49 protein-coding genes (2 of these 49 cut by a window edge) are annotated in these 57,101 nt (G+C 71.3%); 23 read left to right on the forward strand and 26 right to left on the reverse strand.

The features are described from left to right. The 3 genes in view from JHN45_RS03960 to JHN45_RS03970 are tightly spaced (each overlapping or abutting the next) and all read left to right on the forward strand, a layout consistent with a single transcriptional unit that may run on beyond the window. A protein-coding gene (locus JHN45_RS03960; protein ID WP_200711135.1) for an NtaA/DmoA family FMN-dependent monooxygenase crosses the window boundary here: on the forward strand, positions 1-446 show its 3' portion. Its footprint begins 928 nt before the window's first position; 446 of the gene's 1,374 nt are visible here — the last part of the coding sequence; its start codon lies off the left edge, out of view; its stop codon occupies positions 444-446. Next, complete coding sequence (locus tag JHN45_RS03965) at positions 443-1,534, forward strand: LLM class flavin-dependent oxidoreductase (RefSeq protein WP_201048018.1); 1,092 nt, start codon at positions 443-445, stop codon at positions 1,532-1,534. The genes JHN45_RS03960 and JHN45_RS03965 overlap by 4 nt, the downstream gene beginning before the upstream one ends. Then, positions 1,527-2,663, forward strand: coding sequence for an LLM class flavin-dependent oxidoreductase (locus JHN45_RS03970; protein WP_201048019.1), 1,137 nt, complete (start codon positions 1,527-1,529; stop codon positions 2,661-2,663). Before JHN45_RS03965 ends, JHN45_RS03970 begins: the two co-directional genes overlap by 8 nt. Here JHN45_RS03970 and JHN45_RS03975 read toward each other — a convergent pair. Further along, complete coding sequence (locus JHN45_RS03975) at positions 2,642-3,016, reverse strand: hypothetical protein (protein WP_201048020.1); 375 nt, start codon at positions 3,014-3,016, stop codon at positions 2,642-2,644. The genes JHN45_RS03970 and JHN45_RS03975 overlap by 22 nt on opposite strands. A gap of 49 nt (positions 3,017-3,065) precedes the next feature. Between JHN45_RS03975 and JHN45_RS03980 the strand changes: the two genes are divergently transcribed. After that, positions 3,066-3,515, forward strand: coding sequence for an N-acetyltransferase family protein (locus tag JHN45_RS03980; protein ID WP_374195587.1), 450 nt, complete (start codon positions 3,066-3,068; stop codon positions 3,513-3,515). On the opposite strand, the gene JHN45_RS03985 is transcribed toward JHN45_RS03980, so the two are convergent. The 5 genes from JHN45_RS03985 to JHN45_RS04005 all read right to left on the reverse strand — a co-directional run bounded on the left by JHN45_RS03985 (position 3,490) and on the right by JHN45_RS04005 (position 8,181). Continuing rightward, complete coding sequence (locus tag JHN45_RS03985) at positions 3,490-4,578, reverse strand: phosphotransferase enzyme family protein (protein WP_201048021.1); 1,089 nt, start codon at positions 4,576-4,578, stop codon at positions 3,490-3,492. The genes JHN45_RS03980 and JHN45_RS03985 overlap by 26 nt on opposite strands. Continuing rightward, positions 4,575-5,336, reverse strand: coding sequence for an ABC transporter ATP-binding protein (locus JHN45_RS03990; protein WP_201048022.1), 762 nt, complete (start codon positions 5,334-5,336; stop codon positions 4,575-4,577). Before JHN45_RS03990 ends, JHN45_RS03985 begins: the two co-directional genes overlap by 4 nt. Beyond that, positions 5,333-6,106 carry an ABC transporter permease gene (locus JHN45_RS03995; RefSeq protein WP_200711129.1) on the reverse strand — a complete coding sequence of 258 codons (774 nt, stop codon included), beginning with the start codon at positions 6,104-6,106 and terminating at the stop codon, positions 5,333-5,335. The genes JHN45_RS03990 and JHN45_RS03995 overlap by 4 nt, the downstream gene beginning before the upstream one ends. After that, positions 6,103-7,131, reverse strand: coding sequence for an ABC transporter substrate-binding protein (locus tag JHN45_RS04000; protein WP_201048023.1), 1,029 nt, complete (start codon positions 7,129-7,131; stop codon positions 6,103-6,105). The genes JHN45_RS03995 and JHN45_RS04000 overlap by 4 nt, the downstream gene beginning before the upstream one ends. 129 nt (positions 7,132-7,260) lie before the next feature. Beyond that, positions 7,261-8,181, reverse strand: a complete 921-nt coding sequence (locus JHN45_RS04005) for an ABC transporter substrate-binding protein (protein WP_201048024.1) — start codon at positions 8,179-8,181, stop codon at positions 7,261-7,263. A 382-nt stretch (positions 8,182-8,563) separates the two neighbouring features. Here JHN45_RS04005 and JHN45_RS04010 point away from each other — a divergent pair, with 382 nt between their 5' ends. After that, entirely contained in the window at positions 8,564-9,448 is an 885-nt protein-coding gene (locus JHN45_RS04010) for a sulfurtransferase (protein ID WP_201048025.1), read from the forward strand. A 155-nt stretch (positions 9,449-9,603) separates the two neighbouring features. Here the strand turns inward: JHN45_RS04010 and JHN45_RS04015 are convergent, their stop codons facing one another. Beyond that, positions 9,604-10,701, reverse strand: a complete 1,098-nt coding sequence (locus JHN45_RS04015) for a M12 family metallopeptidase (RefSeq protein ID WP_201048026.1) — start codon at positions 10,699-10,701, stop codon at positions 9,604-9,606. 97 nt (positions 10,702-10,798) lie between these two features. On the opposite strand from JHN45_RS04015, the gene JHN45_RS04020 reads away from it, so the two are divergent. After that, complete coding sequence (locus tag JHN45_RS04020) at positions 10,799-12,676, forward strand: LuxR C-terminal-related transcriptional regulator (protein WP_200711124.1); 1,878 nt, start codon at positions 10,799-10,801, stop codon at positions 12,674-12,676. A 167-nt stretch (positions 12,677-12,843) separates the two neighbouring features. Here JHN45_RS04020 and JHN45_RS04025 read toward each other — a convergent pair whose 3' ends face one another. Beyond that, entirely contained in the window at positions 12,844-15,408 is a 2,565-nt protein-coding gene (locus tag JHN45_RS04025) for a CHAT domain-containing tetratricopeptide repeat protein (protein WP_236583308.1), read from the reverse strand. A gap of 149 nt (positions 15,409-15,557) precedes the next feature. On the opposite strand from JHN45_RS04025, the gene JHN45_RS04030 reads away from it, so the two are divergent. Genes JHN45_RS04030 through JHN45_RS04040 form a run of 3 tightly spaced genes read left to right on the forward strand, consistent with a single transcriptional unit; the run spans position 15,558 to position 18,177 of the window. Next, on the forward strand, positions 15,558-16,994 hold the full coding sequence (locus JHN45_RS04030) for a S8/S53 family peptidase (RefSeq protein ID WP_200711122.1): 1,437 nt from the start codon (positions 15,558-15,560) through the stop codon (positions 16,992-16,994). Then, positions 16,991-17,629, forward strand: a complete 639-nt coding sequence (locus JHN45_RS04035; RefSeq protein ID WP_201048028.1) for an RNA polymerase sigma factor — start codon at positions 16,991-16,993, stop codon at positions 17,627-17,629. The genes JHN45_RS04030 and JHN45_RS04035 overlap by 4 nt, the downstream gene beginning before the upstream one ends. After that, positions 17,626-18,177 (forward strand): hypothetical protein, encoded by a 552-nt coding sequence (locus tag JHN45_RS04040; RefSeq protein ID WP_374192749.1) that lies wholly within the window; start codon positions 17,626-17,628, stop codon positions 18,175-18,177. The genes JHN45_RS04035 and JHN45_RS04040 overlap by 4 nt, the downstream gene beginning before the upstream one ends. 68 nt (positions 18,178-18,245) lie before the next feature. Here the strand turns inward: JHN45_RS04040 and JHN45_RS04045 are convergent, their stop codons facing one another. Further along, positions 18,246-19,472: a cytochrome P450 gene (locus tag JHN45_RS04045; RefSeq protein ID WP_200711120.1), complete on the reverse strand. Its 1,227-nt coding sequence runs from the start codon at positions 19,470-19,472 to the stop codon at positions 18,246-18,248. A 57-nt stretch (positions 19,473-19,529) separates the two neighbouring features. Next, entirely contained in the window at positions 19,530-20,354 is an 825-nt protein-coding gene (locus JHN45_RS04050) for an N-formylglutamate amidohydrolase (RefSeq protein ID WP_201048029.1), read from the reverse strand. An 84-nt stretch (positions 20,355-20,438) separates the two neighbouring features. Between JHN45_RS04050 and JHN45_RS04055 the strand changes: the two genes are divergently transcribed. Beyond that, on the forward strand, positions 20,439-20,780 hold the full coding sequence (locus JHN45_RS04055; RefSeq protein WP_200709061.1) for a DUF5713 family protein: 342 nt from the start codon (positions 20,439-20,441) through the stop codon (positions 20,778-20,780). Positions 20,781-20,884: 104 nt separating this feature from the next. Here the strand turns inward: JHN45_RS04055 and JHN45_RS04060 are convergent, their stop codons facing one another. Continuing rightward, entirely contained in the window at positions 20,885-23,104 is a 2,220-nt protein-coding gene (locus tag JHN45_RS04060; protein WP_201048030.1) for an NADP-dependent isocitrate dehydrogenase, read from the reverse strand. Between the two features lie 210 nt (positions 23,105-23,314). On the opposite strand from JHN45_RS04060, the gene JHN45_RS04065 reads away from it, so the two are divergent. After that, positions 23,315-24,901 carry a M1 family metallopeptidase gene (locus tag JHN45_RS04065; protein WP_201048031.1) on the forward strand — a complete coding sequence of 529 codons (1,587 nt, stop codon included), beginning with the start codon at positions 23,315-23,317 and terminating at the stop codon, positions 24,899-24,901. Positions 24,902-24,914: 13 nt separating this feature from the next. Here JHN45_RS04065 and JHN45_RS04070 read toward each other — a convergent pair whose 3' ends face one another. Beyond that, the gene (locus tag JHN45_RS04070; protein ID WP_201048032.1) at positions 24,915-26,012 is read right to left on the reverse strand and encodes a mechanosensitive ion channel family protein; all 1,098 of its coding nucleotides are present in this window, start codon (positions 26,010-26,012) and stop codon (positions 24,915-24,917) included. Between the two features lie 322 nt (positions 26,013-26,334). Between JHN45_RS04070 and JHN45_RS04075 the strand changes: the two genes are divergently transcribed. The 5 genes from JHN45_RS04075 (at position 26,335) to JHN45_RS04095 (ending at position 32,509) form a co-directional block, all read left to right on the forward strand. Beyond that, positions 26,335-27,774: an FGGY family carbohydrate kinase gene (locus JHN45_RS04075; protein WP_200709065.1), complete on the forward strand. Its 1,440-nt coding sequence runs from the start codon at positions 26,335-26,337 to the stop codon at positions 27,772-27,774. A gap of 124 nt (positions 27,775-27,898) precedes the next feature. After that, positions 27,899-29,068 (forward strand): low temperature requirement protein A, encoded by a 1,170-nt coding sequence (locus JHN45_RS04080; RefSeq protein ID WP_200709066.1) that lies wholly within the window; start codon positions 27,899-27,901, stop codon positions 29,066-29,068. A 130-nt stretch (positions 29,069-29,198) separates the two neighbouring features. Next, positions 29,199-30,395 carry an MFS transporter gene (locus JHN45_RS04085; RefSeq protein WP_201048033.1) on the forward strand — a complete coding sequence of 399 codons (1,197 nt, stop codon included), beginning with the start codon at positions 29,199-29,201 and terminating at the stop codon, positions 30,393-30,395. 22 nt (positions 30,396-30,417) lie between these two features. Then, entirely contained in the window at positions 30,418-30,792 is a 375-nt protein-coding gene (locus JHN45_RS04090; protein ID WP_201048034.1) for an ester cyclase, read from the forward strand. A gap of 94 nt (positions 30,793-30,886) precedes the next feature. Next, positions 30,887-32,509: an FAD-binding oxidoreductase gene (locus JHN45_RS04095; RefSeq protein WP_201048035.1), complete on the forward strand. Its 1,623-nt coding sequence runs from the start codon at positions 30,887-30,889 to the stop codon at positions 32,507-32,509. Here the strand turns inward: JHN45_RS04095 and JHN45_RS04100 are convergent. The 7 genes from JHN45_RS04100 to JHN45_RS04130 all read right to left on the reverse strand — a co-directional run bounded on the left by JHN45_RS04100 (position 32,506) and on the right by JHN45_RS04130 (position 37,519). Then, the gene (locus JHN45_RS04100; RefSeq protein ID WP_201048036.1) at positions 32,506-32,790 is read right to left on the reverse strand and encodes a hypothetical protein; all 285 of its coding nucleotides are present in this window, start codon (positions 32,788-32,790) and stop codon (positions 32,506-32,508) included. The genes JHN45_RS04095 and JHN45_RS04100 overlap by 4 nt on opposite strands. A 114-nt stretch (positions 32,791-32,904) precedes the next feature. Beyond that, positions 32,905-33,741: an SDR family NAD(P)-dependent oxidoreductase gene (locus JHN45_RS04105; RefSeq protein ID WP_201048037.1), complete on the reverse strand. Its 837-nt coding sequence runs from the start codon at positions 33,739-33,741 to the stop codon at positions 32,905-32,907. Positions 33,742-33,758: 17 nt separating this feature from the next. Further along, entirely contained in the window at positions 33,759-34,208 is a 450-nt protein-coding gene (locus tag JHN45_RS04110; protein WP_201048038.1) for a VOC family protein, read from the reverse strand. Between the two features lie 10 nt (positions 34,209-34,218). Further along, complete coding sequence (locus JHN45_RS04115) at positions 34,219-34,590, reverse strand: nuclear transport factor 2 family protein (protein ID WP_201048039.1); 372 nt, start codon at positions 34,588-34,590, stop codon at positions 34,219-34,221. A gap of 41 nt (positions 34,591-34,631) precedes the next feature. Continuing rightward, complete coding sequence (locus JHN45_RS04120; protein WP_200709074.1) at positions 34,632-35,450, reverse strand: ester cyclase; 819 nt, start codon at positions 35,448-35,450, stop codon at positions 34,632-34,634. Positions 35,451-35,460: 10 nt separating this feature from the next. After that, the gene (locus JHN45_RS04125) at positions 35,461-37,080 is read right to left on the reverse strand and encodes a GMC family oxidoreductase (protein ID WP_201048040.1); all 1,620 of its coding nucleotides are present in this window, start codon (positions 37,078-37,080) and stop codon (positions 35,461-35,463) included. Positions 37,081-37,105: 25 nt separating this feature from the next. Next, a complete protein-coding gene (locus JHN45_RS04130; RefSeq protein WP_201048041.1) occupies positions 37,106-37,519 on the reverse strand; it encodes a nuclear transport factor 2 family protein in 414 nt (137 codons plus the stop codon). A gap of 318 nt (positions 37,520-37,837) precedes the next feature. Between JHN45_RS04130 and JHN45_RS04135 the strand changes: the two genes are divergently transcribed. From JHN45_RS04135 to JHN45_RS04155, 5 genes are read left to right on the forward strand one after another with little or no spacing between them, the layout of a single operon-like run. Then, on the forward strand, positions 37,838-38,677 hold the full coding sequence (locus JHN45_RS04135; protein WP_093623757.1) for a type 1 glutamine amidotransferase domain-containing protein: 840 nt from the start codon (positions 37,838-37,840) through the stop codon (positions 38,675-38,677). A 50-nt stretch (positions 38,678-38,727) separates the two neighbouring features. Beyond that, positions 38,728-40,404 (forward strand): thiamine pyrophosphate-binding protein, encoded by a 1,677-nt coding sequence (locus JHN45_RS04140; RefSeq protein WP_201048042.1) that lies wholly within the window; start codon positions 38,728-38,730, stop codon positions 40,402-40,404. Between the two features lie 5 nt (positions 40,405-40,409). Beyond that, positions 40,410-41,003: a DJ-1/PfpI family protein gene (locus JHN45_RS04145; RefSeq protein WP_200709078.1), complete on the forward strand. Its 594-nt coding sequence runs from the start codon at positions 40,410-40,412 to the stop codon at positions 41,001-41,003. 26 nt (positions 41,004-41,029) lie between these two features. Then, entirely contained in the window at positions 41,030-43,018 is a 1,989-nt protein-coding gene (locus JHN45_RS04150) for an alpha-1,4-glucan--maltose-1-phosphate maltosyltransferase (protein WP_236583296.1), read from the forward strand. Then, on the forward strand, positions 43,015-44,439 hold the full coding sequence (locus JHN45_RS04155; RefSeq protein ID WP_200709079.1) for a hypothetical protein: 1,425 nt from the start codon (positions 43,015-43,017) through the stop codon (positions 44,437-44,439). The genes JHN45_RS04150 and JHN45_RS04155 overlap by 4 nt, the downstream gene beginning before the upstream one ends. 316 nt (positions 44,440-44,755) lie before the next feature. On the opposite strand, the gene JHN45_RS04160 is transcribed toward JHN45_RS04155, so the two are convergent. Beyond that, positions 44,756-46,111 (reverse strand): helix-turn-helix domain-containing protein, encoded by a 1,356-nt coding sequence (locus JHN45_RS04160; protein WP_201048043.1) that lies wholly within the window; start codon positions 46,109-46,111, stop codon positions 44,756-44,758. A 277-nt stretch (positions 46,112-46,388) separates the two neighbouring features. Here JHN45_RS04160 and JHN45_RS04165 point away from each other — a divergent pair, with 277 nt between their 5' ends. Then, positions 46,389-46,541: a hypothetical protein gene (locus tag JHN45_RS04165; protein ID WP_200709081.1), complete on the forward strand. Its 153-nt coding sequence runs from the start codon at positions 46,389-46,391 to the stop codon at positions 46,539-46,541. Positions 46,542-46,572: 31 nt separating this feature from the next. Here JHN45_RS04165 and JHN45_RS04170 read toward each other — a convergent pair whose 3' ends face one another. From JHN45_RS04170 to JHN45_RS04180, 3 genes are read right to left on the reverse strand one after another with little or no spacing between them, the layout of a single operon-like run. Then, positions 46,573-48,855, reverse strand: coding sequence for an ABC transporter ATP-binding protein (locus JHN45_RS04170; protein ID WP_201048044.1), 2,283 nt, complete (start codon positions 48,853-48,855; stop codon positions 46,573-46,575). Beyond that, a complete protein-coding gene (locus JHN45_RS04175; protein ID WP_201048045.1) occupies positions 48,852-49,748 on the reverse strand; it encodes an ABC transporter permease in 897 nt (298 codons plus the stop codon). Before JHN45_RS04175 ends, JHN45_RS04170 begins: the two co-directional genes overlap by 4 nt. After that, complete coding sequence (locus JHN45_RS04180) at positions 49,745-50,728, reverse strand: ABC transporter permease (protein WP_201048046.1); 984 nt, start codon at positions 50,726-50,728, stop codon at positions 49,745-49,747. Before JHN45_RS04180 ends, JHN45_RS04175 begins: the two co-directional genes overlap by 4 nt. A 173-nt stretch (positions 50,729-50,901) precedes the next feature. Here JHN45_RS04180 and JHN45_RS04185 point away from each other — a divergent pair, with 173 nt between their 5' ends. Then, positions 50,902-52,527 (forward strand): ABC transporter family substrate-binding protein, encoded by a 1,626-nt coding sequence (locus JHN45_RS04185; RefSeq protein WP_374195588.1) that lies wholly within the window; start codon positions 50,902-50,904, stop codon positions 52,525-52,527. 55 nt (positions 52,528-52,582) lie between these two features. Here JHN45_RS04185 and JHN45_RS04190 read toward each other — a convergent pair whose 3' ends face one another. The 3 genes in view from JHN45_RS04190 to glgX are tightly spaced (at most 1 nt apart) and all read right to left on the reverse strand, a layout consistent with a single transcriptional unit that may run on beyond the window. Continuing rightward, positions 52,583-53,800 carry an IS701 family transposase gene (locus JHN45_RS04190; RefSeq protein WP_236583298.1) on the reverse strand — a complete coding sequence of 406 codons (1,218 nt, stop codon included), beginning with the start codon at positions 53,798-53,800 and terminating at the stop codon, positions 52,583-52,585. Beyond that, positions 53,793-55,952, reverse strand: a complete 2,160-nt coding sequence (locus JHN45_RS04195; protein ID WP_201048047.1) for an AGE family epimerase/isomerase — start codon at positions 55,950-55,952, stop codon at positions 53,793-53,795. The genes JHN45_RS04190 and JHN45_RS04195 overlap by 8 nt, the downstream gene beginning before the upstream one ends. A gap of 1 nt (position 55,953) precedes the next feature. Then, positions 55,954-57,101 carry the 3' portion of a glycogen debranching protein GlgX gene (glgX, locus tag JHN45_RS04200; protein ID WP_201048048.1) on the reverse strand. The gene runs 988 nt beyond the window's last position, so the window shows 1,148 of its 2,136 coding nt (coding positions 989-2,136); the start codon falls outside the window, past its right edge — the gene reads right to left on this strand; it ends in the stop codon at positions 55,954-55,956.

Raw genomic sequence — 57,101 nt, forward strand, 5'->3', positions numbered from 1 at the left:
ACCGTGACCTGTCCTCCTACGACCCGGACGGCCCGCTCCCCGACATCGACCCGGACGTCAGCGACAACCACATCTCCAAGGGCCGGGCCCAAGTCCGCATGTACCGCGACCCGTTGGCCACCGCCCGCGAGTGGCGCGAGCGGGCCGCCGCGAACGGCTGGTCCATCCGCGACCTGGTCATCGAGACCGGCAACCGCCAGGCCTTCATCGGCTCCCCGTCGACGGTCGCGAAGACCATCAACGACTTCGTGCAGGCCGACGCCAGCGACGGCTTCATCCTCGTCCCGCACATCACCCCGACCGGACTCGACCCCTTCGCCGACAAGGTCGTCCCGCTCCTCCAGGAACAGGGCGTCTTCCGCACCGACTACGAGGGCCCGACCCTCCGCGACCACCTCGGCCTCGCCCACCCCGACGAAGTGCGTGAGGAACGGGCGGCGTCGTGAAGTTCCTCGCGATCACCCTCATCGTCCACCGCCCCGACCCGGTCACGGGCATCCAGAAGTCGACCCAGGAACGCTTCCGCGAGGTCCTCGAAAACGCCGTGCTGGCCGAGGAGTTGGGCCTCGACGGCTTCGGGGTGGGGGAGCGGCACGAGCGGCCCTTCATCTCCTCCTCGCCGACCGTCGTCCTCAGCCACGTCGCCGCGCTCACCCGCCGCATCCGCCTCTTCACGGCGGTCACCACGCTGAGCCTCCTCGACCCGGTGCGGGCCTACGAGGACTACGCGACGCTGGACCATCTCTCCGGCGGACGCCTGGACCTGATCATCGGCAAGGGCAACGGCACCGCCCAGCGCGAGCTGTTCCACGTCACGCCCGAGGACCAGTGGGAGCGCAACGCCGAGAGCTACGAGGTGTTCCGGCAGCTCTGGCGGCAGGACAAGGTGACGGCGAAGACCCGGTTCCGCCCGGAGTTGAAGGACGCGGAGGTGTGGCCGCGGCCCTACCAGCAGCCGATCCGGGTCTGGCACGGCAGCGCCACCAGCAAGGAGAGCGTCGACCTGGCCGCCCGCTACGGCGACCCGCTGTTCTCCGCGAACGTCACCAACCCCATAGAGCCGTATGCGGAGTTGATCCGCTACTACCGGGAACGCTGGGAGCACTACGGCCACGACCCGGCGGACATCGCGGTCGGCGCCGGTACGGCGGGCCTCTACGTCGCTCCCACGACCCAGGAGGCACTTACCGCCTACCGTCCGATCTTCGAGAGCAACCTCGCCTTCCAGAAACAGATCGGCCTGCCCATCGTCTTCGAGACCCTGGAGGACTACGTCGAGCGCAGCTCCGCGCTGATCGGCAGCCCCCAGCAGGTCATCGACAAGGTGCACCGCTACCACGAGCAGTTCGGCCACACGGTGCTCCATCTCCACGCGGACGCCAGTGGCTTGACGGATCGTCAGCACCGTGTCTCGCTGGAGCTGTTCGGGTCGGCGGTGGCTCCCGTGCTGCGCAAGGACATCCCGGACCCGCCGTTCGACTGGGGCCCGGTACTGCCGGAGGCGTCGACCGCTGAGGAGCCCGTGCATGCCTGACATCCCGCTCGGCGTCCTCGACCTGGTCCCGATCTCCTCCGGCTCCACCGCGCCCGAGGCACTGCGCAACTCCATCGAACTCGCGCGCAGGGCCGAGGAGTTCGGGTACGCCCGCTACTGGTTCGCCGAGCACCATCTCAACCCCGGGGTCGCGGGCACGTCCCCCGCGGTGGTCCTGGCGCTGACAGCCTCCGCCACCTCCACCATCCGGCTCGGCTCCGGCGCCGTACAACTCGGCCACCGCACCGCGCTGTCCACGGTCGAGGAGTTCGGCCTGCTCGACGCGCTGCACCCGGGCCGCTTCGACCTGGGCCTGGGCCGTTCGGGCGGCCGACCGTCGCCTCCGCTGCCGTCGGCCACCCCGGTCGTCGACGGCCGGGCCCCCAACGGCCTGCGCATCCCGCCCCGTTTCTCCTTCGAGTTCCTCCTCGGCTCACCCCGGATCGCCCTCCAGCGCAAGCTGCTCCTGCTGCCCAAGGCAGAGTCCCAGGAGTACGGCGAGCAGATCGACGACGTCCTCGCGCTGCTGGCCGGCACCTACCGCTCCCCGGAGGGCGTCGAGGCCCACGTCGTACCGGGCGAGGGTGCCGATGTCGAACTGTGGATCCTGGGCAGCAGCGGGGGTGTCAGTGCCGAGGTCGCGGGCCGCAACGGCCTCCGCTTCGCGGCGAACTACCACGTCAGCCCGGCCAGCGTCCTTGAGGCGGCGGACGGTTACCGCGCCGCGTTCCAGCCCTCCGACGTCCTCGACAAGCCGTACGTCAGCGTCTCCGCCGACGTCGTCGTCGCCGAGGACGACGGGACAGCCCGCGAACTCGCCACCGGCTACGGCCTGTGGGTGCGCTCCATCCGCACGGCGGAGGGCGCCATCAAGTTCCCGACCCCTGACGAGGCCCGCGCCCACATCTGGACCGACGAGGACCGCGAGCTGGTCCAGGACCGCATCGACACCCAGTTCGTCGGCTCACCCGCCCGGGTCGCCGACCAACTGGAACAACTCCAAGAGGCGGTCGGCGCCGACGAGTTGCTCATCACCACCATCACCCACGACCACACGGACCGGGTGCGCTCGTACGAACTCCTCGCCGAGGAATGGCGCCGCCGGGGTCACTCCTCCCAGTCGAGCTGATGCTCCGGAGTCCCCACGGAGCGCCCGTACGCTACCGCTTCGGCGCGGCCGACTGCATCGCCGCGCCGATAGCGGAACACCTTCCTCGCGAAGACGACCACGCGCTCGTCGCCGACGGTGAAGTCGGCGTACCAGCCATGAGCCGGCTCCAACGTGGCGGCGAGCGCGTCCGCGATCGAACCTGCGGCGCTGTCGTCGTCGGTCTCCCACTCGATGAACGTCCAGGCGGCGGGCTGCCCGGCCGTCGCGCTCGCCGAGTTGTCGACCCGCTCGACCTTCCGGATGCGCAGCCCGTGCGGCGCGAACACGGCACCGGGGCGCAGGCTCTCACCGAGCACGTAACCCGTGATCATGACCCAACTCCTTCTCGACTCCGAACGGCTCTCTGCCATGATCGACGCCATGGCCGTCCGTATCGAACCCGCCGATGTCACCGACCTCAACCAGGTCTTGGAGGACCACGCACGCTACTGGGGAGAGCGTGACCTTCGGGCGCTCCATCTCAGCGCGCTGGTACAGGAGTTCGGGGCCACCTGTCTGGTCGCCCGGGCCGACGACGGCATCCGTGGGTACCTCTTCGGGTTCGTCACGCCGGACCGCACCGGGTACGTGCACCTGATCGCGACCCGGGACGACGCGCGCGGCACCGGTCTCGGGCGCGGCCTCTACTCGGCGTTCATCGAGGCCGCCGGACGGCAGGGCGCGGTCCGCCTCAAGGCCATCACCTCGGTCACCAACGAGGGCTCGATCGCCTTCCACCGCACCCTCGGCTTCGACGCGCGTGTGGTCGAGGACTACGACGGGCCGGGCCGGCCCCGCGTCGTCTTCACCCGCGAACTGCCGCCCCGCTAGCGCGGCCGCACAGGTCCAGCAGCCGCCGTCCGCCCTCCCCGGCGAACCACTCCGCGTGCCCCACGTAGTACTCGTACGCCAGCCGGGTGTTCTCTGCCGATCGCGTCACACCGTGGAAGTAGCCCAGCTCGGAGAGCGCGAACTCGGCGTGGACCAGAGGGAGTAGCGCGGGGAGCGCCTGAGACTCGGCCGGGCTGAGCGGACGTACGGACTGGTAGCCGTCGAGGAGTGCGAGTGCGTCCTGCTCGCGGACCGGGAAGCCGGGCTGGAGCCACTGGACCGTGTTGCGTTCGATCGCGGTGGCCAGGTCGTGCACGGCCGTCGTGCGGTCGCTCATGCCGAAGTCCAGCGCTGTCGCGACCGAACCGTCCTCGTTCCAGAGGAGGTTGGACGCGTGCCAGTCGTTGTGGGTCCACAAGGGATCCAACCCCTGGAGATGCGGGGCCAGTTCCTCGTGGAGCGGGAGCAGGACCCGTCGGGTGTCCTCGCGCCACGGGAAGTCCGCCAGCCCCTGTGCCAGTTGGGGGCGCTCCTCCACGTAGCGCTCCAGCTCCGTCCGCGGGTCGGCCGAGGCGAACACCGTGAACGACGCGACCAGCGGCTGCACTTGGCGGCGCGGTGCGTCGAAGCCCTCCGAGGCGAGGTGCAGGCGGGCCAGCGCCTCGCCGGCCGCCCTGGCGTGGGCGGGGGAGCGGAACGGGGACCACGACAGGGCGTCCCGGTAGAGGTCGCTGCCGGTGCCGGTCGAGTGCACCTCGTACGTCCACTCGCCGCGCGTCGCCGCGTCCAGCACCTCGACCACCGGTGCGCCGCGCCGCCGTAGATGCCGTAGGAAGGCGTGTTCCTCGGTAAGGCCCTCCAGCGTGCGGACGGAGGTGTGGTGGCGTTTCACGAACAGGTGGCGTCCGTCCTGTTCCACCACGGCCGCCGCCGACAGGGGGCGTGGGCTGCGCCAGACCACCCGGGCCGGGCCCACGATGTAGGTCACCTCGGTGTCCGTCAGGGGTGGCCAGTCGGGGGCGACCGGGTCGGTGCCCAGGCCGTGGGCGAGGTGTGAACTCACGCTGTCCTCACCGCCGTTGTGCCCCGCAGGGCGTCCAGGACACGGCGCTCGGTGGCGGCGAAGTCCGGGTTCGTGAAGTCGTCCGCGCCGCGCGGGCGGGCCAGCGGGACCTCGACGCGGTCGACGATCGTGGCCGGGCGCGGGGACAGGACGTGGACCGTGTCCGCGAGCAGGACCGCCTCGCGGATGTCGTGGGTGACCAGGACGACCGTCCAGCGGTGGCGCTGCCACATGCCGGCCAGCCACAGCTGCATCTCGGTGCGGGTGAGGGAGTCGAGCGCGCCGAACGGTTCGTCGAGGAGCAGGACCGGTCGTTCCAGGACCACCGTGCGCAGCAGGGCCGCGCGTTGCCGCATACCGCCGCTGAGTTGGGACGGGTACGCCTTCTGGAAGCCGTCCAGGCCGAAGTCCGCGAACAGGGCGTCGGCCCGGCGCCGTGCTTCCTTCTTCCCGACTCCCCGTGCCTCAAGGCCCAGTGCCGTGTTGTCGAGGACCGTCCGCCAGGGGAAGAGGAGATCCTTCTGCGGCATGTAGGCGATCTTGCCGGACTCCACCCCGGCCGGTTCGCCCTCCACCAGCACCTGGCCGGACGTGGGACGGTCGAGGCCGGAGACCAGGTTGAACAGCGTGCTCTTGCCGCTGCCGCTGGGACCGATGACGGCCGCGAACTCGCCTGGCTCGACGGTGAGTTCAAGGTCCCGCAGGACTTCCAGGGGGCCGAAGGACTTGCCGACCCCCTCAATGCGCAGACTGCTCATGACGACCTGTCCTCCTTCAGCGCCCGTTCCCACGGGAGTACCAGCCGTTGCAGCAGGAAGGTCGCGCCGAACAGGGCGATGCTCAGCGCGGCGGTCACCGCGACCGCCGCGAACACCAGGTCCGTGCGGAACGCGCTCTTCTGGGCCTGCATGTAGATGCCGAGGCCCGCCTCCGCGCCCGCGTACTCGGCGAAGACGGCACCGACGACGGCGTAGGTGATGCTCACGCGGAGCCCGGCGAAGAAGTACGGCATCGCGCTCGGCACCCGGACCAGCCGGAACGTCCGCCAGCGGCCCGCGCCGAGCGAACGCAGCAGGCGCATCGCGTCGCGGTCGGTCGCCGCGAAGCCCGCCGCGAGGTTCGCGGCGAGCGGGAAGAACGTCGTCAAGGTCACCACCAGCATCTTCGGCAGCAGTCCGAAGCCGAACCAGATGATCAGCAGTGGCGCCACGGCCACGATCGGGATGGTCTGCGAGGCGACGAGCAGCGGGTACAGGCCCCGGCGGGCGGCCGAGGAGAAGTCGAGGAGGACGGCGACCAGCCAGGCCGCCGCGAACGACAGCGCGAAGCCGAGCAGTGTCTCCTGGAGTGTGGGGAGCGTCTGGTCCCACAGATCCTGGCGGTTGAGCCAGCCCTGCTCGACGACCCGGGCGGGGGAGGGGAGCGTCGTCGGATCGACGCCGGCGGCGGTGACGTAGAGCTGCCAGCCGCCGAGGAGCACGGTCAGGACGAGGAGCGGCGGCCACAACGACCGCAGGAGCGGCCTCACTTGGCGTCCGGGAGGTAGGCGTTGGTGAAGAACGTCGATGCCTTGGGGGTGCTCGTGAGCTTCTTGCCGTTGGCGTCGACCAGCAGGCCCGCCTTGTACTCGAAGTCCGCGAAGGCCTGCCAGCGCTCCGCGCTCTGTGTGCCGATCGAACCGTCCGCGCCCTTGTAGTACTCCTTGGCGAGCAGCGCCTCGCTCTCCCGCACCAGCTTGGTGTTGGTGAGGACGCTCTTGTTCGCCGAGATGAGCAAGTCGGCCGCCTGGGACGGGTGTTCGGCGGCGTAGCGGTAGCCCTTGTCGACGGCCGCCAGGAACTTCCTCGCGGTCTCCGGGTTCTTCTTCAGGAACTGGTCCGAGGAGGCGACCAGGGTCGAGTAGATGGCGGGGAAGCCGTAGTCGGAGAGCTGGAAGTTCTTCAGCGGCTTGCCGCTCAGCTCCGCCTCCAGTCCCTCCCAGGTCGGCATCGGCATCGCGAAGTCCGCCTTGCCCGCGTAAAGCGCCGCGTACGCCGAGGTGTTGAGGGTGACCTGCTTGAAGTCGCCCTTGCCGCCCGCGTTCTGGATGACCTTCTGCAGCAGCGGCTTCTCGTACGGCGCGCCGAACCCGGCGTACGTCTTGCCGTCCAGGTCCTTCGGCGAGGTGATGTCGCTGCGGTCGGCGCGCACGGCGATCGTCACGTCCGTCTTCTGCGTCACCGCGTAGACGGAGGTGATGTCCTGGCCCGCCGCCCGGGCCGTGGTGATGCCCTCCTGGTACGAAATCCCGAAGTCCGCCTTGTGGTTGGCGATCAGGGTCTCGGGCGCGGTCGAGCCGTACGGCACGATCTTCACGTTGATCCCGGCGGCCTTGAACCAGCCCTTGGCCTGGGCGACGTAGATGCCGGTGTGGTTGGTGTTGGGCGTCCAGTCCAGGGCGAGGGTGACGGTCGTGGTGCCGTCCTTCGCTGCGGCCGTGGAGTCGGCGGAGCAGCCGGTGACGGCGAGGAGGGCGGTCGCGGCTATGGCGGACAGGGCGGTACGGCGCTGCATGTCGGGTCCTTCGGGGGATGGGAGGGCTGGCGGGTCGGTCCGGTCAGGGACGACACAGCGCGCTGCCCACCCGCATGAAGTCGACGGCCAGACGCCGGGTCAGCGTCCGCGCCTGGCAGGCCAGGGTTCTCATGTGGCCACGTCCAGCAGGCCGTTGGTGAAGGACTTCGCCCAGTCCCGGTCGTCGGGAATCGCGCCGTTCTCGGCGAGCCAGTGCGCGTACGGGCCCATCCGGCCCTCGTCGATCACACCCCAACGGCCGTCCGCGTCCGTCCAGGTGGGCGCGATCAGGGACAGGGAGCGGGCGATCAGCGGGCGCGGGAAGTACGGAATGACGTGCTCCAGCAACTCCAGGGTGGCGTCGGGTTCTTGGGCCGCCGCCGCGTATCCGCGGGCCGTGACGGCGAGGAAGTCCCGTACCAGGGAGGGGTGTTCGGCGAGCAGCGTCTCGTTCGTGCCGAGCAGATAGCTGTGGTAGCGCGGGGCACCGATCTCGTCGACCGGCCAGGTCAGCCGCTGTTCCTCGGGCAGATCGCCGCGCAGCGCGTCCCAGGACCAGTAGTTGCCGAAGGTGGCGTCGGCCTCGCCCGCCGCGATGTCGTCCACGGTCAGCTCGCGCGCACCGGCGTCGATCCCGATCACGGCGTCCGGGTCGCCGCCGTCGGCCGCCACCAGGTGGCGCACCATGGCCCGGCCGCGCGGGGTCGGGTTGTAGGCGATCCGGCGGCCGGCGAGGTCGCGGGGGCGGGTGATGCCGGTCGACATGGTGGTCTGGATGGCCTCCAGGCCCCGGTGGTTGATCGCGGAGACGGCGATCAGCGGCTGACCGCGCTCCGCGCGCCGGGCCAGCAGCCGGTTCGGCGGGAAGATCCCGAAGTCCACCTCGCCCCGCGCCAGGTACTCCAAGGTGTCCCCGCGTCCCGGATCCTGGACCACCAGCTCGACGTCCAGACCGGCCTCGGCGTACCAGCGGCGGGCGCGAGCGACGTACAGACCGGCTGAATTCGGCCACGGGTGGAAATAGTCGAGCATGACCCGTATGTGCGGCATGGGGGTACTCCGAAACGTGCGCAGGCGTGACGGCGCCTGAAGGGAGGGAGAGGGGTGCGCGAAGGGTGGATCAGTGCACGCGACAACAACAGGAGCGGCGCGCCGGGGAGTTGACCACCGGGTGCTGGGGCTCGACTGCTGAGAACACGTGAACTCCTACGCGGGCGCTGAGGCGCGAGTGGTGCGGTCGGCGTCCCCATGGGGGCCGGACTCTCGACGAGCCGGTCCCAGACGCCCTCTCAGCCCAACCGGGTAGGGGCTCCCGCGTAGATGGCCGAACGATAACCGCACGACCCGGATTCTGTGCAAGCGTGGTCCGGAATATGGGACGGCCATGCCCGAGGAGTGAGACGCCCAGGTGGCGGGCGTACGATCGGCCGCCATGACCACCTCCCTGCTGCCCGGCCCGCTGGTCGACGACACCTGGCTCGCCGCGCATCTCGACGACCCCCGGCTGGTCGTCCTCGACGCCACCGCGCTGCTGCCCTCACCCCGTGAGGACGGCGACTACCGCTCCGCGAGCGGGCGCGGGACCTGGGCCGAGCGGCACCTGCCCGGATCACGACACGCCGACCTGACCGGCGACTTCTCCGACCACGAGGCGCCGTACCACTTCGCCGTGCCGTCCCCCGGCATGCTCGTCGCCGTGCTGGCCCGGCTGGGTGTGGGGGAGGGCGTCGAGGTCGTCACGTACGACAGCGGCGGTGGCATCTGGGCGGCCCGCCTGTGGTGGATGCTCCGGGCGATCGGCGTACCGGCGGCGGTGCTGGACGGCGGTCTCGAAGCGTGGGAGGCGGCCGGGCGTCCGCTTGCCTCCGGCGACGACACCGGCCCGGTTCCGGCCGTCCGTCCCGTGACACCCGTCGTACGACCGGATCTGTGGTCCGGGATCGAGGACGTGGCCGCCATCAGCCGCGGCGAGCGGCCCGGCACGCTGGTCTGCGCGCTGCCCCCGGGCGGCTACGACGGCTCGGTGCCCACCCGCTACAGCCGCCGCGGACACATCCCCGGCAGCCGCAGCCTCCCGGGCCGGGGTCTGCAGGACGCCGGCGGGCACATACTGCCCGAGCCCGAACTCGCCGCCAGGATCGGAGCCGTCCTCGGCACCGACGACTCACCGGTCGTCCTGTACTGCGGCGGCGGCATCTCGGCCGCGGGCGCCGCACTCGCGCTCACCCTGCTCGGCCGTACGGACGTGTCCGTCTACGACGGCTCACTGGAGGAGTGGTCCAAGGACCCCGCCAGGCCACTGGAGTTGGGTTCCTAGCGCACAAGTCCCCTGCGTGGACAGGGCTGTTGGGTGGCTGAACACGGCGGCGTGGCCGAGGCTCGTATCCCTCCCCCGAAGGCTACGAACCTCGGCCGCTTCCCCCGGCGCCGGACTTGTGGTCCGTCCGCCCGCGTGCGGCTGTACCCGTGCTGTTACCAGCACATCACTGCGGTGTCCCCCGACCCCCACGTGGAGTACAGACGCACACGGACGAAGTAGCGGCGGCCCCTGACGAGCCGGACCTTGAGCGTTGCGTTGTGCGGTGTTCCCCCGTCGTCCTGCCCGGCGAGGAAGCGTGGTTCGCCGTCGCGTTCCTCGAAGACCACGACGACCGTGTCGCTGTCCCCGAAGGCACCGACGGCGTACTCGCGCGTCTGGGTCGGCTCGATCGTGAAGTCGGCCTGCTCGCCCGGCCCGAGCCGCAGCGGCGCCGAGCGGAACGGCACCAGCTCGGCCGGCCGGGGAGGGCCGACGGGCGGGTACCAGCGCAGTACGAACTCCTTGTCCGCGGCGGAGAGGCCGCCGTGCGGGTGCAGGCCCGTACGGTATTCCTCCGGCTCCAGGACCAGGCCCGACGCGAACGGGTACTCCATGATCGACTGCGGGTCCCAGACGGAGCCGTTGACCTCGTCCGGGTCCAGCTTGCGCAGGATGTTGAACAGGGTCCGGTCCCGGCTCCAGAAGTTCGGCGGGCCCGCCAGCTCGGCGTACACGGCCTCGTCGTCCCAGTGGATCCCGGCGAACGGGCTCTGGTGCTCGTGCAGCATGCCCAGCGCGTGCCCGATCTCGTGCAGCGCCGTGCCACGCTGACCGGGCGCGGTCAGGTCCCAGCCGAAGTTCATGGTGCGGTCGCCCAGACCGACCGTGAGCGCGTCACGCCCCACCGCCGACCAGGAACCGTCACCGGCCTGGAACCCGATGCGCAGCTCGGCCTCCGAACGGTCGCCCACCTCGGCGAAGTCGACACCGATGCCGAGCCCCTGCCACTCCCGGAAGCACTCGCGTACGACGTCCTGCTGCTCCTTGGCGCCGGCCCACGGCACCCGCCGCAGCTCGCCGGTCCCGGGCACCGGGATGACGGACGTGTCCGCGGCGGCGGAGTTGTCGACGTCGAAGAAGTAGTAGTGCAGGACCGTGCCGTTGACCCACATCCGGCTTCCACCGACGAGCGCACCGCGCCGCTCCGCGGCCAGTCCCGGTCCGAACTCCGGGGCCGGCTGCTGCGTGAGGGAGCAGTAGCGAGCGGTCATGCGACCAGAGTGCCGGTGACCGTACCCGGGCGCCTGAGTCGAGGGCTACTCAAGTCACCCTGTATCAGGGTTGAGTAGCCCGACTCATATCTGCGTGATGACTTTCGAACAGGACGCGAAGACCCTCGAACTGCCCTGGCCGTTCACCGGCCGGGAGGACGAACTCGAACTGGTCCGCGGGTCGTTGACGGCCGGCCGGCACGGCATCGTGGTCTCCGGCCCGGCCGGCCGGGGCAAGACCCGGCTGGTCACCGAGGCCGTCCGGGGCGGCGACTGCGTCCGCGTCACCGGGACACCGGAGACCCGCACGCTGCCCTTCGCCGCGTTCGCCCACCTGCTGTCCGAGAGCGTCTCCCTGCACCGGGCGGTCCAACTCCTGTCCGGAACACGGCTGTTGCTGATCGACGACGCCCACCTCCTCGACGACTCCTCGGCCGCCCTCGTCCACCAGCTCGCCGTCCACGGCCGGACCCGCCTGGTGGTCGTGGTGACCGACGGCAACCCCGTGCCCGGCGCGGTGTCCCGGCTGTGGACGGGCGAACTGCTGCCGCGCCTCGCGCTGGAACCGCTGCCCCGCGAGGAGATCGCCCACCTGCTGGCGGCGGGCGCCGGCGGCCCGCTGGAACCCCTCACCGTGAAGCGCCTCCACCACCTCTGCCAAGGCGATCTGCGCCTGCTGCGCGACCTGTTCGGCGCGGTGCGCGAGCGCGGGCTGCTGACTCGTGCCACGGACACCGACGAGTGGGCCTGGCGCGGCCCGGTGCCGGTCACCGCGACGGTCCGCGAACGCACAGGGCAGGTCCTCGCCCGGGCCGACCTCGACGAGCGCGAGAGCCTCGAACGCCTGGCCTTCGCCGAGCCGTTGGCGTCCTCGCTCGACGACTTCGACCTCGACGTCCTCGAACGCCTGGAGGCCGAGGACCTGATCCACGTCGACGACCGCGGTGCCGTCCACCTCACCCACCCGCTGCACGGTCCCGCGCTGCGCGCCGCCGCAGGCCGGCTCCGGGCCCGCCGCCTGGCCCGCACCCCCGACCAGTGCGTCCCGGCCCTCGCCGCCGAACGCGCCGCGCTCACCGACCGCATCGACCGGACCGACGTACGGCCGCTGCCGACGCCGGTGGGGGAGTGGCTGGTGGCCGAGGGCGCACCGGTACCGGCCGGGTACGCGGCCGTACGCGCCCGGTTCGCGAGGCTCCGCGGCGAACTGCGCGAGGCCGCGGCCTGGGCGCGGGAGGGACTGCGGGAGACCCCGGCGGACCACGCCTGCGGGGCCGAACTCGCCCTGGCCGCCGCCCAGTCGGGTGATGTGCCGGACACCGACGACACCCTCGCCCACCGCCCCGCGACCGGCTGGGTGGCGGCGGCCCGGGGTGATGTGGAGACGGCCCGCGAGACCGTGGCCGAGGCGGTGGCGCCGGACCGGCGCGAGGGCACCGCCGAGGACGGCAGGCCCGCTGCCTACGCCCTCTACGACGCCGTACGCCTCGGCGCTCCCGAACAGGTGGCCGGACGGCTCGCCCGGCTGCCCGGTGACGGACCGGCCGTGCTCGCCCGGCACGCCGAGGCACTGGTCGACGGCGACGGGCCCGCGCTGGACCGGGTGGCGGGGGAGCTGGAGCAGCGCGGGTTCCTGCTGTTCGCGGCCGAGGCGCACGCACAGGCCGTCCGGGCGCACCGTGACCCGCGCGCCGCCCGTATGTCCCGCACCCGCGCGGTCGCACTGGCCCGCCGCTGCCAGGGCGCCCGCACCCCGGCCCTGTCCGGCCTGGTGCTCGGTGAACTCACCGCCCGCCAGCGGCAGATCGTCACCCTCGCCGCCGCGGGCCTCAGCAACCGGCAGATCGCCGAACGCCTCACCCTCTCGGTCCGCACCGTCGGCAACCACCTCTACAGCGCCTACGCCCGGCTCGGCGCGAGCGACCGCGGCGCGCTGCCGTGGCTGGTGGAACTGCCCACGGCGCAGTCCGCGTGACCGGTGCGCCGCTGCGTCGGCCGGTCAGGCTGCTCCGAAGGGGGTGAGTGGCCGGGGTGTGGGCAGGGAACTCTGCCAGTCGGCGCGCGGGACCGGGCGCGCTGCCGTGGCTGGTAGAGCTGCCGACGGCGCAGTCCGCGTGACCCGTGCGCCGCCGCGTCGGCCGGTCAGGCCGCTCCGAACGCGGTGAACGCCCAGCCCGTCGCCTGGTGGACCGCGTCCCCGGGCAGCGCGGCCCGGGCGTCGCGCAGGGCCTCCGCCAGGGACAGACCCGCGCTGAGACCCTTGTGCAGGGCGAGCATCAGCGGGACCACGGCGGCGTCGTTGACGGGGGCGCTGCTCGCCACCACCCCCGCCGTGCCCAGCGGGAGCAACGCCGTCACCAGGCCCAGGAGTTCGTCCGCGCCCACCGGGGCGAGGCGGGCCGTGTCGCAACTGGAGAGGATGATCCGGTACGGGCTGCGGGCGAGGCGTTCGAAGTCGTGGACGATGAGCGGGCCGTCGGCCATGCCAAGGGCCGAGAACAAGGGGCTGTCCGCGCGGAACGTGCCGTGCGCGGCGATATGGGCCAACGTCGCGCCGTCCAACTCGGCCAGCACCCGGGGGACTTCGGCGTCCTCGTGCTCCAGGACCGTCGGCCTGCCGTAGCGGTCGGCCAGGTCCGGGACCTCCGCGCCGCCGGTCGCCAGGCCGGGACCGCGCACCAGCACATGCCGTCCGCCGGGCGGCGGCCGGGTGTCCAGGGCGCGCAGCCAACTGCCCGCCGACGGCGACACACTGAGCACCCGCTCGCGCAGCGAGGGCAGCAACGCCCAGGGAACACGGTGGAGTCGGCCGGGCGGGACCACCACCACCGGCCCGGAGCCCAGGTGTTGGGCCGCCTCACCCAGGAGCAGTTCCTCCAGGCGCCGGCCCGCCGCCTCCACCACCGGCAGCCTGGCCTCCGCTCCGGGGTGCGCCAGCCGCCGCAGCCCCGCCTGCACGTGTTCCGCCTCGGCCATCGCCTCCGAGAGCAGGCCCGCCGCGAACTGCCGGACCCTGCCCTGGCCGCACAGCAGGGCGTGCACCCGCCCGTCGACCACGGCCAGTTCCACCAGTCGCCCCTCACCGAGGCGTGCCAGCAGCCGAGTCGGATCGAAGCGCTCGCCCTCGCCGGGCGCGTCACCGCGCATGTGCAGGGTGCGGGAGCGGATCTCCCGTTCCAGGCGCCGCTGTTCGCGCTCCAGGGCCGGTACCGGATGGCCCTCCATCCGGGCCTTCTCCGCGCGGGCGGCGATCTCACGGAACGCCGTCAGACCGCTGAGCAGGACCGGGTCGGCGGGCGGCCGGGCCGGCGGGGTGGACAGCGCGGTCGCCCGCCAGCGCTCGCTCCACACCAACAGCCTGCGCGGACCACCGGAGTCGAGGCTCGCCCGCTGCGCGAGCGCGGCCAGCTCGGCGCCCTGCGCGGTCGCCCGGGCCCGCAACTCCGAGGCGCCCAGGGTCGTCCGGTGGTCGTCCAGGACGTCGAGTCCGCGTCGGCAGGCCTCCAGCACACCGCGTCCCGAACCGGCGGCCTCGGCGCGCAGCGCCTGCGCCGCCCAGCCCGTCATCCGGGCCAGCGGGGGACCGCCGCGTCTGCTGCGGGCGGCCACCGCCAAGTGCCGTTCCGCGTCCGCCGTCCAGCCCAGCTTCAGCGCGATCCGGCCCGCGAGCAGCGCGGCCTCCGGCGCGGACGGGGAGCCGAACGCGGCCAGCCGGCCGGCCACCGCGGCGGCGTCCGCGACCAGCCGGCCCGAGGCCCGCCCGGCCGCCAACCTCGCCTCGATCAGCACCAGTTGGGCATGCGCCTGCCACCAGGTGCGGCGCTGCGCGGCGAACAGCCGTACCGCCACGGCCGCGCGCGCGATCGCCGTGGCCGGATCGTCCGCGAGTCGCGCCGCCCGGGCGGCCACCAGCAGCAGCTCCGCCTTGCGGGTGGACTGCCCGCCGATCCCGTCCAGCAGCCCGATCGCCGTGTCCGCCTGGGCCAGCGCCTCGGCGGCCAGGCCCGCGCTCAGCAGTACCTCGCAGCGGCGGATGGTGAGCATGAAGGTGGGGGTGGTGAGTTTGGCGTACATCACCTCGGCCTCGTCGAGGAGCCGGAGCGCGACCGGGATGTCGCCCGAGCGGAACGCGGCCAGGCCCCGGCTCTCCACCGCGTCGGCCTTGTCGTGCTCCTGGCCGGTGGTCTCCCACAGCCGCTCGGCCGCCGTGAAGTCGGCGTCCGCACGGTCCACCGCGCCGAGCGCCAGATGCACGGTCGCGCGCAGGGTCAGCGCCCGCGCCGTCCAGATCACGTCCTCCGTCTGCCGCAGCACGGGGATCGCCCGCCGTACGTCGTCCAGCGCCTCCTTGTGCCGGCCCAGCACCCACCAGGCGTAGGCCCGCAGGAACAGGACGCGCGCCCTGGACTTTCTGCTGCCGCGCGCGATGCCCCGCTCGAAGGCCGCCAGGCCCTGCCGGGTGCGGCCCGCGTGCACCAGAGCCACCCCGAGCGTGCCCAGGACGTCCGCCTCCCGGTCCGCCGACTCCGCGCGCGCCGCCAGGTCGCGGGCGCGCCGCAAGTGCTTCAGCGCGAGCCGGAGATCGCCGAAGTCCCGCTGCCAGATACCGATCACATGGTGGGCCACGGAGGCCTGGAACGGCGTCGGATCGCCGTCGAGAACCGCCCGCGCACCGGCCAGCGCCTCGCTCGGAGCCGCGAACACCATCGGCAGCAGTTCGATAACCGGGTCGCCATCCGCTGTCACTCCTCGGATGGTAGTGGCCCCCCGGTGCACACCACACCGGTTTGGCGCTGTATCAAGTACTCGCCCGCAGGCTCTGATTGACGACCGCCGCCGCAGTGGGAGGACACGCCATGGCACCACAGCGATTCCACGAGCAGTTCGACCAGATCCAGCGCTCGATGCCCGACATCCCCCTCGCGATGGGGCCGGACGACTCCGCCGAGTTCTTCTACGAGAAGGGCGTCGTGCTCGCCCGCGACGGTGAGGAGGCCCGCCTCGTCGAGGACACCGTACGCACCCACTTCACAGAGGCCACCGGCCTCACCGCCGACTCCGTCCGCCGGGCCGGACCCGAGACCAACCGGTCCGGGATCACCCGCATCCAGGTCGGCGACCCCGGCCACGGCGACCGGCGCGGCGACCGCGCCGTCGCCAACGCGCTGCGCGCCCTGCGCGAACCGGAGGGCCGCGCGGGCCGCCGGCTCGTCAGCCGCAACCACGTCGTGTCGATCGCCGTGAACGCATGTCCCGGCGACGAACCCGTGCCCGCCCCGCTCACCCAGGGCGCCAACCCCGCACCCGTGGAAGCCGGTTACGACGCGGACACCGCCGTCGACGTCCTCGTCATCGACACCGGACTCATGCACGACTACCGGTCCTACCCGCTGCTCGCTCACGTCCAGGGCGACCCGCAGATCAAGGAGACCGACGCGGCCGGAGTGCTCCAACAGTACGTAGGGCACGGCACGTTCATCGCCGGGCTCGTCGCGGCCGTCTCGCCCAACACCGAGGTGACCGTCCGCAACACCCTCAACGACGCGGGCGCCATCCTCGAATCGGACTTCGGCGAGGCGCTGTTCGCCGCCGTCGACCAGAACGGCTGGCCCGACGTCATCAGCCTGTCCGCCGGCACCAGCAACGGCCGCACCGACGGACTCCTCGGCGTCGAGGGCTTCATGCAGGCCCTGCGCGCCCAGCGCACCCTGCTCGTCGCCGCGGCCGGCAACAACGCCAGCGCCACCCCCTTCTGGCCCGCCGCCTACGCCGACCTGCCCGACTACCAGGACGTCGTCCTCTCGGTCGGCGCCCTGCGCGGCGACGGCGAGTACGGCGCCTGCTTCAGCAACCACGGCGCCTGGGTCAAGGCCTACGCCCCCGGCGAGCGGCTCATCGGCCCCCTCACCGGCTTCGACGCACCCACGCCCTACACCTACCAGCACAGCACCTACGACGCCTGCCGGTTCGGCTTCACCTACTCCTGCACCTGCCAATACCCCAGCCACACCGGGGTGTTGAGCCAGCAGGGCGACAACTCGACCGGAAAGCCCGACCAGGTGATGTTCGAGGGGTTCGCGCACTGGAGCGGGACCTCGTTCGCCACTCCCGTCGCCGCCGGCCTGGTCGCCGCCTACATGACGGCCAACAAGGAGAGCGACGCGCGCGCCGCCCGTACCCAACTCCTCGCGGCCAACACCGAGTACGCCGAAGTACGCGGGGCGCATGTACCGGCGCTGCGCCCGCCCACCTGGCGCCCGGTCCCCGTCGTGCCGCTCTCCGCACCGGCATGAGGGCCGGAACCATCCCCTCCACGGCGTACGATGACATGCCGTACACGAGGGGTGGCACCGTGGACCGTGCAGAAGTCGGCGCGCTCGTCCGGTCGGCAGTCGACGGCGACGCGGCGGCCTGGAAGGCGCTCGTGGAGGGGCTCAGCCCACTGGTCTGGTCAGTGGTGCGCGCCCATCGGCTCTCCGACGCCGACGCCGGCGAGGTGTACCAGACCGTGTGGTTCCGCTTCGCCCAGCACCTGGGCCGGATCCGGGAACCCGACAAGGCGGGCTCCTGGCTGGCGAGCACCGCGCGCAACGAGTGCCTGAAGGTGATCAAGGGACTGCGGCGGCTCATGCCCACGGACGATCCCCAACTCCTCGACCGCGTCAGCGAGGAGCGCACTCCCGAGCAGTCGGTCCTCGACTCGGAGGAGGCGGCCTCCCAGGCCGAACGCATCCGCAGGCTCTGGCAGGAGTTCGCCGAACTCGGCGAGCGGTGCAGGCAGTTACTGCGCGTCCTGATGGCCTCGCCGCCACCCAGCTATCAGGAGGTGTCCGCCGGTCTGGGCATCGCCGTGGGCAGCATCGGACCCATGCGCCAGCGCTGTCTGCGCCGGCTGCGAGCCCGACTGGACGCCGGGGAGGCGCTGTGAACGGCATGTACGGCGACGGCCCCGGCGCGTTCGACGCCTTCGGCCAGGACCCTTTTGACGACGAGGAGTTCGACGACCAGCAGGGCGAACAGGACGACAACGGCTCGGAGTTCGACGACGCCCTCTTGGAGGAGGAGCTGCGCCAGGCGGCCGCCATCCTGGACCCGGTCCCCGCCGAACTGCGCCAAGTCGCCATGGACGCCTACGCGTTGTACGACATGGACGCCCGGTTAGCGGAGCTGACCTTCGACTCCCTGGTCGACGCCATCCCGGTCCGGGGCGTCACGGACGTACCCCGCATGCTGACCTTCACGGCGGGCGAGTTCAGCGTCGACGTGGAAGTCACCAGCGAGGGGCTGATGGGTCAGGTGATGCCGCCGCAACCGGCCGGCATCGAGGTCCTGAACGGCCCGCAGGCCCTGCGCCCCACCACCCTCACGGCCGACTCCATGGGCCGTTTCACCAGTGACGTGACCCCGGCCGGTCCCTTCGCGCTACGGCTGCGGACCGGCCGGGAGGTGGTCGTCACGGAGTGGCTGCGGGCGTGACCGCGGGTGCGTGACCGCCGGTGCGCGAGGAAGGGGAGCGGGACGCTTCTTCCTCGCGCACCAGCGCGCTACCAGGTGACCGGCAGCGTCTGCGGACCCCGGATCATCGTCTTGCGGCGCCAGACGATCTCCTCGGCGGGGACGGCCAGTTGGAGCCCGGGCAGCCGGTCCAGCAGGGTGTCGACGAGGAGTTCGGTCTGCAGCCGGGCCAGCACGGCACCGGTGCAGTAGTGCGGGCCGTTGCCCAGGGCCAGGTGCGGATTGGGATCGCGGTCGACGTCGATACGGTCCGGGTCGGGGAAGACGTCCGGGTCGCGGTTGGCGGCGAGGTAGGAGACGTAGACCGGGTCGCCCGCGCTGATGCGGTGGCCGTGCAACTCGACGTCCTCCAGGGCGATCCGGGCCAGCCCGACCGACGCGCGGTGCGGGATGAAGCGGAGGAGTTCGTCCAACGCGGCCTCCCTGCACTCCGGTTGACCCCGCAGGCGCTCCAGCAGCTCGGGGCGGGTGAGCATCAGGTACAGCATCTGGCCGCAGTTGTGGGTGACCGCCTCCCCACCGATCTGCAACGGACCCGCGAGGCCCACGGCCTCCTGCTCGCTGATGTCGCCCCGGGCCACGGCGGTGCCCAGCAGCGAGTACACATCGGTGCCGTCGCTGTCGGCGCGGGCGCGGATGGTGTCGGTGATCCACGCGTACATGCCGTTCTTGGCCCGGTCGGCGGCCTCGGCACCACCGGACGTGGAGATGATCTGCCGGGTCCAGGAGTGCACCTGCTCCCGGTTCTCCTCGGGCACCCCCATGACCTCGCTGACCACCGCGAGCGGGAAGGGCTCCAGGACCCGCTCGATCAGATCCGCCGGCGGCCCGTCCGCCACGACCCCGTCCACCAGCGAGTCGAGCAGCGCCTGCGCCCGGGGCCGCAGCCGCTTCATCGCGCCGACCGTGAACGCGCCCGCGACCGGCTTGCGCAGCCGGTTGTGGTCCGGCTGGTCAGCGAACGCCAGCGACCCCGGGCGCGGCTTGAAGTGCGGGGCCATACGCGTCACTTGACGGGTCGTCACCTCCGCGCGGCCGAACCGCGGATCATTGGTGATCATCTTCACGTCGTCGTAGCGGGTGGCCAGCCACGCCCAGCCCTCGCCGTGCGGCAGCCGGATCCGGTTCAGCGGGCCCTCGCGCATCAGCTCCGCGAGGACCGGGTCGAAGTCGGTCCCGGTCAGCTCGATCGGGGGCCAGTCCCGCACGGGCGGCTGCGGGGCCTGGCTGGTCAGCGTGGTGGTCTCCTCGGTCATGCGTCCACCCTCGTACGCCCCCGCCCGCCTGTCCTGCGGGAGTGCTCCAGCCGGTGGTCAGCCCGACACGGCGGCGATGAGCGCCGCCAGCGCCGCGGCGAGGCGGGTGACACCGGGGTCGGCGGGCGGCCCGCCGGGCTCCGTCATGTACGTGTCCCGGCGCAGCTCGACCATCAGCGCTCCTACGGCCGGCTCCTTGCCGTAGAACTCCAGCGGGACGTAGGTCCCGATGAAGGGGCTGTCGACGCCGATCTCCCCGCACCCGGCGAAGGCCTCGCGTGCCGTCGCCAGCAAGGTGGGCGGGGTGTGGAAGGCGTCCGTGCCGAGGCAGACGGGCGGGCGGGGGCCGGTGCCGTGGAGTTCGTAGGGGAGCGGGGCGGTCGGGTAGGAGTGCAGGTCGACGACGACGGCCCGGCCGGTCGCGGCCAGCCGGTCGGCGACGGCCTCCGTCATGGCGCGGGCGTACGGGCGGAAGTAGCGGTCGATCAGGGGCTCGGGGTCGTGGTCGGCGGGCCGTAGCTCGGCGCGGTGGGTGGTGCGGGTGTAGACCGCGCCCATGCCCACGGCGAGCATCTCCTCCCGCTCGTCCGGGAACCGCTCCGGATCGACGACCAGCCGGGACAGGCGGTTCACGAACCGCCATGGGGTGAGTGCACACGCGCGTGCCGCTTCTTCGGCGATCCGGGCCGTGTGGCTGTCGGTGATGTGGTCCAGCTCCCGCTCCAACTCCGGGTCGTCCAGCACGATGTCCGCGCGGACGTCGGCCGGTATCTCCCGCGCGGAGTGCGGGACATGGAGGATCACGGGCGAGTCGGCGGCGCCGGGCAGCAGCTCGAAGGACGGCGCGGGAGAGGACGCCGAGGACGGCGCGGAGAGGGACACGGGCGGCTCCCGGAGGCGTTGTCAGTGGCGTGGTGCAGGATCAAGGTATCGGCATCGACGATCACGGACCGGGGGAGCACCACCATGCCCGTCAGCAACCAGCGGATCACCGAGCACGCGTTCCTGCGCGGGCTGTACCGGGACGACTACTTTCCCGACCCCGTGGTGGACCTCGGCAAGGCGATCCTGCTGCGCCTGTGCGAGCGCATCGAGACCGAGCGGCCCGCCGACCTGCCCGCGCTGTACGCCCTCACCGAGGTCGCCACCGAGGAGTTCAACGCGCTGCAGGACGACTTCGAGGCGGCCGGCAGTGAGATCGAGACCGTGGCGCGCGAGGAGATAGCCGAGGACTTCTGGTTCGTGGCGAACGCGTACGGCTTCGCGGACGCGGACGTGGAGACCCTGATCGCCGTACGGGACTGGTGACCGGCCGGCTGTCGCGCCCGGCGGCGAACGCAGCCGCCCCGGCCCGGAGGAGACCCCGGCCGGGGCGGAGAGACAGGAGTGGGTGCCCTGGAAGGGGCCGTGCGTCAGCTCAGGGAAGCCAGCGCCTCGTTCCACGTCGTCGACGGGCGCATGACCTTCGCGGCCTTGGCCGGGTCGGGCTGGTAGTAGCCGCCGATGTCGGCCGGGTGGCCCTGGACCGCGAGGAGTTCCTCGATGATCGTCTGCTCGGCGCCCGCGAGGGTCTCGGCGAGGCCGGCGAAGGCCTTCGCGAGGTCCGCGTCCTCGGTCTGCGCGGCCAACTCCTGCGCCCAGTACAGGGAGAGGAAGAAGTGGCTGCCGCGGTTGTCGATACCGCCGACGCGACGGGTCGGCGACTTGTCCTCGTTGAGGAAGGTCGCCGTGGCGCGGTCGAGGGTGTCGGCGAGGACCTTGGCGCGGGTGTTGCCGGTGAACGTCGCGTACTGCTCGAGGGAGGGGACCAGCGCGAAGAACTCACCGAGCGAGTCCCAGCGCAGGTAGTCCTCCTTGACCAGCTGCTGCACGTGCTTCGGCGCGGAACCGCCGGCGCCCGTCTCGAAGAGGCCGCCGCCCGCCATCAGCGGGACGACCGACAGCATCTTGGCGCTGGTGCCCAGCTCCAGGATGGGGAAGAGGTCGGTCAGGTAGTCGCGCAGCACGTTGCCGGTCACCGAGATGGTGTCCTCGCCGCGGCGGATGCGCTCCACCGAGAGCTTGGTGGCCTCGACCGGGGCGAGGACGCGGATGTCCAGACCCTCGGTGTCGTGCTCGGGGAGGTACGCCTCGATCTTCTTGATCAGCTGGGCGTCGTGCGCGCGGGTCTCGTCCAGCCAGAACACCGCCGGGTTGCCGGTGGCACGCGCACGCGTGACGGCCAGCTTCACCCAGTCCTTGATCGGGGCGTCCTTGGTCTGGCAGGCGCGGAAGATGTCACCCTTGGCGACCGACTGCTCCAGGACGACGTTGCCGGCCTGGTCGACGAGGCGGACCGTTCCGGCGGCCTGGACCTCGAAGGTCTTGTCGTGGGAGCCGTACTCCTCGGCCTTCTGCGCCATCAGGCCGACGTTGGGCACCGAGCCCATGGTCGAGGGGTCGTAGGCGCCGTGCGCGCGGCAGTCGTCGAGGACGGCCTGGTAGACGCCCGAGTAGGAGGAGTCCGGGAGCACCGCGAGGGTGTCCGCCTCCGCGCCGTCCGGGCCCCACATGTGGCCGGAGGTGCGGATCATGGCCGGCATCGAGGCGTCGACGATGACGTCGGACGGCACGTGCAGGTTGGTGATGCCCTTGTCGGAGTCGACCATCGCGAGCGCGGGGCCCTCGGCGATCTCCGCGTCGAAGGAGGCCTTGATCGCGTCGCCCTCGGGCAGCGCGGCGAGGCCCTTGAGGATGCCGCCGAGACCGTCGTTCGGGGAGAGACCGGCCGCGGCGAGCGTGGCGCCGTACTGCTCGAAGGTCTTCGGGAAGAAGGCGCGGACCACGTGGCCGAAGATGATCGGGTCGGAGACCTTCATCATCGTGGCCTTGAGGTGCACGGAGAACAGGATGTCCTCGGCCTTGGCGCGGGCGATCTGCGCGGTGAGGAACTCACGCAGCTGGGCCACGTGCAGCACGGAGGCGTCGACGACCTCGTCCTTGAGGACGGGTACGGACTCGCGCAGCACGGTGGTGGTGCCGTCCTCGGCGACCAGTTCGATGCGCAGCGCACCGGCCTCGGCGATCGTCACGGACTTCTCGGTGGAGCGGAAGTCGTTCTCGCCCATGGTCGCGACATTGGTCTTGGAGTCGGCCGACCAGGCGCCCATGCGGTGCGGGTGGGTCTTCGCGTAGTTCTTGACCGAGGCGGGGGCGCGCCGGTCGGAGTTGCCCTCGCGCAGGACCGGGTTCACCGCGGAGCCCTTGACCTTGTCGTAGCGGGACTGGATGTCCCGCTCCTCGTCGGTCTTCGGGTCGTCCGGGTAGTTCGGCAGCGCGTAACCCTGCTCCTGCAGCTCGGCGACGGCCGCCTTGAGCTGCGGGATGGACGCCGAGATGTTCGGCAGCTTGATGATGTTGGCCTCGGGCGTCTTCGCCAGTTCGCCCAGCTCGTGCAGGGCGTCCGGGATCCGCTGGTCCTCGGTCAGGTACTCCGGGAACACGGCGATGATGCGCCCGGCCAGCGAGATGTCCCGCGTGGTCACGGCGACACCCGCCTGCGAGGCGTACGCCTGGACCACCGGCAGGAAGGAATACGTCGCCAGGGCCGGGGCCTCGTCAGTGTGCGTATAGATGATGGTCGAGTCAGTCACCGGTGCTCCGCTCCACGTCTGCAACATTGCTCGACATCAAGATATCTCGTGATGCGGTACCGCTCGACAGCGGTCCGTCCGCACTGCGCGAACACCAGTCCGACGATCAAGTGCAACCGTTCGCCCTGTCCCGTGGTCAGTAACGGGTGGATCACCTTCACTGACCGACGGCCGGAGCTGACCACCCGGCCGCCCGAGCGAGAGCGGATCATGAGAAATCGCACCAGAGTGACGGCCCCGCTGGCCGCCCTGATCGGTACGGCAACAGCACTGACCACGGGTTCCCCGGCCTTCGCGGCCGGACGGGGGAACGCCGACGGGACGACCGGCGACGAGACGACTGCGCGGGGGTACGGCGACGAGGGCGCCGAGACCCTCGGCGACCCCGTGTACCCGAGCCTCGGCAACGACGGCTACCGCGTCCGTTCCTACGACCTCGACCTCGCCTACGACGCGACGACGAAGCTCGTCGACGGCACGGTCACGATAGAACTGCGCACCACCGAGGCCCTGACCCGGTTCTCCCTCGACGCCCTCGGCCTCGACATCCACGAGGTCCGCGTGCAGGGCCGCAGCGCCGATTTCGCGCAGGCCGACGAGAAGCTGCGGATCACGCCCGCCCGAACTCTCCCGGCGGGGAGCCGAGTCACCGTCTGCGTCTCGTACTCCGTCGACCCGAGCCGCGCCGCCGCGCCCACCGGCGGCTGGGTCCTCACCCCCGACGGTTTCGCGGTGTGCGGCCAGCCGAATCTGACGCACACCGTCTTCCCCTGCAACGACCACCCCAGCGACAAGGCCGACTTCACGTTCCGCATCACCGTCCCGGACGGGCTGCGCGGAGTCGCGAACGGTCAACTGGTGTGCACCGAGCGGCTGGACGGCGACCGGACCGCGTTCAGCTACCGCTCGCGCTCGCCGATGGCGACCGAGCTGGTGCAGCTCACGGTCGGCGACTACGTCGTCAAGGAGCGCAGCGGCCCGCACGGGCTGCCACTGCGGGACATCGTGCCCACCGCCCGCGCCGCCGCCCTGGAACCGGCGCTCGCGCTGACGCCGGGTCTGGTGGACTGGCTGGAGCAGCGGCTCGGGGCGTTCCCGTTCGAGACGTACGGACTGCTGCCCTGCAACTCCGACAGCCCGACCGCCTTTGATTTCACGGGACTCGAGACCCAGACCCTCACCCTGTACAAGCCGAACTTCCTGCTCCAGGCGGAGAGCAAGATCGGCTCGCACATGATGCACGAGCTGGTCCACTCCTGGTTCGGCAACAGCGTCAGCCCCGCCACCTGGGCCGACCTGTGGCTGAACGAGGGCCACGCCGACTTCTACGGCCTGCTCTACCGCTACGAGCGCGGCTGGCCCGACTCCCTCGGCCTCACCACGATGGAGGCCCGCATGAAGGACACGTACGCGCGCGGCGACCAGTGGCGCCACGACTCGGGCCCGGTCGCGGCCCCCAACGCGGTCAACCTCTTCGACAACCAGCGCTACCTGGGCGGTGTCCTGGTCCTGTACGCCCTGCGGGAGTTCATCGGCGAGGACACCTTCCACGCCGTGGAGCGCGCCTTCCTCGCCCGCTACCGCGACTCCTCGGCGACGACGGAGGACTACATCGCCGTCGCGTCGAGGGTCTCCGGCCAGGACCTGTCCGGCTTCCTGCGGGACTGGCTCTACGGTACGACGACGCCGCGCATGCCCGGTCATCCGGACTGGACGGTGACGCCGGTGAAGCCGTCGCTCACCGCCCCGCACAGCCGGACCGGCGGGCGCGACCGCGACAACTCGGCGACGCTCTAGGGCGGTTGACCGGTCAGTCGAGCCGGGTGGAGGAGACTTCGCCCGGCTCGTCCTCCGGGACCCGCTGCTGCGGGATGGCGATCGACCCCTGCTGGAGCGCCACCGTCCGCGTCGGTGCCGGAATGCGGATGCCCTCCTCCCGGTACCGCTTGTGCAGCCGCTTGACGAACTCGTGCTTGATGCGGAACTGGTCGCTGAACTCGCCCACACCCAGGATCACCGTGAAGCCGATCCGCGAGTCGCCGAACGTGTGGAAGCGGATGGCCGGTTCGTGCTCGGGGATCGCGCCGGTGATGTCGGTCATGACCTCGGCGATGACTTCCATGGTCACCTTCTCGACATGCTCCAGGTCGCTGTCGTAGCCGACGCCCACCTGGACCAGGATCGTCAACTGCTGCTCGGGACGCATGAAGTTGGTCATGTTCGTCTTGGCGAGCTGGCCGTTCGGTATCACGACGAGGTTGTTGGAGAGCGCCCTGACCGTCGTCTGACGCCAGTTGATGTCCTCGACGTATCCTTCCTCGCCGCTGCTCAGCCGGATGTAGTCGCCGGGCTGCACGGTCTTCGAGGCGAGGATGTGGATGCCCGCGAAGAGGTTCGCGAGGGTGTCCTGAAGCGCGAGCGCGACGGCGAGACCGCCGACGCCCAGGGCGGTGAGCATCGGCGCTATCGAGATGCCCAGCGTCTGGAGCATCACCAGGAAACCGATGGCCAGGACCAGTATCCGGGTGATGTTGACGAAGATCGTGGCCGAACCGGCAACGCCGGAGCGGGAGTTGGTGACCGCCCGGACCAGGCCGGCTATCACCCGGGCCGCCGACACCGTCACGGCGAGGATGATCAGCACCTTGAGGCTCTGGTTCACCTGGTGCTGGACCGTGTGCGTCAACGGCAGCACCGCCCCCGCGACCGCCGCGCCACCCGCGATCGCCGACCACGGCAGCGCGGTCCGCAGCGCGTCGACGATCACGTCGTCGCCGCTCCAGCGCGTCCGGTCGGCATGCTTGCCGAGCCAGCGCAGCAGTACGCGCAGCAGGAACGCCGCCAACAGGCCCGAGGCCAGGGCGATTCCGGCCAGCATGAAGTCGTCCAGGGTCGGTGTGCGGTTCATCGGTCACCTCCGGGAGAGGAAACTGCGGCGAAGAGCGCCGCGGACGGCCGGATGTGAAGTGTCGTCACGTTGTTGCCACCTGCTCGAATTGCGGGCATTGCCGGTAGTGCGTTCGCGCCGGCCAGGAGGGGGCCCGTGTGCTGACGCGACCGCTCATCCTGCCGTATCCGTGCAGTGGCTTCGTACTCCCGCATTCCCCGCCGCTTCCCGATCCGCCCCAACTACACAGATATATCTGCGAGTTGACTGAAGATCAGAAATGCTTGACGTGGTGTGCGGGACGGCGGCAGGCTGGCGGGCGTTGATCTACGGGAGGGGTGGTATGACGGGTCCGGTACTCGCCGTCGACCAGGGAACATCCGGTACGAAGGCCCTGGTGATCTGTCCCGAACGCGGCGTGATCGGCACCGGGTTCGTCTCGGTGGGGAACCGTCGGCTGCCGGGCGGTCTGGTCGAGGCCGACCCCGAGGAACTGTACGAGTCGGTGATCGTCGCCGGGCGCCGCGCGCTCGCCGAGGCCGACGAACCCGTGGTCGCGCTGGGGCTCGCCAACCAGGGCGAGACCGTGCTCGCCTGGGACCCCGACACCGGTATGCCGCTGACCGACGCACTCGTGCGGCAGGACCGCCGCGCCGAGAGCCTCTGCGCCGAACTCGCCGAGCACGCCGACGAGTTACGCGCACTGACCGGCCTGCCCCTCGACCCGTACTTCGCCGCACCCAAGATGGCCTGGATCCGCCGCCACCTCACCCACGAGGGCATGGTCACCACCAGCGACTCCTGGCTGGTGCACCGCCTCACCGGCACCCATGTCACCGACGCGGCGACCGCGGGCCGTACCCAACTCCTCGACCTGGACGGGGTCGTCTGGTCGCCGCGCGCCCTCGACCTCTACGGACTCCTGGACGAACGCCTCCCGGGAGTCGTCGACTGCGACCGACCCATCGGTACGACCACCGCGTTCGGCGCGGAGATCCCCCTCACCGGACTTGTCGTGGACCAGCAGGCGGCCCTCCTCGCCCAGCGGATCACCGCACCCGGCGGCGCCAAGTGCACGTACGACACAGGGGCGTTGCTGCTCGCCCACACCGGTGACACACCCCGGCGCGGGGACTCGGGCCTGGTGAGCTGTGTGGCCTGGCGGCTGGACGGGCGGACCGGCTACTGCCTCGACGGGCAGGTGTACACGGCCGCGTCCGCCGTGCGCTGGCTCACCGACCTCGGCGTCATCACCGGCCCCGCCGACCTCGACCGCGTCGGCGGCACCGTCCCCGACAACGGCGGCGTCGCCTTCGTCCCCGCCCTGGCCGGACTCGCCGCCCCCTGGTGGCGCGGCGACCTGCGCGGCTCCCTCACCGGCCTCGGCCTCGACACCACGGCCGGGCACCTCGTGCACGCCCTGTGCGAGGGCATCGCCGCACAGGTCGTCGAACTCGCCACAGCCACCACCACCGACCTCGGCACCCCCCTCGACGTGCTGCGCGTCGACGGCGGCCTCGCCCGCTCCGCCCTGCTCATGCAGACCCAGGCCGACCTGCTGCAATGCCCCGTCGAGGTGTCCGTGCTGCCCGACGCGACCGCCCTCGGCGTGGGCGCGCTGGCCCGACTCGGCGCCGAACCCGCACTGTCCCTCGCCGACGCGCTGCCGGACGTAAAGCCCTCCGCCGTCTACGAGCCCCGCATCAGCCCCGACCACGCGGCCGAACGCCTCGCCGCCTTCCGCACCGAGGTCACCGCCCTCCTCGACCGGACCCCCGGATGACCGTCACCGCCAACGGCCCCCTGCCGCCCCGGAGTTCCCACAACAGGTGCGCCGACTCGCCGCAGTAGGACCCGAGTTCGACGATTCCGCGCCCGCCGGACCCCGCCCGTGCGCCGATACGACGATGACCGACGCAACCGCGACAACGACCGTCCCGGCCGTTCAGGTGCGCGACCGGGCCACCTGGGCGGAGCTCTTCTTCGATCTGGTCCTCGCGTTCGGCGTGGGCCAGATCGCGCACCTGCTCTCCGGACACCCCACCTGGCCCGTCCTCGGACAGTGTCTGCTCGTGCTCGTCCCGCTCTGGTGGGCCTGGGTGGACGTCGTCATGGCGATGAACGCCGTCCACGAGACCAACCTGCAACGCGTGTTCCTCCTGATGACCGCACTCGCCGTCTACGGCATGGCGGTTGCCGCGCCACAAGCACTCGTCGACCGCGAACAGGCCCTGCTGTACGCCGGCAGCTATCTCGCCCTGCGCCTGCTCATCGGCGAGGCCATCCGCAGAGAGTGCGCCCTCTACACCATCCACCCCTACCGGGCCGGACTCGCCTTCGCGCTCGTGCTGTTCGCCGCCGCCACCCTCCCCGCCCCCTGGCGCGCGGTGTGCTGGGCGTTCGCCGTGATCGCCGAACTCGTGGCACCCGTACTGCTCAGCGGCCATCTGCGGCGCCTGGCCTTCGGCGTCAACCATCTCCCGGAACGCTTCGGGCTGTTCATCATCATCGCCCTCGGCGAGAACATCTTCTCCGTCGGCGCCGGAGTCGCCAAGGGCCCCCTCGACCCGGTCAGCCTGACCGCGCTCATCCTCGCCTTCCTCATCGGCTGCGCCCTGTGGTGGCTCTACTTCCACCTCGCCGCCTCGGCCGTCGCCCACGCCCTGCGCACCCACCCCACCCCCGCCGTCGTCGTCCGCGACGTCCTCAGCTACGGCCATCTCGCCCTGGTCGCGGGCCTGTTGCTGGTCTCCGTCGGCGCCGTACGCACCGTCCACGACCCGCTGCGGGCCCCCCACTCCGGCGCCGCCGGACTGCTGCCCGTCGGCGCCGCCCTGATCCTGCTGACGTTCTGCTACACGCGCCGCCGGATGTTCGGCGCCGCGTCCGCCACCCGCTTCTACTGCGGACTGGTCCTCCTGGCCGCCGCCGTCGTCGCGCCCCTCGTGCCCGCCCTCGCCGTGCTGGCCCTCACCACCCTGCTGCTCCTGCTGGTCAACGGCGTCGAGCACTGGCTGATCAGTACCGACCGGAGCGTGCCGCTGGTGCTGCGCTCACGGTCCTTCGGCGCGACCTGACGTAGTGCGGGGACGGACCTCGGGCAGTGCCGCCCGCCTCCTCGCGACGCGCGCGAGGGTCCGCCCGGCCTTCCTACGGTCGCCGTATGCAACTTTCCCGTTCGGAACGTTCGGAAGAGGAGGTGGCGTGATGCCCTCCCGCAACGCCTTACCTGCCTTGCTGTCGCTGTCACTCGGCTACTTCAGCCTGGGGACGATCTCGCTGGCGGTCGTCGGCCTGAACGCTCCGATCGGGGACGACCTGCACGTCCAGCCCGCCTCCGTGGGCATCCTCGTCACCGTCTTCGCGCTGACCTTCGCCGTCTGCGCGCCCACCGCCCCCATCCTGCTGCGCCGGTGGAACCGCAAACGCGTCCTCCTCGTCGGCATCGGGCTCCTCACGGTCGGCGCCGCGCTCGGTGCGGTGGCGCCCAACTACGGCTTCCTGACGGTCACTCGGGTCCTCGCCGCGATGGGCGCCGCCGTCTTCGGGCCGGGCGCCTCGGCGGCCGGCGCGCTCATCGTCCCGGCGGAGCGCCGGCAGCGGGCGCTGGCCACGGTCTTCGGCGGGATGACGGCCGCCGCCGTGCTCGGGGTGCCGCTGGCGTCCTTCCTCGGCGGCAGTCTCGGCTGGCGCCCGGCGCTGCTCGGTGTGGCCGCGCTCTCCGCGATCGCCTTCGTGACGGTGTTCGTGTTCGTCCCCGAGATCCCGGCCGGCGAACCGCCCACCGTGCAGGCCTACCGGGGCGCGTTGCGCACCCCCGCCACCGTGGCCACCGTCTCGACGACCCTCCTCTTCATGGCCGCCCAGTTCACTGTCTACGGCATCGCCGGCGCCTACCTCAAGGACCGCTTCGACGCGTCCTCCGGGCTGATCTCGGTGACCCTGCTCGCCTTCGGTGTCATCGGCGTCGCGGGCAACGCGACCGCGCCGAGGATCGCCGAACGGCTGGGCGGGGAACGGACCGTGGGCCTCGCCGTCATCGGACTCGCGGCGGGCTTCGCCCTGTTGCTGGTCGCGCCCCACTCCCACGCGGGGTTGGTGTTCTTCGCCTTCTGGGCGTTCTTCAGCCAGCTCTACCAGGCCCCGCAGCAGGCCCGGCTGGTCGAACTCGTGCCCCTGCAACCGGGGTTGATCCTCGCCCTGAACGCCGCCGCGCTCTACCTCGGGATGAGCCTCGGCAGCTTCATCGGCAGCTCGCTGCTGCCCGGCGTGGGCGCGGGCCCCATCCCGGCCGCGGCCCTGGGCGTCCTCGTCCTCGCCTCGCTGGCCCATGTGCTGTCCGTCCGGCAGGCGTCGGCGGCAGCGGCCGCCGAGCAGCCCGCCACACCTGTACACATCAGTTAGACCAGTCAGTCAAGGAGAACTCATGAGCAGCCACCAGGTCCACTTCGTCAGCGAATACCTGGAGACCGTCTGGAACCAGGGGCAGACCGACCTGGCCGGCAAGTACCTGGCCGCGGACCTCATCCAGCACAACCCGAACCTGCCCGACGGTCGCGAACCGCTGGTCGAGTTCATCCAGGGCTTCCGCAAGCAGCTGCCCGACGCCCGGTTCGAGATCAAGCGCGCGGCGAGTTCCGGCGACCTGGTTTTCGTCCACACCCACTTCCGCGCCACCTCGACGGACCGCGGTTCGGTGGTCGTGGAGATCTTCCGGCTCGAAGGCGGACTGATCGTCGAGCACTGGGACGTCCGCGACGAGATCCCGGAGACCACGGTCAGCGGACACGACGTCGTCTGACGCCCCCTCAACTGCTGCCGCCCAGAAGGCTCCCGGCCTCCTGGGCGGCAGTTTTTCGTCCAGTCACAGCGACCAGAAGACGAAGGAGACAGCAGTGACACCACCACAACCCGACCGACGCCCGTCCACCGGCCTCACCCGGCGCGGACTCCTCGGCACCGCCACCGCCACCGCCGCGGGGATCACCGCGGCCGTGATCCCCACCCGCGCCCTCGCCGCCGACAGCGGCACCCCCGGCGCGGTCACCGTCGACGCGGCCGACTCCCGCTATCTCGACCTCACCTCCCGCGGCTACAACGCGAGATTCACCGCAGCCCCCGACTCGATCCGCCTCGTCCACACCACCGCGCAGGTCGTGTCCGTCGTCCAGGAGGCGGTCGACGCCGGCAAACGCATCGGCGTGCGCGGCGGCGGGCACTGCCTCGACGGACTCGTCGACGACCCGGACGTACGGATACTCGTCGACATGTCGGAGATGGACGCGGTCCGTCACGACCCCGCCCGCCGCGCGTTCCTCGTCGAGGGCGGCGCCACCCTCGGCCACGTCTACCGCACCCTCTACCTGGAGTGGGGCGTGTCCCTGCCCGGCGGCACCTGCCCGACCGTCGGCGTCGGAGGCCATGTCACCGGCGGCGGCTACGGCGCGATGTGCCGCCAGTACGGTGCAGTCGTCGACCACCTCTACGCCGTCGAGGTCGTCGTGGTCGACGCGACCGGCACCGCACGCGCCGTCGTCGCCACCCGGGAGGCCGACGACCCGCACCGCGACCTGTGGTGGGCCCACACGGGCGGCGGCGGAGGCACCTTCGGCATCGTGACCCGCTACTGGTTCCGCGCCCCCGACGCCACCGGCACCGACCCCACGACCCTCCTGCCCAGACCGCCGAAGACCCTCCTGAAGTCGACGGTCGCCATCAAGTGGACCGACCTCACGGAGGCCGCCTTCACCGCGCTGCTCGCCAACCACGGCACCTGGCACGCCCGCAACAGCGTCGCCGGCTCCTCCTACGACAGCCTCCACAGCGTCCTGATCCTCTACAACCGCGTCCAGGGCAGCCTCGTCCTCAACACCCAGATAGACGGCACCCGTTCGGACGCCTCGGCCCTCCTCGACGCCTACGTCACGGCCGTGGTCGGCGGCATCGGCGTCCCGTACACGGACGGCCGCTCCTCCTGGCCCTGGCTGAAGACGACCCTCAAGGACCCCTACGACACCGGCCTTTACAACCGCACCAAGTCCAAGGGCGCCTATCTGCGCCAGGGTTGGTCGCCCGACCAGGCCAGGACGCTCTACGGCTACCTCTCCGACGCCACCTACGACGGGCACGCCGGCATCCTGCTCTACTCCTACGGCGGCAAGGTCAACACCGTGGCGCCCACGGCCACCGCACTCGCCCAGCGGGACTCGATCCTCAAGGCCAACTTCACGACGTACTGGCCCGATCCGACGCAGGACGACCGGCACGTGGCCTGGATGCGCGCGCTGTACCGCGACCTGTACGCGGACACCGGCGGAGTGCCAGTGCCGAACGACACCAACGACGGCTCGTACATCAACTACCCCGACACCGACCTCACCGACCCGGCCTGGAACACCTCGGGCGTGCCCTGGGGGACCCTCTACTTCAAGGGCAACCTCGCCAAGTTGCGCCAGGTGAAGGCCACTTGGGACCCGGGCAACGTGTTTCACCACAAGCTGTCCGTCACCGCGAGCTAGATCCCGTCGATGCTCGCCTGTACCGCTTCGAGCAGCGCGACCAGGTCGGGGGACCGCTCCCACTCCGCGGCCGTGACCTGCCAGGAGAGACTGTGACCCGTGGCTCCCGGCCGGGCATGGACGATCTCCACGGTCCGCCTCCCCTTCCGGTCCGGGTCTGTGACGCTCAGATGCAGATTCTGTATGTGGAAGCGGTGGGGGTGACCGCCGAAGACCTCCAGTATCCGGCCGTCGAAGGAGTAGAACTGAAAGCCGACCCTCGCCGTGATCTCATCGCGCATGGAGGGACCCTATGCACGGTGATCAGCCGGTGGAAAGCACCTCCTGACACCCGGACATGACGAAGCCCCCGCCTCGCGTGCACGAGGCGGGGGCTCGGTGCTGCCGTGGGCCGCTCAGCCGCTGAGGTCGGCCGGGAAGGTGACCCCGGTCAACGACTCGCTCAGCGACCGCAGTTGGGCGCGGGCCTTCTCGTCGTAGGCCTGGGCGCCCGCCCGGGAGCGCTGGGTGCGGTTGAAGTAGGTGCCCGTGACGTCGTCGAGGGCCGGGTCGGTGATCAGACGCAGGGTGCTGTGCACACCCTCCGCGACCGTGGACTGCGGGGTGAACAGGTTCACCACCATCTTCGTCGGCATGTACGACGCCGGGTGCAGGGCGTTGGCCGTCACCCCGGTGCCGCGCAGCCGCTCCGCCAGGTCGACGGTCAGGCTGATCTGGGCCAGCTTCGCCTGGCAGTAGGCCTGCACGCCGTCCCAGTGCCGCTCCAGCATCACATCGCGGAAGTCGATCGGCGCCTGGCCCGCGGAGCTGACGTTGATGATGCGGGCCGGGGCCGAGCGCACCAGCAGGGGCGCCAGCCGGCAGCTGAGCATGTAGGCCGCCAAGTAGTCGACCTGGAAGGTGAGTTCCAGACCGTCCTGGCTCTCGTGGCGCACCAGCTCGACCCCGATGCCGGCGTTGTTCACCAGCGCGTCGAGCCGGTCGTGCGTGGCGAGGATCCGGTCGGCCAGTTTGCGGATGTCCTCCAGCGAGGAGAAGTCGGCCAGCTCGTAGCTGAGCCTGTCGTTGCCGGTGGACGCGCGCAGTTCGGCCAGCAGCTCCGCGCCCTTGGCCGCGTTGCGGCCGTGCAGGATCAACGACGCCCCCTGCGCGGCGAGTTCACGGGCCAGCTCACGGCCCATGCCGTCGGTGGCGCCGGTGAGGAGGATGGTCTGGTCGGGGACGGGCCTCATGGTGGTGCACTCTCCTGTCAGGCGTACGTGGCCAGTTCGTCGGTGGTCTGATCGGTGTAGCCCTGGCTGACCTCGAGCACGATGCCGTCCGGGTCGGAGACCCACACCGTCCTCCAGCCGGGGATGAACTCGTCGAAGGTCAACGGGCCGAGCAGCGGCTCCAGTTCGCCCTCGGCGGCGGTGAGGAACGCGTCCACGTCGTCGACCTGGAAGGCGAGATGGCGTGCCGTGCCGGGGTTGGCCGGGCCGTCCTTCGCCGTGGTGAACAGGGCGTCCGCGTCGGTCGCGAACAGCTCCAGATAGACGGGGCCGTTGCGCAGGAACACCACGCGGACCCCGTCGGCCTCCACCACCCGGGCCCGGGCGAACCCGAAGTGCCGGGTGTAGAAGTCCTCCGTGGCCTTCTGGTCACGGCAGTTGAGGCCGACGTGCGACCAGCGCAGGCCGGCCGGGGCGGCGGTCGTCATCGGTGAGCCCTCATTTCCCGGTGACCGCGGCGAACGGCACGCTGTCGTGGAAGTTCGCGAAGTACGTGATGAGGCCGCCGGTCACGTGGAAGTAGTTGCACACCTTCGCCTCGACGGTGATGCCGTCGTGGGTGGTGCCGGTGATGTCGGAGACCACCGCGGCCTGCTCGCCGTCCACGACCACGTGCCGGGGCAGGTTGGCGAAGGAGGCGTACATCTCCGGGAAGCCCTTCATCATCTCCCGGAGGGTCTCGCGGCCCTCGACGTGTCCGGCGAGCTGCTCGTCCATGGTCTGGTCGATGGCGAACAGGTCGCACCAGGCGTCCCACTCGCCGGAGTTGGCAAGCCGGTAGTACGTGTCGACCACTTCTCGGGTGTTCATGCGCCCGTCCTTTCCGGTTGCTGTCTGGGGTGCGGGAACGGTCAGGGGAGCGGCACGCCGACCTGGCGCATCAGGCCGGCCGTGTCGGCCTGCACCCAGCGTTCGACGACCTTGCCGTCCTCCAGCCGGTAGACCTCGAGGCTGGTCCAGGAGACCTCCTTGCCGGTCGGCTCCTGGCCGAAGAACGGGGCGATGTGCCGGCCGTGGAAGGTGATGTGCATGATCACCTTGTCCGGCGAGGCCGGGTAGAGCGCGTCGAGGTGCACGCTGAAGTCGAGCCCGTCGTACGCGCCCTGGATGATCCCCTTCAGCTCCTCAAGGCTCTCGCAGCTCCACGCCGGGTTGTTGTCGTGGAACGTCGGCCCGAACAGGTCGTCCAGGGCGTCCAGGCGGCGCTGGTTGACGGCGTCGCTGACCTGCTGGACGACGGCCAGGTTCGAGGCGTCCGAGGAGATCTGTTCGCGCAGTCCGAGCATGTCGTCCTGTGCCCACCGCTCCACGAACAGGCCGTCCTGGACCCGCCAGATCTCGGTGGTGGACCACTCCACCTTGCGGCCGGTGGGCGGGAGGCCGAGCAGTTCGCCGAGGTGGGTGCCGGTGAGTTTGACCCGGGTCAGGACCCGGTCCTCGCCGAGCGCCGACAGTTCCTCCAACTCGCCCTTGAGATCAAGGGTGTTGTAGGCCCCGCGGAGCGCCTCCAGGTAGGAGTCGAGGCCGGTGATGTCGAACCCGGGGTGGTGGTCGGTGAAGTCGGCGGCGATGACCCGGGGGATCTCCGCCTGGTCGCCGGCGTTGAACGCGTCGAGGAAACGTCGGTACAGGTTCAGGTTCTCCTGCTGGGACTGGTCGAGGTCGGACATGGTGCATCCCCTAGCTCAAGTGGACGTCGGACAGGGACGGTTCGGAGAGAGCCGGGACGGCTGCCGCGCGGACGAACGCCGCGGCACGCTCGCCGATCATGACGCTGGGCGCGTGCGTGTTGCCGGCGGTGATCGACGGCATCACCGACGCGTCCGCGACCCGCAGTCCCGCGATGCCGTGCACGCGCAGCTCGGGGTCCGTGACGGCGTCGGCGCCCGTGCCCATCCGGCAGGTGCCGGCCGGGTGCCACAGGGTGGTCGCGTTGGTGGCGACGTACCGGCGCAGTTCGGCGGGCCCGGTGATGTCCTTGCCGGGGCCCAGCTCGTCGCCGCGGAACGCGTCGAAGGCGCGGGTGGCGGCCAGCTCGCGCGCCAACTCCACGCCCCGCACCAGGACTTCGAGGTCGGCGGTGGAGGTGAGGTAACCGGCGCTGATGACGGCGTTGGACTGCGGGTCGGCGTCGCGCAGCCGCACCCGGCCCCGGCTCTGCGGTCGCAGCGCGATCGGCGCGAAGGTGAAGCCGGGACCCTCCCACTGGTCGGCGGGGGCGTCGGCCGGCAGGAACTTGATGGGGCCGAAGGTGAATTGGAGGTCGGGGGAGTCCTCCGGGCCGGCCTCGCGGGTGTGGGTGAACAGCCCCGCCTCGGACAGCAGCGCGCCGTCCGGGTGCTCCTGGAGCGACTGGTAGCAGATGGGTGTGAACAGGTGGTCCTGCAGTCCGGCGCCGACCCCCGGCAGATCCTGGACACAACGGATGCCGTGCTCCCGCAGGTGCGCGGCCGGACCGATGCCGGACAGCATGAGCAGCTTCGGCGTCTCGAACGCCCCGGCGGACACGATGACTTCGCTCTCGGCGCGCAACTGCCGCCGCTCGCCGTCGTGGACGTACTCGACGCCCGTGACCCGAGTCCCGTCCAGCAGCAGCCGGGTGACCAGGGTGTCCGTCAGCACGGTCAGGTTGGAACGGTCCAGGGCCGGGCGCAGATAGGCGTCGGCGGTGCTGCACCGGTGGCCCGCGTCGTCGCGGAACGTCTGGTACAGGAAGCCGAAGCCCTCCTGGCGGGCGCCGTTGTAGTCCCCGTCGGCGTCCGTGGCGTACCCGAGTTCACCGGCGCCTTCGACGAACGCCCGCGCGATGGGGGAGGGCCGGTCGAGCTGCCGCACCCGGACGGGACCGCCCGCGCCGCGGAACGAGTCGGCGCCGCCCGAGTAGTCCTCGGCCAGCCGGAAGAACGGCAGTACCTCGTCGTACGACCATCCGGTGGCGCCCTCGGCGACCCAGCGGGTGTAGTCGTGGCGGCTGCCGCGCACCCACATCAGGGCGTTGACGGAACTGCATCCGCCGACGACCTTGCCGCGGGCCACGGGGACCCGGCGGCCCTCCATGCCCGCCTCGGACTCGGTGACGTAGCCCCAGTCGATCTCGCTCCGCCACTCGGCGGTGAGCAGCGAGAGGACCGAGGCGGCGTCGGCCCGGTGGATCTCGGGGCGCTCGTCCCAGCCGCCCGCCTCCAGCAGGACCACGGTCGTGGACGGGTCCTCGGTCAGGCGGGCCGCGACCGCGCAGCCGGCCGAGCCGGCGCCGACGACGATGTAATCGGCCCCGAGGGGCAGCGACTTCGACGGCATGACAGCCTCCAAAAGGTGACGGGAATCAGATCGCGGCCGGCTCGCCGACCCGGTAGTCGACGATCAGCGGGCGGGCGCCCGGCGTGGACCGCTCCAACTGCCACTTCTGGTTGATCCGGAAGGACGAGACGGTGCCGTCGGCGGTGGACTTGGCGGTCCACACCACCGTGACGTCGACGTCGATCCGGGTGCCCTCCTCGTGCGTGGTGACCTTCTCCACGGTGTGGCTCTGGTCGGTGTAGGCCTCGCCGACGGCCGTGTACCAGTCGAGGAAGTCCGCGTGGCTGTAGAGGGTCCGCTCCGGGAAGGCCATCACCAGGCCCTTGTCGGTGACGAAGGGCAGCAGCTCCTCGACCGGCGCGTGCGCGCTCAGCAGGTCGTACCAGCGCTGCACGAACTCGGCGATCTCCCGGTCGGAGCCGGTCTGTTCGCTCGGCATGTGTGTCTCCGCTCATCGGGGTTCCGCTCCCGGGGTCCGGAAGCGGCACGGGTCCGATGACCCCACATCCGCGCCCGCCCGGTCCGCTCGTGCGCGCGGACCGGCCGCACTGTGCGAAGTCGCGGCCCGAGCTGCGGCAACTCCCGTCGTACGCCGGTGGGTTCACGGGACGAAGACCGATGGCCACAACATGCCGTAGTGCGTTCGGCCACTTGAGGATGTGCCGCGACCCGGGCGCCCCCGACGGCCGGGGCCGACGGCCCCGACGTAGACAGGAATCCGCCAGTTGGCACCGTCCCGCCGAACGGGAGGAACCCCATGAGCAGGCGCATTCTGGTCGTCCTGTCCGAACACGGCTACTGGGGCGAGGAGTTGATCGGCCCCCTGGAGACCTTCGACCAGGCCGGCTACCACCTCACCTTCGCCACCCCCACCGGCAAGCGCCCGCAGGCGCTGCCGCCGAGCATGGACCCCGAGTACATCGACCCGCCGCTCGGCCGCTCCGTCACCACCCCCGAGACCGCCGCCAAGGTGCGCAAGGTCGAGGACTCCGACCGGCTCGACAACCCGCTCGACCTGTCGTCCTGGCTGCCCGACCGGCCCTACCGGTCCAAGCCGTACTTCCTGCGCGACTGGGAGGCCTACAACACCCGCCTGGAGCAGGTGCGTTCACAGATCGCCGACCGCTACGACGCACTGCTGATCGTCGGCGGCAGCGGACCGATCGTCGACCTCGCCAACAACTGGCGCGTCCACGACCTGATCCTCGCCTTCCACGCCCTGGACCGGCCGATCGCCGCCGAGTGCTACGGCGTCGCCTGCCTCGCCTTCGCCCGCGACCAGGAGACCCGCGAGTCCCTCATCCGCGGCAAGCACGTCACCGGGCACTGCATCGAGTACGACTACAAGGACGGCACCGGGTTCATCGGCACCGACTTCGTCATGGGGCCGCCGCCGTACCCGCTGGAGTACATCCTGCGCGACGCCACCGCACCCGGCGGCGCCTACCACGGGAACTTCGGCAAGGAGACCTCCGTCATCGTCGACTACCCGTTCATCACGGGCCGTTCGACCCCCGACTCCTACCTGACCGGACAGAAGACCGTCGAGGTTCTCGAAGAGGGCCTGCGGCAGTGGGGGTTCAGGACGACCGCCTGACCCAGGCGACCGTCCCACGCTCCTTCGCCCCGACGAGAGGTGAGCACACGATGGACAGCAGGCCCGCGCGGATCGCGCTGCTCGAACAACTGCAGGCCGAAGGGGTCCGGTTCATGTTCGGCAACCCCGGCACGGTCGAGCAGGGGTTCCTCGACGAACTGCGCTCCTTCCCCTCGATCCAGTACATCCTGGCCCTCCAGGAGTGCACCGCCGTAGGCATGGCCGACGGCTACGCACGTGCCACCCGCACCCCGGCGGTCCTGCAACTCCACTCCGGAGTGGGGCTCGGCAACGGCATCGGCATGCTGTACCAGGCGATGCGCGGCCACGCCCCGATCGTCACCCTGGTCGGCGAGTCCGGACTGCGCTACGACAGCATGGACGCGCAGATGGCCGCCGACCTGGTCGGCATGGCCAAACCGGTGACCAAGTGGGCGACCCGCGTGGTCGACCCCGACTCCACGCTGCGGGTGCTGCGCCGCGCCTTCAAGGTCGCCGCGACCCCGCCGTACGGTCCGGTGCTGGTCGTGCTGCCCGCCGACGTCATGGACCGCGACACCACCGAGGCGGTGGCACCCGTCTCCTACCCGGAGACCCGCAGCCTGCCCGCCCCCGACACAGTGGCGCGGGCCGCCGCACTGCTCGCCGACGCCCGCAACCCGCTCGTCATCGCCGGTGACGGCGTCCACTTCGCGGGCGCCCAGGCCGAGTTGGGGCGACTGGCCGAGGTGTGGGGCGCCGATGTGTACGGCGCGGACTGGGCCGAGGTCAACCTGTCCGTCGAACACCCCGCCTACGCGGGCCAGTTGGGCCACATGTTCGGCGAGCAGAGCCGGAAGATCACCGGCGCCGCCGACGGTGTCCTGATCGTGGGCACCTATGTGCTGCCCGAGGTGTACCCGGCACTCGACGGCGTCTTCGGGGCCGGTGTCCCGGTCGTGCACATCGACCTCGACCCCGGCGCGATCGCCAAGAACCACCCCGTCGACCTCGGCATCGTCGCCGACCCGAAGGCCACCCTCGGCCTGCTCGCCGACGCGCTCGGCCGGGAGATGGGCCTAGGGCGGCGGACGGCGGCGGTCGAGCGACTGCGCCGGCACGCCGCGCAGCGCTCGGCCGCGCTCGCGGCGGCCGACGCGCGGGAGGAGGCCACGGCCACCGCCCTGGAACTGCCCACCATCGCCCTCGCGCAGGAGTTCGCGCGCCGGCTGCCGCCGGACGCGATCCTCTTCGACGAGGCGCTGACGGCCTCCCCGGAGATCTTCCGCAGGCTCGCGCCGACCGTGCCGGGCCAGTGGATGGAGACCCGCGGCGGCTCCCTCGGCGTCGGCATCCCCGGCGCGCTGGGCGCCCAACTCGCCCACCCCGACCGGACGGTGGTCGGCTTCACCGGCGACGGCGGCAGCATGTACACCTTCCAGGCGCTGTGGACGGCGGCCCGTTACGGCCTGCCCACCAAGTTCGTCATCTGCAACAACGGCCGCTACAAGCTCCTGGAGAACAACATCGAGGAGTACTGGCGCGACCAGCACATCCCCGCCCACGAACAGCCCGAGATCTTCGACCTGAGCAGCCCGGCCGTCGACTTCGTCTCCCTCGCCGGCTCGCTCGGCGTGGCCGCCGTCCGGGTCGAGAAGCCCGGGCAGGCCGAGGAGGCGGTCGCGCAGGCGCTCGCCCACCGCGGGCCGTTCCTCATCGACCTGGTGACCGCCAAGGGGAAGGGGTAGCCGCCGTGCGACTGTCCGGTCACAAGATCGCCGTCCTGATGGAGAGCGACTTCTACGAGCCCGAGATCCTCTACTACCGCTACCGCTTCCCCGAGGAGGGAGCCGAGGTCCACTTCCTGTCCCGCCTGTGGGGCAACGAACAGATGACCTTCCAGGGCCACGAGCACCGCATGCCCTTCGAGGTCGACGAGTCCTTCGAGGACCTCGACGAGTTCGCGCTGAAGGAGTACTCGGCGGTGATCGTCCCCTCCGGGATGGTCGCCGACCGGCTGCGCTACACCGAGGACCCCCAACTCCTGCCGCCCGCCTCCCAGTTCCTGCGCCGCGCGTTCGCCGACCCGGCGATCGTCAAGGGCATCATCTGCCACGGCATGTGGCTGGCCGCACCCGTGCAGGGCCTGATGCACGGCAGGCGCGCGGTGGTCCACAACAACCTGCTGGGCGACCTGCGCAACATGGGCGGCGAGTACGTCGACCAGGACGTCGTCATCCACGACGACCTGGTCACCGGCCGCACCGGCAACCACTGCCACCTCTTCGCACGGACCATCATCGACCTGCTCGCATCCCGGACGCCGGCCCCGACCGGGCTCCGCTGACGGGATCAGACCGGGAGGAGTCGACCATGACACCGGTGACCGGGCGCATCCCCGTCCTCGACGTCCGACCACGGGTGCGGGACGGGGAGCTGCCCGCCAAGACCGTGACCGGCGAACACCTCGACATCACGGCCACCGTCTTCCGCGAGGGCCACGGCGCCGTCGCCGCGGACGTCGTCCTGCACGACCCCGCCGGGCGCCCGGCCCACCGCGTCCCGATGACCCTCGTCGACGAGGACGCCGACCGCTGGCGGGCGACCGTCGTCCCCGACACCGAAGGCCTGTGGACCTTCCGGGTCGAGGCCTGGGCCGACCCGCTGGAGAGCTGGCGCCACGACGCCACGCTGAAGATCGAAGCAGGCGTCGACACCGAACTCACCCTGACCGAGGGCGCGTTGCTGCACGAACGGGCGGCACTCGGCATCACCGCATCGGACCGCCGGGAGGCGGTCTCCGCGGCCGTGGCCGCGCTCCGCGACACCCTGGGCCCCCCTCCGGCCCGGCTGTCCGCCGTCACCACCCCCCGGGTGACGGCCGCCCTGGGGCGCTATGCGCTGCGTGACCTCGTCACCGCCTCCCGGCCCCTGCCGCTGCGCGTCGAACGGCGGCGCGCCCTCGTCGGCTCCTGGTACGAACTGTTCCCCCGCTCGGAGGGAGCGGTGGTCCAGGAGGGCAGCCGCCCGATCGCCGGCACCCTGCGGACGGCCGCCGAACGGCTGCCCGCCGTCGCCGCGATGGGCTTCGACGTCGTCTACCTCCCACCCGTCCACCCCATCGGCACCACCCACCGCAAGGGCGCGGACAACACCCTCCACGCCGGTCCCGACGACGTCGGCTCACCCTGGGCCATCGGCTCCCGGCACGGCGGCCACGACGCCATCCACCCCGACCTCGGCACCGAGGACGACTTCCGCCACTTCGTCGCCACCGCACGGGAGTTGGGCCTCGAAGTCGCCCTGGACCTCGCCCTCCAGTGCTCACCGGACCACCCCTGGCTCACCGAGCACCCCGAGTGGTTCCACCACCGCGCCGACGGCTCCATCGCCTACGCCGAGAACCCGCCCAAGACGTACGAGGACATCCACCAACTCGACTTCGACGGCGACCCCGAGGGCCTGTACGCCGAGGCGCTGCGGATCGTGCGGCACTGGATGGACCTCGGTGTGCGCATCTTCCGCGTCGACAACCCGCACACCAAACCGGTGCAGTTCTGGGAGTGGCTGATCGCCGAGGTCGACGCCACCGACCCCGATGTGCTGTTCCTCGCCGAGGCGTTCACCCGCCGGGCCATGGTGCACGCACTCGCGCAAGCCGGCTTCCAGCAGTCGTACACCTACTTCACCTGGAAGAACACCAAGGCCGAGCTGACCGCCTACCTGCCCGAACTCGCCCAGGACAGCGCCGACTTCCTGCGGCCCAACCTCTTCGTGAACACCCCCGACATCCTGCACGCCTACCTCCAGAACGGCGGCAGACCCGCCTTCGAGGTCCGGGCCGTGCTCGCCGCGACCGCCGCGCCGAGCTGGGGCGTCTACGCCGGCTACGAACTCTGCGAGAACACCCCGCTGGCGGAGGGCACCGAGGACTACCTCGCCTCGGAGAAGTACCAACTCCGGCCTCGCGACTGGGCGTCGGCCGAGGCCGGGGGCCGCACCATCACCCCGCTGATCACCCTGCTCAACAGGATCCGCCGACTCCACCCGGCCCTGCAGGAGTTGCGCAACCTGCGCCTCCAGAACACCGACAACGACCAGCTCCTCGCCTACACCAAACACGTCGAACTCCCGGACGGCTCAACCGACTTGGTGCTCGTGATCGTCAACCTCGACCCGCACCACGCCCACGAGGCCACCGTCACCTGCGACCCGGCCGTCCTCGGCCTGCCCGCCGACGGCACCCGCAAGCTGCGCGACGAACTCACCGGCGAGACCTACGCCTGGGGCGAGTCCACCTACGTACGCCTCGATCCGGCCCACCAGGTCGCGCACGTGCTCACACCCGCGGAGGGAACATGAGCGACGGCATCCTCGAACCCCTGCTGCCGGCCCTCGCACCATGGCTGGAGGGCCGCCGATGGTTCGACGCCCGCTACGGCGGAGCCCGGCTCGAAGCCAGAGCCGCCACTGTGCTCGGCACCGAACCGCCCCTGCTGCTGCACGCAGTGGTCTCGGCCCGGCGCGAGGACGGGTCCGTCCTCGACTACCAACTCCTGCTCGGCCTGCGCCCCGACCTCCCCACCCGCCTCGAACCGGCCGCCGTCGCCACCGTCCCCACCGGCCCCTTCCAGGGCTGGCAGGTCTACGACGCCCTCGCCGACGGCGCCCTGCTGGGACTGCTGCTGCGCACCCTCGCGGGCCCCGGCACGGACCCCGGCCTGCGCCTGGAACGCACCGGCCGCTATCCGCTGCCCGTCGGCCTGGTACCCCACCCGCTCTCGGGCGAGATGAGCAACACGGCCGTGGCGTACGGCGGTCGGATCCTCCTCAAGATCTTCCGTCGCCCCGAACCGGGACCGCACACCGAGGTCGAGGCCCTGCACGCCCTCACCCGGCAGCACTGCGCCCGCACCCCCCACCTCTACGGCGCGCTGCACAGCGACGCCCCCGGCGCGGAGGGCCTGGTGCTCGGCCTGATCGAGGAGTTCCTGCCCGACGCCCGGGACGGCTGGGAGGAGGCGGTGCGGCAGGCGGGCGACTGCATGGACGGCGCAGGCCGCACCGCCCCGGACACCGGCGGCTTCACCGCACACGCGCACGGCCTCGGCCGGGCCGTCGCGGACGTGCACGGCGCGCTGGGCAAGGCGTTCGGCCGCAACCGCCTCACGGCACAGGACGTGGCCGAAGAGGCGGCGCGCATGAACATGCGGCTCAAGGAGGCCGCCGAGGAGGTCCCGGCCCTCGCCCGCTACACCACCCGGCTCGGCGCCCTCTTCGACGACTACGCCCGGGTGGCCGGGCGCGGCAGCCCCGTCTTCGCCCAGCGCACCCACGGAGACCTCCATCTGGGCCAGGCGCTGCGCGCCGCGGACGGCTGGCGGATCGTCGACTTCGAGGGCGAACCGGCCCGGCCCGCCGCCGAACGCGCCCGCCCGCAACCGGTGTTGCGGGACATCGCGGGCATGCTGCGCTCCTTCGACTACGCGGCCCGCACCGGCCTGGCCGACCGCGAGTCCGGCGACCCGGGGGAGGACGGCTCACCCGCGCGGCGACTGCGCCGACGCCGGCGCGCCTACGCGTGGGCGGTGCGCAACCGGCGGGCCTTCATCGAGGGATACGCCTCCGCCGGACGGGAGGACCCGCGCTGCCAGCCGGTGGCCCTGCGCGCCTTCGAGGCGGACAAGGCCGTGTACGAGGCCGTATACGAGTCCCGCCTGCGCCCCGACCGGTTGAGGATCCCGCTCGCCGCCGTGCACCGGCTGGCGAACACCGCCCGCTGAACTCCACCGAATTCAGCGCCCCCGCCGGAATGCGAACTCCCGTGCCCTGTAAGGGAATTCCGGCGGGAATTGCGGTGAGGGGAGACCGGGCGGAATTCACCGGTGGATCTCCCGCCCTCGCGGTCCGTCGAACGGAGACACGGCGAACCCCCCGCCCCGGGCACTCTGCCAGGCGGGGGGTTCGGAGGGCTGGAATCCGGCCGGAAACGGAACCGGGGCGCCTGCCCCGCCGGACCGCTCCACGGCGAAAGGTCCGGGCCTTTACCGGGGGCGAGGGTCAAAGGTCCGTACCGGATTCGGGAATTCGGTGGGCAGTTCAGGCGCGGTGCTGCTCGGAGAGGATCTGGCCCGGGTCGCGGTGCGGTGCCATACCGGCGGCCGACAGCGCCCGGTCGTACGCCTTGAGCGCCTCGGCGGTGTTGCCCTGCCGCTTCCACAGGTCGCCCAGGTAACGCCAGTTGAGGGCCACCTGGTGGGACGGGCGGAACTGGCGCAGCTGCCGGGTGGCGGCCTGCAGATACTGCGCGGCCTGCTCGTGGTTGCCGCGCATCAGCTGGATCTCGGCGAGTGTGCCGCGCGCGCCGACGGCCTGGATGCGGGACTCGGTGCCGGTCAGCCCGAGGGCCCGCTCGGCGTGCGCCGCGGCCTCGTCCCATTGCCCGAGCATCGCGTCCGCGTCGGCGAGACCGATCTCGCACTGGGCGAGCTCCGGCGCGTTGCCCACCTCGGCCAGGAGCTGCTGCGCCTCCTCCAACAGCTGCTTGCCGCGCGCCGGTTCGGGCTCGTCGACCTGGAGCAGCAGGGAGCCGTAGTTCATCTTGAGCATGGCGAGGTGGCGCAGGTTGTCGTCCTCCGACATCAGCGCGAGCGCCCGCTCGACCAGGGCCAGGGCCTCGTTGAGCTGGCCGCAGGAGCGGGCCACCAGGCCGGCGTTCCAGTAGACGGCGCCGCGCGCCGCCCGCGCGCCCTGTTTCTCGGCGGCGTCCAGGAGCTTGCCGCCCATCAGCTGGGCGTGGATGAGGTCGCCGCGCATGTGGAACGAGCCCATGAGGGTGGCACCGAGCTGGACGTGGTCGACCGTCACGTCCAGGCCCAGGGCGTCCAGCCGGGCCATGGCGCGCTCGCCGATCTCGATGCTGAGCGTGATGTCGCCGGCGTTGCGATAGCAGCGGCACAGGGCCACCGCGATCTGGCACCACTCGGCTGATCCCGGCGCCAGGTCGGGGTCCCGCTGGAGCTCCTCGAGGACCGCGATGGCGGCCTCGGTCCGGTCGAGCTTCTCCAGCGCGGAGGCCTGCGCCATGCGGGCCCGCCGGGTCATCGAGACGTCCAGGAGGGTGGGCTTCGTCAGCAGCTCGCTGAGGCTCTGCAGGGCCTCGCCGTTGCTGCCGTTGCGCAGGGCCATCTCGCCGAAGGCCAGCCGCAGGCGCGCCTCTTCCAGTTCGTGGTCGTCCCGTCCGCTGCGCAGGTACTCGGCGGAGCATCCGAGGCGCTCCGCGAGGGCGGCGAGCACCGCGTCCGACGGTGCGCGCTTGCCGGATTCGATCAAGGAGATGTAGCTCGCCGAAATCTCGCTGGACGCCAGGTCCTGCTGCTTGAGGCCACGTTTGCCGCGCAGCAGCCGGATGCGGTCGCCCAGCCCTGCGGTCGTCGTGTTTTCGAGAGGGTCCATGTGGGCTCCTAGGAGGTGGCTATGACCACCGGGATGACAGATCAACGTTACCAGTAAGTCGCTCCCGATCCAATGGAGTTTTCTTGATCGATTCGCTGGCGCGAAGTGGCCTGGGCAGGCATTTTCTGAATTTGCGTTAATTCAAATCTCATTTGGGTGTGGGCATTCCGTTTTTGGAGATCGTCTTTTGCGAGATTAATACTTGACTCATTGAGTAAGTTCTTGTTGACTCGTCTTGTCAAAGCGTCATCCGTAAATGCTCGGAGAGGAGATTTTCATGAGCATCAAAGTATTCACGCTCATCGCAATCGTCGTCTTCGTCGGTGGGCTAGTGACGAGCGGACTCTGGTTGAACGGTTCGGGTGCCGCCACGCATCCGTTGCGCGAGGGCATCGCCCAGTCGAGCGGTGCGAGCGGCGCCTGTTGCTGAGGCGGCCGTACGGACGAACGGCACACGAGGCTCAGCGGACCGGAGGACGGTCCGGCGGCTCGCTCCAGAGCCGACCGGTCGTCCCCCGGTCTGTCCGTGTCCCCTCCCAGGGCAGTCCCCGGTGCGGGAAGTGGCACGCCACCGTGTGGTCGCCGGCCGGGGTGACCTGCGACGGGCGCGGGATCTCGGTCTCGCAGCGCAGCCGCCGCGCGACCGGAAGGGCCGCGGCGACGGGACAGCGGGGCCGGAAACGGCATCCCGCGACGAGCGGCACACCGGCCGGGGGTTCGCCGGGCAGCACGATCCGGCGCCTGGCGCGCTCGGCGACCGGGTCCGGCAGCGGGACGGCCGACAGCAGCGCCCGCGCGTAGGGATGGCGGGGCCCGTCGAACACCTCGGCGACGGGCCCCGTCTCCACGACCCTCCCGGCATACATCACGGACACCCGGTCGGCGATCTGCCGGACCACCGCCAGATCGTGCGACACCAGCAGATACGCCGGCCCCGACTCCCGCTTCAGGCGCAGCAACAGGTCCAGGATCTGTGCCTGCACGGACACGTCCAACGCGGACACCGGCTCGTCGAGCAGCAGCAGCGCGGGCTCCACGGCCAGGGCACGCGCGATCGCGACCCGCTGCCGCTGCCCCCCGGAGAACTGATGCGGATATCGTTCCGCGTCCGCCGGATCCAGCCCCACCTGAGCCAGCAACCGCGGAATCCGCGCCTCTACGACACCCCGTGGCACCCGCCGGGCGTGCAGCGGCTCGGCGACGATGTCGCCCACCGGCATCCGCGGATCCAGACTCGACAGGGGATCCTGCGGCACGATCTGCACGGCACCGCGCAGCAGCCGCGCGGTCCGCCGACTCAGCCGCGCGACGTCCTGCCCGAGGATCTCCACGGTCCCCGCCTCCGGGGCGGTCAGCGACACGATCTCCATCAGCGCCGTCGACTTCCCGGACCCGGACTCACCGACCAACGCGAGGGTCTCCCCGCGACACACCTCGAGATCGACCTCCTCGACCGCCCGAACCGCCCGCTCACGACGGCGCCGACCACTGACGGGCACGTAGGTCTTGGCGAGGCCGGAGACACGGAGCACGACCTCGGGGGCGGCCGGGCCGGGGCGGGACAGGGGAAACGCGGCCGGTTCCGGGGCAGTTGGGAGGGCGTGTCTCCCACCCGGTGTGGTGTGGATGCCACGCGCCGTGCCGGGTCCCGCGTGCTTCCCGCTCACGACAGCCGACGCCCCGCCCGGCCCGGCGACCTCCGATGTCCCGCCCGGCGGAAAGAGCCCCGTAGCCCCCCGGTGGATGACCAGCGGGATCCGGCGGCACGCCGCCTCGTGCGCGGCGGTTCCGGCGAGGCCTGCGCGGGACGGGCTGTCCACGCCCAGGAGGGGGATGGTGGACGTCTCGCACTCCGGCTGGGTCAGCGGGCAGCGGGGTGCGAAGGCGCAGCCGGGGCCGACCGTGCCCGGGGCCGGGGCCGTTCCCGGTATCGGGGTGAGGGGGACCCGGGCGTCGGTCCGCGGTACCGAGCCGACGAGTCCGACCGTGTAGGGCATCCGGGGGCGGGTGAGTACGGTCTCGACCGGGCCGGTCTCCACCACCCGGCCCGCGTACAGCACCGCGACCCGGTCCGCCGTACCCGCGATCACGCCGAGGTCGTGCGTGACCAGCAGCAGGGCCGCGCCGGTCTCCTGGCGGGCGTCGGCCAGGGCGTCCAACACCTGTGCCTGCACGGTGACATCGAGCGCGCTGGTGGGTTCGTCCGCGACCAGGACATCGGGGCCGTTGGCCATCGCCATCGCGATCATCGCCCGTTGCAGCATCCCCCCGGACAACTGGTGCGGATAGGCTCGTGCGGCCCGTGACGGCTCCGGCACTCCCACGAAGTCCAGCAGTTCCACCGCCCGCCGCAGCGCCGACTCCCGGTGTGGGCGCGGTCGTTGGTGGATGCGTACGGCCTCCGCGAGCTGGTCGCCGACCCGCTGCACGGGGGTGAAGGCGTGCAGCGGATCCTGGAAGACCATGGCGATCCGGCGCCCGCGCACCCGCGCCAACTCCCGTTCCGGCAGCCCGAGTAGCTCCTCGCCCAGCAGCCGTACCGATCCGCCCACCGTCGCGCCCGGTGGGGCGAGCCCCATGAGGGAGAGCGCGGTGAGGGTCTTGCCGGTCCCCGACTCGCCCACCAGGCCCAGTACTTCACCACGGCGGAGAGTGAGATCGACGCCTCGCACCACGGGCACGGGCGGCTGTCGCCCGGCGCCGACGGCGACCGTCAGGTCACGGACCTCCAAGACCGCGTTCACCCGGTCACCCCCGACGACACGGTGGCGCGCGACGGTGCGACGCCGTCCGCCGTCGTCGGGTCGAGCGCGTCCCGCAGCGCGCCGCCGACGAGATTGACGGCCAGCACGAACGCGATCAGCAGTCCGGTGGGGAAGAAGAACATCCACGGATACACCAGCGCCACGTCCGTCGCGTCCGCGATCAGCGTGCCGAGGGACACGTCCGGGGGCTGTACGCCGAGACCGAAGTACGACAGCCCGGTCTCGCTGATCACCGCCGCGCCCACCGCCAGCGTCGCGTCCGTGATGAGGAACGACGCCGTGTGCGGCAGCACGTGCCGCCACAGGATCCGTACCGGCGAGACCCCCATCAGCCGTGCCACCACCACAAATTGACGCTCTTTCAGCGATCGGGTCATCCCGCGCACCGCCCGCGCGGTGACCATCCAGCCCAGCAGCGCCAGCAGCCCGACCAGCGCGATCCAGCTCCGGTCGCGCAGCCGGGGCGCGGCCACGGACAGCACGAGGAAAGCGGGGAGGACGAGCATCAGATCCACGACGAACATCAGCACCCGGTCGGTCCAGCCGCCGAAGTAGCCCGCGCAGGCGCCCACCACCGCGGCCAGCCCGGTCGAGAACACCGCGACGAGCAGCCCGATCAGCAGCGACTTCTGCAGTCCCCGCACCACTTGGGCGAAGACGTCCTGCCCGATCCGGTTGGTGCCCATCCAGTGCCGCGCGTCCGGCGGCTGCCGCAGCGCCGTGTAGTCGACGTCCGTGTGCGTCCACGGGCTGAGGTACGGCCCGAGGAACGCCAGGGCGAACAGCACCAGCAGGACCGCGAGCCCGCACAGCGCCCCCGGCCGCCGTACCGTCCGGCGCAGTACCGCGCGCCCTCGTCCGCTGGCCCTCATGGCTGCCGTACCCGGGGATCGAGCAGTGCGTGCAGGACGTCGGCGAGCAGCCCGGCGAGCAGGACGACGGCGGCGGCGAAGATGTTGACGGCCACCACCGAGTTCACGTCGCCCTTCTGCACAGAGTCGACCAGCCAACTGCCCATGCCGGGCCAGCCGAAGACCGACTCGGTGAACACGGCCCCGGTGAACAGGGTCAGCATCCCGAAGGAGAAGAACACCGACACCGGGACGAGCGAGATCCGCAGCCCGTGGCGCAGCAGCGCACGGCCCGGGGTGAGCCCCTTGGCCCGGGCGGTGCGCAGATGGTCGGCGCCCAGGACGTCGAGGGTGGCGGCGCGCTGGTAGCGGCTGTAGGAGGCGATCGCGGGGAGCGCCACACAGATCGCCGGCAGCAGCAAGTGGGCTGCCGTGTCCCGCAGTTGGACGGTCCAGTCGCCCTGCAGTCCCGGTGTGTGCTCGCCCGTGTAGAGGATGACCTGGCTCCCGGCGGCCCGGTTGACCGCCAGGGCGCCGGTCTTCAGCAGCAGCGCCAGCACGAACGTGGGCACGCACAGCACCGCGAACGAGAACACCGTCAGGAGCCGGTCGCCCGGCCGGCCGTGGCGGACCGCCCCCCACATCCCGGCCAGCACCCCCACCGCCGTACCCACCACCGTGCCGATCAGCAGCAGCCGCACCGACACCCCGACCCGGCGGCCGAATTCGGCGTTCACCGACTCCCCGTCGATGGTTCGGCCCAGGTCGCCGTGGAGGGCCCGCCCCGCCCAGTGCGCGAAGCGCTCCGGCAGCGGAGCGCGGTCGTCCATGCCCAGCCGGGCCAGCTCCGCGTCGACGACCCGGGCGGGCGGAGGCGGTTGGCGGCCCTCGAAGTAGGCGCGCGGATCGAGCGCGGTCGAGGCGAGCGCGTAGGTGAGGACGACGGAGGTGAGGAAGAGGATCGTGCAGTGGACCAGGCGCCTGAGGATCAGGGAGAGCATGGGCCCTCGTTCCGCTTCATGTGGGTGACACATCGTGATGTTAAGCTCCGGCTCCGCAATGCGCAGGACAGTTCGGGCAGTTGACGGTTCGTCCGTTCTGGGAGGGCCGCAGGGTGGAGCGATTACGGGGACGGATCGCGCGTTCGCTGGTGTGCACGCTCGTGCTCCTGGCCATGGCCGGCTGCTCCGGTTCCCCCACCGCCGACCGCCGCCCGGCGCTGCCGACCTACGGCACCTACGACATCAACGCCCAGCCCACGGACGCCCTTCGCGCGGGCGGCACGCTGACCCTGCCGATGGCGCAGATGATCACGCAGTTCAACTTCGACCATGTCGACGGCGCCCTGGACGACGTGTGGACCGTCGACAGCATGACCGAGCCCCGGCTCTTCGCCCGCGACGCCAAGGGTGTCCCGCACGCGGTACCGGAGTACCTGCTCTCCGCGTCCGTCACCGGCACCTCGCCCCAGGTCGTCACCTACCGGCTCAACCCGAAGGCCCGCTGGTCCGACGGAACGGCCCTGGGCTGGCGGGACTTCGCCGCCCAGTGGCACGCGCTCGGCGGCGCCGACCAGCGCTATCTGGTCGCCGACACCAGTGGCTACGACCGCATCGCCGACGTGCGCCAGGGCGTCGGCGCGCACGAGGTGCGGGTCACCTTCAAGCAGCCGTACGCCGACTGGCGCAGGCTGTTCACCCCGCTCTTCCCGGCTGCCGCCTACGACACCCCGCAGCGCTTCAACTCCGGCTGGCAGGGCCAACAGCCCATCAGCGCGGGCCCGTTCAAGCTCGCCTCGGTGGACAGGACCGCGCAGACCCTCACCCTCGTGCCCAACCCCCGCTGGTGGGGCACGAAACCCCGGCTCGACCGGATCGTCTTCCGCGTCCTCGACGCCGACGCCGCCCTCCAGGCCTTCCAGAACGGCGAGGTCGACGCGGTCAACGCGGCCACCAGCGAGGCCTACGCGCAGCTGAAGAACGCGCCGGACAGCGAGATCCGCATCGGCTCCGCCTGGGACGAGGTGCACATCACCCTCAACGGCGCGGGCGGCCCGCTCGCCGACCGGACGGTCCGCAACGCGGTCCAACAGGCCGTCGACCGCACCGCGTTGGCCGACGTCGCGGCCGAAGGCCTCCCGGTGAAGGTGCCGTTGCTCGGCAACCACTTCTTCATGACCAACCAGCCCGGCTACACCGACAACTCCCGCCCCTACGGCACCTACGACCTCAAGGCCGCCGAAAAGGCCCTGGACGCCGCGGGCTGGAAGAGCCCCGGCGCCGGCGAGACCCGTATGAAGAACGGCCGCAGCCTCACCCTGCGCTTCGTGCTCAGCGAGGGCACCAACCGGCTCGGCGAGGATCTCGCCCAGCTCGTCCAGCACATGCTGGCCCAGGCCGGCATCCGGGTCGACATCCAGAAGGTGCCCGCGTCCGCCTACGCCCCGCAGTACCTGGAGAAGGGGAACTTCGACCTCGCCATCTTCCGGTTCACCGGCCTGACGTACCCCAGTTCCGCCTACGCCATCTACCGCCGCCCCGAGGCGGGCCAGCCATTCCAGAACTACGGAGGGGTCGGCTCCGCACGGGTGGACCAGCTCCTGGGCCAGGCCGTCGGCGCCCTCGACGAACGGACCGCCCAGCGGCTCTACGACCGCGCGGACGCCGAGATCTGGCGGCTCGGCCACGACATCGAGCTGTACCAGCGCCCCCAGATCCTCGCCGTCCGCAAAGGCCTCGCCAACTACGGGGTGCCGGGGCTCGGTGACGTCGACTTCAGCAAGGTCGGCTGGCAGAAGTGAGCGCACGACGGCCCCGTACGGACGTATCCGTACGGGGCCGTCGTGCGGTGCGGGTTCAGGCACGCGGGCGGCTCAGGGCTCTCTCGTCCGCCTGCTGGCGCACCATGTCGTAGCCGAGCGCGGCCGAGGCCAGCGTCACATGGTGGTGCCAGCCCCGGAAGGAGCGGCCCTCGAAGTCGCCGAGCCCGAACTCCTCGTGCATCCGGCCGAGCGCCCCCTCGGCGAACCGCCGCAACTGCGCCAGCGGCACGATCTCCGCGAGCCGGCGGGCCGGGAGGTTCGTCAGCCAGTAGGCGCGCGGCCGGGAGCGGCCGTAGGGCCAGTCCGCGAGCAGGAGACGCGGCCGGGGGAGTGTGCCCGCGGCCGGGTCCGCGCGCAGCAGGACCGGGCCGGTCACGAACTCCGAGTGCCGCATGCGTTCGGTCACCGGGTCGTGCCAGGTCACCGAGGCCCGCTCGCCATGGCGCGCCGCGTGGGCGGCGAGTTCGGCGAGCGTGCCGCGCGTGCCGGGGGCGGCGGCCTGCCGGCGGGGCAGCAGCACCGGGGTGTGCGGCGCCGCCTGCACGAGATAGCCCAGGCCGCGCGCCTCCAGGCCGCGCAGCAGCGGGTCCGGGTCGCTCTCGCAACGCCAGTCGGCCAGCACCGGCAGCGGTTCCAGGGACCACTCGTCGAGCATCTCGTCGAGCGCCTCCAGTACGTAGCTCCAGCGCGGCCTGCACCGTTCCTGGGTCGGCACATGGGCCTGGCCGCGCAGCCGCTCGTCGCGGTCCCAGCGGGCCGGCAGCAGCAGCCGCCAGTTCACCGGGACCCCGCCGGCCTGGCCCACCAGCGAGGCGGCGAGGGCCAGTTGGCAGTTCACCGTCCGTTCCTGGGAGGCCGCGTACTGGCGGGCCACGCCCACCGACCGGTCGCCGTTCTTGGCGAAGACGACCTCGTCGACGGACCAGGCCTCGGCGCGGAAGGCCCGCACCACCTGCCGGGCGAGCCGCCCCCGTACGGGAGCGGACGCCCACGGACTCTGGTTCACGAACTGCTGGATCTGCTGCACGGCCCGCTTGCCGAGCACCTGCTCGGAGATCCGGGCGGGTGTCTTGCGCCCGGGCACATCCAGCAGCCCGCGCACATACACCTCGCCCCAGCGCCGCTGGTCGGCACGGGTGAAGTCGCCGAACAGCTCACGGCAGTAGGCGGGGAGTCCGGCGGAGGTGCCCGGCGGTGCCCCCGGGGTGCGCATCGGGGGTAATGGGAGGGTGATGGTCGCGAGGTCACTCATGGTTGCACTCGTCACCCCCAGCCAGCAGGAAGGCGTCCGTCGCGAGCAGGGCGTCCGCCACGTCCGGCAACGCGCAGCCCACGATGACGAAGTCGACGTCCAGGCCCGCCTTGGTGCGCTGGAACAGCAACTCGTTGATGGCGGGCCGGCACATGCCCCCGACCTCGCACAGATGGAACTCCACGCGCTGCGGGGCCGCCGCCATGACCTCGGCCAACACCCGGCGGAACTTGCCCAGTTCGGTCGCGTCGATCACGCCGTGGCAGCTGACGTGCGCGGTGCCGCCGTCGAACGAGGTGCGCATCCGCAGCCGCATCGTGGCCGGCTCCAACTCGACGCGGACGCGCACCGGTTCGTCGCCGCGCGGCAGGACGACCGTCAGGTCCTTGCCGTCGAAGTTGTGGTACGGCTGGTCGTCGACCCACACCCGGGTCAGCTCCACCGAACCGGCCGGCAGCAGGTCCGGCGCCACCCGCAGCACCCGGCCCGGCAGGTCCTCCGGGCGCGGCTTGAAGTGCAGGGTGACCGGGTCGTCGCTGAGCAGCAGCCCGGTGTAGGCGGCCGACAGGTAGCACAGCTCCAGCGCGTGGTAACCGGCCATCGCGTGGCTGCCCTTGAGGCGCTCGGTGCCGAGCAGGTACGGGATGCCGTTCGCCAGCACGTTGAAGTAGACGCCGCCGTCCTGGTAGTCGAGGAAGAAGGCGTTGTAGAACGCCGCCGCCTCGCGCGCCAGCCGCAGCTGCTCCGGGTCGCCGGTGGTACCGGCCAGGATCAGATAGGCGAGGATCGCCTGCTCCTGCTGCCACCAGGCCTTGCGGTCGTGCCACACCATGCGGTGGATGCCGCTGTCCGGGTCGGGCTGCCGCTCGACCACGTCCAGCCAGCCGCCGCGCAGTCCGTCGCTGCCCACCGCCGGCATGATCTCGGCGATGCGTTCGGCGGTTGTGCCGTACTCGGGCTTGTCGTGCAGGGACTTGATGCGGGTCAGGTTCCAGGCGATCTTCAGGTTGTGGCCGACGACCGCCCGGTCCTGCTGCCAGCCCCAGGTCCGGTCCGGACTCCAGTCGGCGTGGAACCGCTCCTGCACGAAGGGGCTGTTCGGCTCGTCCGGGAACCGCTCCACGATGGTGTCCGCGGTCTCCTCCAGGAGCGCGGCGAAGTCCGAACGGCCCGTCGCCAGAAAGGCGTTGATCAGATACGCCGGGGCGTGGTCGCCGACCGAGTTCCAGTTCTTGCGGGACCGGTTGCGGCCCAGCGAGTCGGCGTTCGGGTCCATGGTGATCGGGTCGAGGTGCGAGAAGAACCCGCCGCGCACGGGGTCGCGGAAGTACTTCTGGAACAGCTCGACCGTCCGGTCGATGTCCCGCAGGATCCGCGGGTCGCCGGTGACGCGGAAGGTCTGGGTGGGACCGGCGAGCGCGTAGATCTGCTCGTACATCGGGATCGCGTCGAAGTCGTCGCCGAACTCCGAGGCGAAGACCGGACGGTGGCCCGACGACGTGATGTCGATGCCGTGGTACCAGTAGGTGATCCCGTCGGCCGTGTCGTCCACCCGCATGTGCTCGCGCAGATACTCGGTGCCGGCCTCGGCCGCCTCAAGGAAGCGGTCCTTGCCGGTCAGCAGATACGCGGTGGCCAGGCCGTAGACCAGCCGGGAGATGGTGTCGGTCTCCTGGCGTACGTCCGCGCCGGCGAAGTCCGGCAGATGGGTGCCGCTGAGCGTGAGATGGGTGCGGAACCCGCGCCAGTCGTAGACGCCGTCGGGGAAGTGGCCGCGCAGGTAGAAGTCGGCTATGGCGGCGGCCTGTTGGACCCACCAGTTCGGGTGCTCGAAGACGTACTGGCCGCGGGTCTCCTCCGGGAAGGTGATCTCCTTGGCCTCGAACCGGGAGCCGCCCTCCCACTCGTAGAGGATGCCGTACGCGAAGACGTAGCGGCCCTCGGCCAGCATGTCGACGGTGTCGGCGGTGGTGTCGCGGTAGTCGTCGCCGAGGTTGCGGACGATGCGCGAGACGGCGTTCGCGGGCAGGTGGACCGTGAACTCCCGTTCGTCCGAGGTGCGCAGGCCGAAGCGGCGGCCGGTCGGGCTGTAGTAGGTGATGTAGCCGGCGAGCGTGTCGGATTGGATGCGTCGTTGCGCAGGTGCACTCATCTCAGGTGCCCTTCTCGTCGGGCAGGGACGCGAGCAGGACGACGCTGCGGCCCTGGGCGTGGTGGGTCGGACCGGCGACCAGCTCCTCTTCTCCGGGCGGAAGGATGTCGTAGGGGCCGGGGCGGGCCGTGTCGAGGACGCGGTGCCAGTGGTGGCCGGGGACGTCGGGCAGCTCGAAGTCGAGCCCCAGGTGGTACATGTTGAGGATCAGATGCAGGTCCGGGTCACCGTCGAAACCGCCGTACGTGCAGGCCAGCACCCGGGCGTTGGGGTCGTCCCAGCCGGGTTGGTGGAGCCGGGTGCCGTGCCAGGTGATGTCGGGCTGGGAGCGGGAGTTGAGGCGTTCGGAGAAGAACTGCGGTTCGCGCAGGGTGCGGTAGCGCTTGCGGAGCTGAACGACGCGCTGGGTGAACGCGGTTGTCTCCTTCTCCTTCCTGGCCTGGTTCCAGTCGAGCCAGGAGGTCTGGTTGTCCTGGCAGTAGCCGTTGTTGTTGCCGCCCTGGCTGTTGCGGAACTCGTCGCCGGCCAGCAGCATCGGCACCCCGCGGCTGAGCATCAGCAGGGACAGCAGGTTCTTGATCTGCCGTACCCGCAGGTACTCGACGTCGGAGTCGTCGGTGGGTCCCTCGACCCCGCAGTTCCAGCTGTAGTTCTCGTCCGCGCCGTCGGCGTTGGCCTCACCGTTGGCGTGGTTGTGCTTCGTGTTGTAGCTGACCAGGTCGTTGAGGGTGAAGCCGTCGTGGCAGGTGATGAAGTTGATGCTGTTGGTGGGGAGTTCGCCCTGGGCGGCGAACAGGTCGGCCGAGCCGCCGAGCCGGGAGGCGACCTCGCCGACCAGACCGGCGTCGCCGCGCACGAACCGTCGTACGTCGTCGCGGAACGGACCGTTCCACTGCGCCCAGCGCTTCCCCGGGAACCGGCCGACCTGGTACAGGCCGCCGCCGTCCCACGGCTCCGCGATGATCTTCGTCTCGGACAGCACCTGGGACAGCTCGATCGCCCACAGGGCCGGCGGGACCGCCATCTCGTAGCCGAGGGGGCCGCGGGACAGCTCGGAGGCGAGGTCGAAGCGGAAGCCGTCGATGTGGTGCTCGGTCACCCAGTACTCGAGGCACTCCACGATGAACTTGGTGACCATCGGGTGGTTGG

The sequence above is a fragment of the Streptomyces sp. MBT53 genome (assembly GCF_016654115.1).
Classification (GTDB): Bacteria; Actinomycetota; Actinomycetes; order Streptomycetales; family Streptomycetaceae; genus Streptomyces.

Coding starts and splice junctions, on each gene's coding strand:
- JHN45_RS04010 (WP_201048025.1), top strand. CDS start 8,564: ATGACCACCTCCCTGCTGCCCGGCCCGCTGGTCGACGACACCTGGCTC.
- JHN45_RS03980 (WP_374195587.1), top strand. CDS start 3,066: ATGGCCGTCCGTATCGAACCCGCCGATGTCACCGACCTCAACCAGGTC.
- JHN45_RS03990 (WP_201048022.1), bottom strand. CDS start 5,336: ATGAGCAGTCTGCGCATTGAGGGGGTCGGCAAGTCCTTCGGCCCCCTG.
- JHN45_RS04070 (WP_201048032.1), bottom strand. CDS start 26,012: ATGAACCGCACACCGACCCTGGACGACTTCATGCTGGCCGGAATCGCC.
- JHN45_RS04085 (WP_201048033.1), top strand. CDS start 29,199: ATGCCCTCCCGCAACGCCTTACCTGCCTTGCTGTCGCTGTCACTCGGC.
- JHN45_RS04020 (WP_200711124.1), top strand. CDS start 10,799: ATGACTTTCGAACAGGACGCGAAGACCCTCGAACTGCCCTGGCCGTTC.
- JHN45_RS04025 (WP_236583308.1), bottom strand. CDS start 15,408: ATGGTGTTCGCGGCTCCGAGCGAGGCGCTGGCCGGTGCGCGGGCGGTT.
- JHN45_RS04080 (WP_200709066.1), top strand. CDS start 27,899: ATGACCGACGCAACCGCGACAACGACCGTCCCGGCCGTTCAGGTGCGC.
- JHN45_RS04140 (WP_201048042.1), top strand. CDS start 38,728: ATGGACAGCAGGCCCGCGCGGATCGCGCTGCTCGAACAACTGCAGGCC.
- JHN45_RS04115 (WP_201048039.1), bottom strand. CDS start 34,590: ATGAACACCCGAGAAGTGGTCGACACGTACTACCGGCTTGCCAACTCC.
- JHN45_RS04125 (WP_201048040.1), bottom strand. CDS start 37,080: ATGCCGTCGAAGTCGCTGCCCCTCGGGGCCGATTACATCGTCGTCGGC.
- JHN45_RS03975 (WP_201048020.1), bottom strand. CDS start 3,016: ATGATCACGGGTTACGTGCTCGGTGAGAGCCTGCGCCCCGGTGCCGTG.
- JHN45_RS04110 (WP_201048038.1), bottom strand. CDS start 34,208: ATGACGACCGCCGCCCCGGCCGGCCTGCGCTGGTCGCACGTCGGCCTC.
- JHN45_RS04185 (WP_374195588.1), top strand. CDS start 50,902: ATGGCCGGCTGCTCCGGTTCCCCCACCGCCGACCGCCGCCCGGCGCTG.
- JHN45_RS04030 (WP_200711122.1), top strand. CDS start 15,558: ATGGCACCACAGCGATTCCACGAGCAGTTCGACCAGATCCAGCGCTCG.
- JHN45_RS04120 (WP_200709074.1), bottom strand. CDS start 35,450: ATGTCCGACCTCGACCAGTCCCAGCAGGAGAACCTGAACCTGTACCGA.
- JHN45_RS04175 (WP_201048045.1), bottom strand. CDS start 49,748: ATGAGGGCCAGCGGACGAGGGCGCGCGGTACTGCGCCGGACGGTACGG.
- JHN45_RS04000 (WP_201048023.1), bottom strand. CDS start 7,131: ATGCAGCGCCGTACCGCCCTGTCCGCCATAGCCGCGACCGCCCTCCTC.
- JHN45_RS03970 (WP_201048019.1), top strand. CDS start 1,527: ATGCCTGACATCCCGCTCGGCGTCCTCGACCTGGTCCCGATCTCCTCC.
- JHN45_RS04190 (WP_236583298.1), bottom strand. CDS start 53,800: ATGAGTGACCTCGCGACCATCACCCTCCCATTACCCCCGATGCGCACC.
- JHN45_RS04045 (WP_200711120.1), bottom strand. CDS start 19,472: ATGACCGAGGAGACCACCACGCTGACCAGCCAGGCCCCGCAGCCGCCC.
- JHN45_RS04195 (WP_201048047.1), bottom strand. CDS start 55,952: ATGAGTGCACCTGCGCAACGACGCATCCAATCCGACACGCTCGCCGGC.
- JHN45_RS04055 (WP_200709061.1), top strand. CDS start 20,439: ATGCCCGTCAGCAACCAGCGGATCACCGAGCACGCGTTCCTGCGCGGG.
- JHN45_RS04005 (WP_201048024.1), bottom strand. CDS start 8,181: ATGCCGCACATACGGGTCATGCTCGACTATTTCCACCCGTGGCCGAAT.
- JHN45_RS04065 (WP_201048031.1), top strand. CDS start 23,315: ATGAGAAATCGCACCAGAGTGACGGCCCCGCTGGCCGCCCTGATCGGT.
- JHN45_RS04130 (WP_201048041.1), bottom strand. CDS start 37,519: ATGCCGAGCGAACAGACCGGCTCCGACCGGGAGATCGCCGAGTTCGTG.
- JHN45_RS04150 (WP_236583296.1), top strand. CDS start 41,030: ATGACACCGGTGACCGGGCGCATCCCCGTCCTCGACGTCCGACCACGG.
- JHN45_RS04090 (WP_201048034.1), top strand. CDS start 30,418: ATGAGCAGCCACCAGGTCCACTTCGTCAGCGAATACCTGGAGACCGTC.
- JHN45_RS04100 (WP_201048036.1), bottom strand. CDS start 32,790: ATGCGCGATGAGATCACGGCGAGGGTCGGCTTTCAGTTCTACTCCTTC.
- JHN45_RS04160 (WP_201048043.1), bottom strand. CDS start 46,111: ATGGACCCTCTCGAAAACACGACGACCGCAGGGCTGGGCGACCGCATC.
- JHN45_RS04180 (WP_201048046.1), bottom strand. CDS start 50,728: ATGCTCTCCCTGATCCTCAGGCGCCTGGTCCACTGCACGATCCTCTTC.
- JHN45_RS04015 (WP_201048026.1), bottom strand. CDS start 10,701: ATGACCGCTCGCTACTGCTCCCTCACGCAGCAGCCGGCCCCGGAGTTC.
- JHN45_RS04075 (WP_200709065.1), top strand. CDS start 26,335: ATGACGGGTCCGGTACTCGCCGTCGACCAGGGAACATCCGGTACGAAG.
- JHN45_RS04105 (WP_201048037.1), bottom strand. CDS start 33,741: ATGAGGCCCGTCCCCGACCAGACCATCCTCCTCACCGGCGCCACCGAC.
- JHN45_RS04165 (WP_200709081.1), top strand. CDS start 46,389: ATGAGCATCAAAGTATTCACGCTCATCGCAATCGTCGTCTTCGTCGGT.
- JHN45_RS04135 (WP_093623757.1), top strand. CDS start 37,838: ATGAGCAGGCGCATTCTGGTCGTCCTGTCCGAACACGGCTACTGGGGC.
- JHN45_RS04155 (WP_200709079.1), top strand. CDS start 43,015: ATGAGCGACGGCATCCTCGAACCCCTGCTGCCGGCCCTCGCACCATGG.
- JHN45_RS04035 (WP_201048028.1), top strand. CDS start 16,991: ATGAGGGCCGGAACCATCCCCTCCACGGCGTACGATGACATGCCGTAC.